Origin of the sequence: Actinomadura formosensis (assembly GCF_050948385.1) — a bacterium.
Taxonomy (GTDB): Bacteria; Actinomycetota; Actinomycetes; order Streptosporangiales; family Streptosporangiaceae; genus Spirillospora; species Spirillospora formosensis.
On sequence record NZ_CP192011.1, the window covers coordinates 2599076 to 2654643 of the forward strand.

A 55568-nucleotide genomic window follows, 5' to 3' on the forward strand; every position below is an offset into this window, starting at 1 on the left:
CGGGCTGCGCACCGACCCGGTCGGGGAGTTCACCGCGCTGTGGCGGCGGCACGCCCGCGAGGTCCGCCGCATCCACGAGAAGCTGTTCTACCGGCCGCTGCTGCGGGCCGTGGCGCGGCTGCCGGGGGAGGAGGCGAGGCTCACCCCGCAGGCGGCCCGCACCCGGCTGGAGGCGCTCGGCTACGCCGACCCGGCGGGCGCGCTGCGGCACATCGAGGCGCTGACCGCGGGCGTGTCGCGGCGCGCCGCGATCCAGCGGACGCTGCTGCCGGTGATGCTCGGCTGGTTCGCCGACGCGCCCACCCCCGACGCGGGCCTGCTCGGGTTCCGGCAGGTCAGCGAGGCGCTCGGCACCACGCCCTGGTATCTGCGGCTGCTGCGCGACGAGGTGGGCGTCGCCGAGCGCATGGCGTGGGTGCTCGGGTCCAGCCGGTACGCCACCGACCTGCTGCTGCGCGCCCCCGAGGCGGTCGCGCTGCTCGGCGGCGACGGTGACCTGACCCCGCGTGCGGGCGCGGCGCTGCGCGCGGAGGCGCTGGCCACCGTCCGGCGGCACGCCGAGGGGAGCCGCCCGGCCGAGGAGGCGGTCGGCGTGCTGCGCGCGCTGCGCCGCCGCGAGCTGTTCCGGGTCGCCGCCGCCGACCTGCTCGGCCTGGCCGGCGTCCGGACGGTCGGGGAGGCCCTCACCGGCATCGCGACCGTCACGATCGAGGCCGCCCTGCAGGCCGCCGCGACCAAGATCGAGATGCGGTCGGGGGAGCCGCTGCCGACCCGGCTGGCCGTCGTCGCGATGGGCCGGTTCGGCGGCCACGAACTCGGCTACGGCAGCGACGCCGACGTGATGTTCGTGCACGAGCCGCTGCCCGGCGCGGACGAGGGCGCGGCCGGACGCGCCGCCCACGCGGTCGCCGAGGAGCTGCGCCGCCTCCTCGCGCTGCCCGCCCCCGACCCGCCGCTCGTGGTCGACCCGGACCTGCGCCCGGAGGGCCGGCAGGGGCCGCTGGTGCGGACGCTGGCGTCCTACGCCGCCTACTACGCCCGCTGGTCGGAGCCCTGGGAGGCGCAGGCGCTGCTGCGCGCCGACCCGCTGGTCGGGGACGAGGGGCTGCGCGAGCGGTTCCGCGCGCTGATCGACCCGGTCCGCTGGCCGGAGGACGGCATCGACGACGACGCCGTCCGGCAGATCCGCCGGCTGAAGGCGCGGATGGAGTCCGAGCGGCTGCCGCGCGGCGCCGAGCGGCGGCTGCACACCAAGCTCGGGCCGGGCGGCCTCGCGGACGTCGAGTGGGTCGCGCAGCTCCTCCAGCTTCAGCACGCCCACGAGGTGCCGGGGCTGCGCACGACCCGCACCCTGGACGCGCTGGACGCGGCCGTCCGGGCCCGGCTGCTGGACGCCGCCGACGCCGACGTCCTCGCGCGGGCGTGGTGCCTGGCCACCCGCATCCGGGGGGCGATCACGCTGGTGCGGGGCCGCGCGTCCGACCTGCTGCCGACCGATCACCACCGGGAGCGCAGCGCCGTCGCCCGCGTCCTCGGCTATCCGGGGCCGGGGGACCTGCTGGAGGACCACCGCCGCCACACCCGCCGCGCGCGGGCCGTCGTCGACCGCGTGTTCTACGGCTCAGACTGAGCCGCCGCGTACTCCCGGGGAAGTAGCTACTCCCGGTGCGGTAGGCCGGTCAGGAGCGGCCCGTGCGGCAGGCGGCGGAACCCGCCCTGGAGCCGCCCGCGGACCGCCCGGTGCGCTGCGCCAGCCGGTGCGTGATCTGGGCCCGCGCGAGGATGAGCGGCACGGGGCACCGCAGGTAGAGGAACCAGGACACCCAGAGGGCGCCGCTGATCAGCGCCATCCCGGCCACCGCGTCCAGCACGTAGTGGTTGGCGGTGGACAGGATCACGAACACGGTCGTCGCCGGGTAGAGCACGCCCAGGACCTTGATCCACTTCTGCGTCGTCAGCCTGACCAGGATGAGCCCGCACCACAGCGCCCAGCCGGCGTGCATCGACGGCATCGCCGCGTACTGGTTGGTCAGGCTCCCGGACGCGTCGCTGGCGTACAGGCCGAGCGAGTGCAGCGCGGTCACCGGGTCGACGAAGCCCGCGGTGTGCAGGAACCGCGGCGGCGCCAGCGGATACAGCCAGAACCCGAGCAGCGCCACCCCGGTGGCGAACATGATGGACGTGCGGAGCCACCGGTAGTGCTGCGGCCGGTAGCGGTACAGCCAGACGACGACGCCGAGCGTCACGATGAAGTGCATCGTGGCGTAGAAGATGTTGGCGGCCCGCGCCAGCCACGGCACGGCCAGCAGCGTCTGGTTCAGGTGCAGCTCGACGTCCAGTCCCAGATAACGTTCCAGGCGCATGATCTCGTGGGCGTGGGCGAACGCCGGGGCCGTCCCGTCCTGGACCAGGACGACGCGCGTGAGCGTATATCCGGTGTAGAAGAGCACGACCAGCAGGAGCTCACGCCACACCGGTGGCGCGGCGAGCGCCCGGTGCCGCATTCTCGCGACCCCGTGGCCTCTGCGGACTGCTGGGGGGGCTGGTTGAGCCATGATACCTATCTTTGCCCCACGGCCCCCTGGATGAGATCACCACGCCGGACGGTCTTCATCTCAGTCTTGAGTAGTACGACCCTGAGGGGGCATCCGGACTTTCGGGGGAGGGCCCCGGGGACGCCAGAGTGATCTTCCTTTCCGGGGGACGGGCACGTTTCCGTTACGGGACGACCTGCTCGACCTTCATCGGTTCGCGCAACGCGCTGCCGACCGTGCAGTACTTCGCGTGCACGCGCCCGGCGACGGCCTTCAGCACGTCCTCGGCCTTGTCATCCCCCGCGGGGAGTTCGACATCGTAGGTGATCGTGATCGTGCCCAGCATGCTCGTCGCGATCTTGTCCGCCTGGACGGTCGCGGCGAGCCGCGCCATCCGGTGCCCGCGTTTGGCCGTCAGCGGCTCCACGGTGACCAGCTCGCAGCCGCCGAGCGCCGCCAGCAGCAGCTCGACCGGTGTGAAGACGCCCTCGGTGTCCCCGTCGCCGATCGCGACCCGCGCGCCCCGCGCGTTGACGGCCTGGAACCCGTCCTCGGTGCGCTCCACCCTGACCTCGGCCATGACATCCCCTTCCGATCGTCTGATCTTCGCCACGTCAACACGGGCGTCCCGGCTGTTCTTCCCCTGTTTCAGGACGCGCCCAGCCGCTCCCGCTCCTCCGCGACGATCTGCCGCGCGAGCTCCTGCTGGGAGATGTCGACCGCGTCCGGGGTCCGCTCCGCCAGATCGCTGCGCCGCGCGTACTCGTCGAACAGCCTGGTCTTGACCTGGAGGATCTCCAGCATCCGCTCGTCCACCGTGCCGGGAGTCAGCAGCCGGTGCACCTGCACGGTCCGCACCTGCCCCATCCGGTGCGCGCGGGCGACCGCCTGCGTCTCCATGGTCGGCTTCACCTGCGGCTCGCAGATGATCACCACCGAGGCGGCCTGCAGGTTCAGCCCGACCCCGCCCGCCTGGATCTGCGCCAGCAGGACGGCGTGCCCGCGCTCGCGGGTGAACGCGTCCACGATCTCCTGGCGGCGCGGCACCGGAGTGCCGCCCGAGATCGGCCCGCGCGCGTGCGGGCCGAGGGCGTCGCGGACGGCGGCCAGCACGTCCCGGAAGTAGGAGAACACCACGACCTTCAGCTCGTTCTCGGCGGCCTCCTGGACCAGTTCCCGCAGCCGGCCGAGCTTGGCCGACCCGTCCGGGACGGCGTACGCGGCGCGGCGCATCGCCATGAAGTTGCCCTCGATCACCGCGGCCCGGTAGGCGGCCTCGTCCGCCGCGCTGAACTCCTCCCACTCGTCCACGTGCACGACCTCGGGCAGCTCGACGAGCACGTCCTGCTGGTTGCGCCGCAGGTAGACCGGCGCGACCGCCGACCGGAACGCCCGCGCGCCCATCGCCGCGTCCCCCGGGCGGATCCGCTCGGCCGTCTCGGGACGCAGGTGGGCGACCAGGCTGCGGAACTCCTCCACCCGGTTCTCCATCGGGGTGCCGGTGAGGAAGAGGACGTGTTCCGTCCGCCCGCACCACGCGGCGACGGCCCGCGCCCGCCGCGTCTCGTGGTTCTTGGCGTAGTGGGCCTCGTCCACGACGAACATGCCGAGGCCGACGCCGTCCGGGACGTCGAGGCTGTGGAGCGTCGCCAGCGTCGTCACCGCGATGCCGCCCTCCGCGATCCAGCTGCGCTGCGCCGCCGCCCGTCCGCCGCCGTGCAGCGGATGCGCGGCGATCGAACTGCGCGTCTCGATCTCCCGGACCCAGTTGATCAGCACGCTCGCCGGGCACGCCACCAGGAAGTGCGTCGCGCCCTCGGCCCGCAGATGGGCGATCGCGGCGATCGCCTGGATCGTCTTCCCCAGCCCCATCTCGTCGCCGAGGACCACCCGCCGCTGGGCGAGCGCGAACCGCGCCCCGAACGACTGGTAACCGCGCAGCGACACCCGCCGGAACGTGTCGTCGAGCGGCTGCGCCTTGACGCGTGCCGCCAGATCACCCGGGAGGAAGCCTTCGGCGGCGTCCTGCTCGGGCTCCAGCGCGGCCAGCTCGGCGAGGAGGGTCTGGTAGTCGGACGCCCGCAGCTCGAAGTCGATCCACGCCTCGTCCGGCGAGACGTGCGGGCGCAGCAGATCCACCGACGCCTGCGAGATCAGCAGCCCGGTGCCCCGTGCCCGGCGCAGGGCCTCCGCCAGCTCGCCGACCGCCCGCCGGGCCCGCTCCCGCTTCGCCGGCCGCGCGAGGACCCGCCGCCACCACGACCCCGCCGGGCGCGCGTCGTGGACCAGCGGCCCGATCCGCTCCTCCACCTCCTCGGCGGCGGCGCGGGCGCGCGCCAGCTCCGGCCCGGCGTCGACCAGCCGGTGCAGCGCCACGACCAGCGGCGTCAGCGCCTCGTCCCGCCGGTCGGCGTCGATCCGGATACCCGCCGACTGTTCCGCCGCCTCCGCCAGGCTCCCCGCCGCCGCGTGCAACTGCTGCGCGGTCTGCGGCCCGATCCCCGGCAGGAGTTGAAGCCGGTACGGGGTCGCGGCGAGGACGTCCGCAACGCTGGTGAACCCCGCCTCCTCAAGCGGCCCGAGGCGCAGCCGCCCGTCCGTGACGTCCTTCAACCGGGCGAGGGGAATCGACGCGAGCTGCTCCCGCGCCGCCCCCTCGCGCAAGGGCGCGAGCGCCCGGTGCACGTCGGCGAGGGCGCGCCGATGGTCGGCCAGCAGCTCACGCGCGGCCCCCAGCAGCGAATGCCCGTCCCGCAGGACGTCCCCGGCCTCGTACGCCATCCCGCTCCTCACCCGAAATCCCCGCACATCATGCCAGGTCCCCATCCGGCCGTTCTCCGGGAAATCCACGGCGCCCACGCCTAGCCTGGAAGCGGCGGACGGCGGAGGCGACGATGTTCGATGATCTGGCGGGGAAGAGGACCGGCGAGCGCATTCAGCTCATTCGCGAGCGCCGCGGCCTGACACGGCCGACGCTGGCCGGGCTTATCGGGAGATCCGCGTCCTGGCTCAAGGGCATCGAGAACGGCCGCCGCCTCCCGCCCCGCCTGCCCACCCTGGTCAGGCTGGCCGAGGCGCTCGGCGTGGGGGACGTCGCGCTGCTCGCGGGAACCGACATGAACATCGGCGATGCGGCGTCCATACCGCTCGCCTCGTTCTCCCGCATCCCGCACGCCGCGATCCCGGCGATCCGCGACGCCGTCCGGGAACCGCTGCTCGCCGTCGCGGACACGCGTGCCGATGTCCCGGCGCTGGCGGCCCGCACCTCGCAGGCATGGCGGCTCTGGCACGGCTCGCCCACCCACCGGACCGACGTCGGGCGGATCCTCCCCTCCCTCCTCCGGGACGCCCGTATCGCGGCCAGGGTCACCGCAGGCGAGGAACGCAGGACCGCGAACGCGGTCCTGGCCGACGTCTACGCGCTCGTCCAGCACGAACTCGTCTGGGCGGCCGAACCCGAACTCATCTGGGTGGTCGCCGACCGCGGCGTGACCGCCGCCCACGCCGCGGACCGGCCGATCCCGCTGGCCGGGGCCGCGTGGACGCTGGCGATCGTTCACCGATCCATGGGCGACGTGGACGGCGCGCTGCAACTCACCGGTGAGGCGGCCGACCTTCTGCGGCCCCGCCTTGAAGACGGCCCCGTGGAACTCCAGGCCATGTGCGGCGCACTGCACCTCCATGCGGCCACGTCCAGCGCCCGGGACGGCCGGGAGGGCGACGCGCTCCGCCACCTCGACGAGGCCCAGGCGATCGTGGAGCGGCTCCCTCCGGGCTACCACCACCCGTGGACGCAGTTCGGCGCGTCCAACGTGGCGGTACACGCGGTGTCCGTCCGTGCTGATCTGTCCAAGTCCACGGCCGCGCGCGACGAGGCGCGCCACATCGACCCGGACACGATCCCGAGCCGTGAACGCCGTGCCCGCCTCATGGTGGAGACGGCCCGCACCTACCACCGGCAGCGCGACCACTCCGCCGCGCTGGACTGGCTGGAACGCGCCTACCCGGTGTGCAACGACTCGGTGCACTACTCGCCCGAGGCACGGCAGATGGCCTCGGACGCCGTGGACCACGGCGGCCCCATGATCGACCGCCGCGCCCGCACCTTCGCGCGCCTCCTCGGCCTCCCCGTCTAGCGGCACTCCGCGTCCCGCGCCGAGGGGCGCGAACCGCACCCCTCCACCTACGGTCGCGGACTGCGCCTCCTCCTCTGCGTGACGGAGCGCATGCTCTCCGTCACGTGACGAACACGAGCAGGAGGGCGCGTTGCGCATGCCGTGCAGGAAAGAGCCACCAGAGTTGTACGCGTGGGACGTCCGCGCGTCCGATGCCGGGCAGGGCGGGGTGACCGATGACAAGGACCGCGCGATCCGGAACGTGCACCGGGCGCTGCGGGACTTGGAGCCGCGGGGCCGGGGGAAGGTGCGGCGGGTCGCGCTCGCGCCGGACGGCACCCCCCGGTACGTCGACCTGCGCACGGTCGGTGAGGCGTGGCTGGACGAGGCCACCGGCGCGATCGTCTGGCGCACCGGATGAACGCCCCGTACTTCCTCGACCGGCTGAGCGAGGCCCTGACCGCGGACGGCTGGCACGCGACGCGGCGCTACGCGGAGTCCCCTCCCCGGCTGCGGATCTTCGCGCCCGACGCGCCGGTGGTCGGGGAGAGCATCCGGGTGAAGGCGGGCGTGGGCGGCGTGCCGTGGTTCATCTCCTCCACCGGCGTCCCGCTCGCACCGTGCCACGACCCGGCCAGGGCGTGCGCGGAGATCGCCGCGCGGCTCCCCGCACCCGCCCGCGCCCCGGCGCCCCCGCCACGGTGGCGGGACCGGGTGCGGACCGTCCTCAGGTGGCGTAGGGGTCGGTCAAGGTCATGGGCGTGCCCGCGATGCCCAATGCGTCCTGCGGGAAGCGGGGCCCGGCGGTGTAGTAGCGGGCTCTCGTTCGTCCGACCGGGGCCAGGATCTCGGCGGCGACGAGGTCGCGGAGGTCGCGCTGAGCCTGCTGGAGACTGAGCCCTTCGGCGTGCTCGTAGCGCAGGCGGCGGACGCGGCCGCTCATGGCGACGTCGTGCAAGGCTGAGATGTTCCGCTCGTCCCGGCCGGTCCGCTCCACGAACGCGGCCAGCGCCTTCCAGACCCCGGCGGCTCGATCGAAGCGGCCCCGTACCGTCTGGGCCTGCTGGTGGTACGCGGTGAGGTTGAACCGGACCCAGTTCGAGACGTCCTGGTCGGGAAGGTATTTCGCGCCTCGGCCGGCGAGTTCGCGGTAGTACTCCCAGGTGTTGCCCGGCCGTCCGAGCCAGGCCTCGATGGAGGAGAACTCGGGGGCCAGCACTCCCTCCCGGGCGATCACCAACGTTTGCAGGGAACGGGACATGCGGCCGTTGCCGTCGGCCCAGGGATGGATCGAGACGAGGTGGAGGTGGGCCATCGCCGCCCGGACCAGCGGATGGGCATCGTCCTCGTCGTTGAGCCAGTCGACCAGCTCTTGCATGAGGGCGGGGACCTCGTCGGCGTCCGGTCCCGTGTAGGCGGCGATGCTCGGGTCTCGTGCGTCGGTGATGTAGACGGGGCCGCGGCGCCACTGCCCGGCGGGCTTGCGCGGGGCGTGGCGGTGTCCCTGGAGCATCCAGTGCAGGGCGTTGAGGAACCCCTTGCCGTAAGAGAAGTCCTCGACGTCGTGAAGGCTCTGGATGTAGGTCATCATCCGCTGGTAGGCGAGAGTCTCTTCGCGGTCCTCCTCGGAGACCTCGACGTCACGTTCGCCTTCCATGAGGTCCTCGACGTCCACCGTGGCGACCTTGAAGCCCTCGATGGAGTTGGACGCCGCTACGGCGTCGGCGGTGAGGAACTTCCGCAACCCCTGCGTCCACTTCGAGGGGGCGGCGCGCACCTGGTGCCGAAGTGCGTCGCGCATCCGCTCGATCTCGCCGAGTACGCGCTTGTCCTCGCGGGTGAGCGCAGGGGTCGGGAACAGCATGGAAGTGATGATAGTTTGACGCAATCATTGCGTCAAACTCAGATGTCGTAGTAGAGCTCGAATTCGTGGGGGTGGGGGCGGAGGCGGATGGGGTCGAGTTCGAACTCGTTCTTCATGGTGATCCAGGTCTCGATGAGGTCGGGGGTGAAGACGCCGCCCTCAAGGAGGTAGTCGTGGTCGGACTCCAGGGCCGCGAGGACCTCGGGCAGGGAGCCGGGGACCTGGGGGATGGCGCGGGCCTCCTCGGGCGGGAGCTCGTAGAGGTCCTTGTCGATCGGCTCGGGGGGCTCGATCTTGTTGCGGATGCCGTCCAGGCCGGCCATCAGCATCGCGGAGAAGGCCAGGTACGGGTTGCAGGACGGGTCCGGGACGCGGAACTCGACGCGCTTGGCCTTCGGGTTCGAGCCGGTGATCGGGATGCGGATGCAGGCCGAGCGGTTGCGCTGGGAGTAGACCAGGTTGACCGGGGCCTCGAAGCCCGGGACGAGGCGGTGGTAGCTGTTGACGGTGGGGTTGGTGAAGGCCAGCAGGGACGGGGCGTGCCTCAGCAGGCCGCCGATGTAGTAGCGGGCGTTGTCCGACAGGCCCGCGTAGCCGACCTCGTCGTAGAACAGGGGCGCGCCGTCCTTCCAGAGGGACTGGTGGCAGTGCATCCCGGAGCCGTTGTCGCCGAAGATCGGCTTCGGCATGAACGTGACGGTCTTGCCGGCGGCGCGCGCGACGTTCTTGACGATGTACTTGTAGAGCTGGAGCTGGTCGGCGGTCTTCAGGAGGGTGTCGAAGCGGAAGTCGATCTCGGCCTGGCCGGCGGTGCCGACCTCGTGGTGCTGCATCTCGACATGGATGCCGGCGGCCAGGAGCTGCGCGACCATCTCCGAGCGCAGGTCGGTGTAGTGGTCCATCGGCGGGACGGGGAAGTAGCCGCCCTTGTAGGGGGGCTTGGCGCCGAGGTTGCCGCCGGGCTCCTCGCGGCCGGTGTTCCACGCGCCCTCGACCGAGTCGAGGTAGTAGTAGCCGGCGTTCGGCCTCGTTTCGAAGCGGACGTCGTCGAAGATGTAGAACTCGGCCTCCGGGCCGAAGTAGCAGGTGTCGGCGATGCCGGTGCCGCGCAGGTAGTCCTGCGCCTTCTTCGCCACGTTGCGCGGGTCGCGGCTGTAGGGCTCGCCCGTCAGCGGGTCGTGGACGAAGAAGTTCAGGTTCAGGGTCTTGTGCTGCCGGAACGGGTCCACGACGGCGGTGCTCGGGTCGGGGAGCAGGAGCATGTCCGACTCGTGGATCTCCTGGAAGCCGCGGACGGACGAGCCGTCGAACATCAGCCCGTCGGTGAAGACGCTCTCGCCGAAACTCTCCACCGGGAACGTGAAGTGCTGCATCTTGCCGGGCAGGTCAACGAACCGGCAGTCGACGAATTGCACACCCTCGCTGCTGATGTAGCTCAGGACGTCTTCGGCGTTGCTGAACATCCGGCCTCCTCTGAGCGCTTCTCGGCTTCCTGAAAGCTATGGCGGCACCGTTTCCCGGTCGTGTCTCATATGTTTCCGCCGTGTTACGCGTCATGCCCGGCGCGGGGGAGGCCCGTCGGGGCCACCGAAAGGACGGGATAGCGTAGAGGCCATGAGCAGTGGTAAAGGGCGGCAGGAGGCGGCCCGGCCGCGGTGGACGCAGACGTGGCTGAGCGGGGCGGGCGCCGCGGGCGCCGACCTCGGCCGTCCCGGTGAGCGGCTCGGCCTGCCCGGCGGCGGCAGCGGCGCCGTCGCGTCCTACGGCCGGCGGCTCGTCGCGCTGTTCGTCGACTGGGGCCTGTCGATGCTGGTGGCGAGCCTGCTCGCGCGCCAGTTCGGCTGGGAGCAGGCCGATCGCAGCCTGTGGACGCTGGTCATCTTCGGTGCCCAGGCGTGGATCCTCACCGCGTTCCTCGGCACGACGATCGGCAAGCGGCTGTGCGGTATCCGGGTCATGCGGCTGGACGGACGGCCCGTCGGCCTCGGCTGGGCCCTGGCCAGGACGGCGCTGCTCCTCCTCGTCCTGCCCGCGCTGTTCTGGGACCGCGACTACCGGGGCATGCACGACCGCGCCGGCAACACGGTCGTCGTCAACAGCTAGCCGGGAAACGAGAAAGCGCCCCCGCGGGGGCGCTTTTCCCATGTCGCGTCAGCGCATCTTCGGCTTCGGGCCCTTCGGCATCTTCGCGCCCTTCGGCTTCGGGCCCTTCGGCATCTGCATCGACCGGGGGAGCGCCTGCAGCCGGTCGTTCAGTTCCGCGACCTGCCCCTTGGTCAGGTTGCGGGGCAGCTTCATCAGGTGGCGCTGCAGCTTGTCGACCGGGATCTGGCCCTCGTCGGTGCCGACCTGCACGTCATAGATCGGCACCTGCTGCGCGGCGCGGGAGATGCGCTTCTTCTCCGCGCCGAGGAGCTGGCCGACGCGGTTGCGGGGGCCCTCCGACACCAGCACCACCCCGGGACGGCCCACCGCCCGGTGCACCATGTCGAGGTTGCGGTTCCCGCTGACGGCCTCGGTGACCGTCCAGTTGCCGCGCATGTTCTTCAGGATCGCGGCGGCCGCGCCCGGCTGCCCCGCGATCACCTTGTACTGTGCGCGCTGCGCCAGCTGCCCGAAGACGATCAGGCCGACGGCGAGCGCGGCCAGGATGGCCAGCGGCACGAAGAACCACAGCTGGCCGATGAGCAGCCCGATGAGGATGACGACGACCAGGGTGCCGATCGCCGAGGCGAACACGATCGGCAGGGCCTTCGGGTCGGCTTGGCGCAGCACCTGGGCGACCATGCGGATCTGCTTGAAACGGCCCGGACGCTCCTGGGCCCCGTCCGTCGGCTTTTTCGACATGGCCCCAAGGATAGACGGGTCGCCCCCCTGACCCGACAACCCCCGCCCCGTCAGGAGCGCGCTTCGACGGCCTGCTTGTAGAGGCGCCCGGCGCGGTAGCTGGACCGGACGAGCGGCCCGGACATGACGCCCGCGAAGCCGATCTCCTCCGCCTCCGCCGCCAGCTCCACGAACTCCTCCGGCTTCACCCACCGCTCGACCGGGTGGTGGCGGGGGGTCGGCCGCAGGTACTGGGTGATCGTGACCAGCTCGCAGCCGGCCTCGTGCAGGTCGCGCAGCGCCTGCGAGATCTCCTCGCGCGTCTCGCCCATGCCGAGGATCAGGTTCGACTTGGTGACGAGACCGTCCTCACGCGCCTTGGTGAGGACCTCCAGCGACCGCTCGTACCGGAACCCGGGCCGGATCCGCTTGAAGATCCGCGGGACGGTCTCCACGTTGTGCGCCAGCACCTCCGGCCGGGCCGAGAACACCTCGGCGAGCCGCTCCGGCACGTTGTTGAAGTCGGGGATGAGCAGTTCCACGCCGCAGCCGGGGACCGCCGCGTGGATCTGCCGGACGGTCTCGGCGTACAGCCAGGCGCCGCCGTCCTCCAGGTCGTCGCGGGCGACGCCGGTGACGGTCGCGTACTTCAGGCCCATCGCCGTGACGGACTCGGCGACGCGGCGCGGCTCGTCGCGGTCCAGCGCCTGCGGCCGGCCGGTGTCGATCTGGCAGAAGTCGCAGCGCCGGGTGCACTGGTCGCCGCCGATCAGGAACGTGGCCTCCCGGTCCTCCCAGCATTCGTAGATGTTGGGGCAGCCGGCCTCCTGGCACACCGTGTGCAGGCCCTCGGATTTCACCAGTCCGCTGAGCTCGCGGTACTGCGGGCCCATCTTCAGCCGCGTCTTGATCCACTCGGGCTTGCGCTCGATCGGGGTCTGGCTGTTGCGGGCCTCGATACGCAGGAGCTTGCGCCCCTCGGGTGTCACCGTCGTCACGCGTCCCAGACTACGTCCCGATCTCCGGTGGCGGCACACCGGCCGGGGCCGTCCGATGGGGCCTCAAAGCCGTATCGGAGGGATCTCGAACGTATGACAGTACCCCGTTCCGCTGGCGGATTCGCGTGTTTCGGCCATGTTCACCAGCGGATCTCTCTAGGGTGACTCCCTGTCGTCACGCAACAGCGTTAGCAGGAGGACCGCAGTGGGGCTGGCAATGTCGTACCTCAGGGTGCCGCCGGTGCTGGAGGGAGAGTCGGATCCCGGCCGCATCGCCCGCCACATCTTCGGTGCCGCCGACTGGCGCCGCCGCGGCGCACCGGGACTGTTCGAACTCGGTTGGGCGTGGCAGGCCGTGCACTACCTCGTCACCGGCGACCCGTGGGACGGGCGGCAGCCCGAGGCGGACGTCGTGTGCGGCGGGCGGCTGCTCACCGAGGACGGCACGGACGAACTCGGCATGGATGTGATCTACCTCGCACCCGACCGGGTCAAGCCCACCGCCGACCACCTGGTCGCGACCCCGTTCGGCGCGGTCGCCGGACGCTACGACCCGGCGGCGATGGGCAAGGCCGGCGTGCAGGACGCGGGCAGGCTGGACGCCGCCGCCCGCGACAGGGTCCTCAAGCCCGCCTACGAGGGCCTGACCGAGTTCTTCAAGGCCGCCGCCGGGGACGGGCAGGCCGTCTACAAGGTCATGGCCTGAGCCTCCGGGGGCGTGCCCCCGGAGGGATGCGCCGTGGTCAGACGCCGAGCTGGGCCGTGGTGCGGTGGAGCGTCTCCGCCGCACCGAGCGCCGCCGCCAGGTGCCGTTCGACCAGCGGGACGATCTCGGCGACGGTGACGCTCCGGCCGAGTTCGCGGCTGAGGTTGGTCGACCCGACGTCCCGGATGCCGCAGGGGACGATCTTGTCGAACCAGCCCATGTCGTTGTCGCAGTTGAGCATGAAGCCGTGCATCGCCACGCCCCGCGCCACCCGGATGCCGATGGAGCCGATCTTGCGGTCCGGGGCGCCGGGCACCCACAGCCCGCTGCGGCCCTCCACCGTGACGGTCTTCAGGCCGAGGTCGGCGCAGACGTCCATCATCATCTGCTCCAGCTGCCGCACATACCCCACGACGTCCTTCGGGTCGGGCAGCCGGACGATCGGGTAGCCGGTGAGCTGCCCCGGCCCATGCCAGGTGATCTTGCCGCCGCGGTCCACGTCGACGACCGGGGCGCCCGGGTCGCCGAACGGCCGGTCGAGCGCCTCGGTCCGCTTGCCCGCCGTGTAGACCGGCAGGTGCTCCAGCAGCAGGACGGTGTCGGGGATCGCGTCGTCCACGCGCAGCGCGTGGGTGCGTTTTTGCAGCTCCCATCCGTCCTCGTAGGGGACGGCCGCCGTGCCGAACCCCGCGTGCACCACCACCAGCTCGCGTACGTCCACATCGCTCACCCGGCCAGCTTATGCCTCGCGCGGGCGGGGGCGCGTCAGAGGTCGGCGAGCAGGCGCGGCTCCAGCCGGGTCTCCTTCGCGCTTCCCGGCCCGTCCGGTTCGACGCGGTAGGCGCCCGCCTCCTGCCGGTACGAGACGGCCTGGACGAACTCGGTGCCGACGTAGTGCAGCCCCACGGACTCGTCGGCCGCGTACCCGCCCGGCAGCGTCCCCTCCCCGACGAGCTGCTGCAGCAGCGGGCGGCGCTGCGGCTCGCTGTCGTAGTGCACGCCGCACGAGTACGGCAGCAGGCCGAGGCCGTCGAGCATCGGGGTGAGCTGCGGCCCGAAGGAGTCGGTGGTGCCGCCGACGTGCCAGCACAGCGCGCCGGCGCTCTGCCCGGACAGCACGATGCCCTCCTGCCACGCATCCCGCATGATCTCGTCGAGCCCGTGCAGCCGCCACAGCGCGAGCAGGTTCGCGACGCTGCCGCCCGACACGTAGATGAGGTCCTGGGTGAGCAGGTACGCCCGGATGTCGGAGACGTTCGGCATCGGGAACAGCGCGAGGTGGCCGACCTCGGCGTCCATCGAGGAGAACGCGGAGTAGAAGCGGGCGACGTACTCGGCGCCGTCGCCGACCGCCGTCGTCAGGAAGCAGACCCGCGGCCGGTCCTGCCCGGTCAGGTCGAACGCGTAGCGCAGCAGCGGGCTCGGGACGATCCCGTCCCGGCCGTCCGGCAGGAACGTGCCGCCGCCGATCGCGAGGATGTGCGGCTGTCCGTCAGTGCTCATTCACCCTCCTCTTAGGCTCGTGGTCAAGCCGTCTCAATGTCACCGTATGGTCACCCATTGGGGCCGGCCGGGTCTTTGACGAGTCTTGGGATTTACAGGACGGCGGGTTCACAGAACGGCGGCGAGAGCCTCGTCCACGGTCTCGTGCGCGAACCGGAACCCGGCTCCGGCCAGCCGCCGCGGCAGCACCCGCTGGCTGACCAGCGGACCCTCCCCGGCGAACTCGCCCAGCGCCGCCCGCAGCACGAACCGCGGCACCGCCAGCCGCACCGGACGGTGCAGGGCCCGGCCGAGCGCCCTGGTGTACTCCGCGTTCGTCACCGGGTTCGGGGCGGTCAGGTTGACCGGCCCGTCGAGGTCGTGGTCGATGAGGAACCGCAGCGCCGCGACCTGGTCGGCGAGGGAGATCCAGCTCGTCCACTGCCCGCCGCCGCCCAGCGTGCCGCCCAGGCCGAACTTGAACAGCGGGAGCGTCCGCCCGAGGATTCCGCCCTCACGCGCCAGCACGACGCCGGTGCGGGGGAAGGCGACGCGGACGCCCGCCTCCCGCGCGGGCGCGGCGGCGGCCTCCCAGTCGCGGACGACCCCGGCGAGGAAACCCCGCCCGGCGGGGGACCGCTCGTCGACTTCGCGCCCGCCGGTGTCGCCGTAGTAGCCGATCGCCGACCCGCAGACCAGGACCCGGGGCCGCGGGTGCGCCGCCGCGATCGCCTCCGCGATCGTCCGGGTGCCGACGATCCGGCTGTCCCTGATCTTCTGCTTGTACGCCTTCGTCCACGGCCGGTCGCCGACCCCGGCGCCCGCCAGGTGGACGATGGCGTCCGCGCTCAGCGCCTCCTTGTCGACGCATCCGTCCGCCGGTGACCAGCGCGCCTCGTCCGGCCGCGCCGGCTCCCGCCGGACCAGCCGGACGACGTCGTGGCCGTCCTCCCGCAATGACTGCACCAACGCCGAGCCGATGAGGCCCGACGAGCCCGTGACGGTGACCCTCATCCCTCCACCCTAGGCGGACGCCGCCGCCGAACGCTGAGATTCTCAGCGCACTCCCGGGTTTCCCCGGACGTGCGGAACCCCGCCGGCCGTGTGGCGCGGCGGGGTCGCGGGGCCCGGATCGGGACGGGATCAAAGACCGAGGTCGGCCTCGAAATTGCCCTCCTCCAGGCGGTGCTTGACCGTGGCGAGGAAACGGGCGGCGTCCGCGCCGTCGATCAGCCGGTGGTCGTAGGTCAGCGCCAGGTAGACCATCGACCGGACCGCGATGACCTCGCCCAGCTCCGGGTCGTCGATGACGGCGGGACGCTTCACCACGGCGCCGGTGCCGAGCATGCCGACCTGCGGCTGGTTGAGGATCGGGGTGTCGAACAGCGCGCCCCGGCTGCCGGTGTTGGTCAGCGTGAACGTGCCGCCGGTCAGCTCGTCCGGGCTCACCTTGTTGGTGCGGGTGCGCTCGGCGAGGTCGGCGATCCGCTGCGCGAGGCCGCCGAGGTTCAGCTGGCCCGCGTTGTGCACGACCGGGACCATCAGGCCGCGCTCGGGCACGTCCACCGCGATGCCGAGGTTCTCGACGTCGTGGTAGGTGACCTCGTTGGTCTCGCTGTTGATGACCGCGTTCAGCTTCGGGTGCGCCTTGAGCGCCTCGACCGCCGCCATCGCGAAGAACGGCAGGAACGACAGCTTGACGCCCTCGCGTGCCGCGAAGTCGGCCTTCGCCTGCTCGCGCAGCCGCGCGATCTTGGTGATGTCCACCTCGACCACCGTGGTGAGCTGCGCGGACACCTGCAGCGACTCCACCATGCGGCGGGCGATCGTCTGCCGCATCCGGGACATCTTCTCGGTCCGGCCGCGCAGCGCGAGCTGCTCGGCCGGGGCGGCGGCGGGCGCCGGGGCGGCGTGCCGGCCGGCCGGGACCTGCGGCGCGGCCGGGGCCGGCGCCGGCGCGGCCTGCTGCTGGGCGGCCTGCTGCGCCGCGCGGGCGGCCTCCAGGACGTCCTGCTTGCGGATGCGGCCGCCGACGCCGGTGCCCTTCACCGCGCCGAGGTCGACGTTGTGCTCGGCGGCGAGCTTGCGCACCAGCGGCGTCACGTACGGGCCTTCGGCCGGGGCCTCCGGCTGGGCCTGCTGCCGGGCCGCGGGTGCGGGCGCGGGCGCCTGCGGGGCCGGCTGCTGCGGGGCCTGCTGCGGCGCCGGGGCGGGCGGCGTGGGCGGTGCCGCGGGCTGCTGCTGCGCGGGCGGCGGCCAGGCGGCGGGCGGCGGCGCCTGCTGCTGGGGCGCCTCCTGCGGCGGCGCCTGCGGGGCGGGCGCCTCCTGCGCGGGCGCCTGCTGCTCCGCGGCGGCCGGGGCGCCGCCGGTGGACGGCGCGGCGCCCTCATCCCCGATGACGGCAAGTTCGGCGCCGACCTCGACGGTCTCGTCCTCGGCGACGGTGATGCTGGTCAGGATGCCCGAGGCGGGCGAGGGGATCTCGGTGTCGACCTTGTCGGTCGACACTTCCAGGAGCGGCTCGTCGGTCTCGACGCGCTCGCCCTCCTTCTTGAGCCAGCGGGTGACGGTGCCCTCGGTGACGCTCTCGCCGAGCTGGGGCATGGTGACGGAGACCGGCATGTCTCAGCGACTCCTTTTGAATACTGTGCGGCGTTCAGCCGTGCACATGCAGTGGTTTGCCGGCGAGGGCGAGGTGAGCCTCGCCGACCGCCTCGGACTGGGTCGGGTGGGGATGGATCAGCTGGGCGACCTCGCCCGGCAGGGCCTCCCAGTTGTAGATGAGCTGGCCTTCCGCGATGAGCTCGCCGACGCGCGCCCCGACCATGTGCAGGCCGAGGACGGGACCGTCCACGGCCGCGATCACCTTGATCTCGCCCTGCGTCCCCAGGATCTTGCTCTTGGGGTTGCCGGCCAGGTCGTAGGTGACCTCCTTGATCTGGTACCCGCGCTCGCGGGCCACCGCGGACGTGATGCCGACCGAGGCCACCTCGGGGTCGGAGTAGGTGATGCGCGGGACGCCGTCGTAGTCGATCGGCGGCGGGGTGAGCCCGCTCAGCCGCTCGGCGACGAGGATGCCCTCGGCGAACCCGACGTGCGCGAGCTGCGGCGTCGGGATCAGGTCGCCGACCGCCGAGATCGTGGGGACGCTGGTCCGGCAGTACTCGTCGACCTTGACGAACCCGCGCTCGGTCTCGACGCCGACCTCGGCCAGGCCGATGGCGTCGGAGACGGGGCCGCGCCCCACCGCGACGAGCAGCAGCTCCGCCTCGATGGTCTTGCCGCCTTCGAGGGCGACGGAGACGCCGCCCTGCGTCGCCTTGACGCTCTCGAACCGGGTGCCGAGCTCGAACTTGATGCCGCGCTTGCGGAACGCGCGCTCCAGCCGTTTGGAGCTGGACTCCTCCTCCAGCGGCAGCAGGTGCGGCAGCGCCTCCACGATCGTGACCTTGGCGCCGAACGAGCGCCACACGCTGGCGAACTCGACGCCGATGACGCCGCCGCCGAGGATGACGACCGAGGCGGGGACGTGCTCCAGCCGCAGCGCGTGGTCGCTGGAGATGACGCGCTCGCCGTCGATCTCCAGGCCGGGCAGCGACTTCGGCGCCGACCCGGTGCCGAGGACGATGTGCCCGCCCTCGATCGTCGTGGCCTGCCCGTCGGCGCCGGTGACCTCGACCGTGGTCGGGCCCGTCAGCCGCCCCGTGCCGTGGACGACCTCGATGCCCCGGGACTTGATCAGCCCGGTGAGGCCCTTGACGGTCGTGGAGACGACCTTGTCCTTGTAGGCGTTCACCCCCGCGATGTCGATGCCCTCGAACGTGGTCTTGACGCCGAACTTCGCCGCCTCGCGGGACTGGTCCGCCACCTCGGCCGCGTGCAGCAGCGCCTTGGTGGGGATGCAGCCGCGGTTGAGGCACGTCCCGCCGAGGGTCTCGTCCCGCTCGATGAGCGCGACCGACTTGCCGAGCTCGGCGGCGCGCAACGCGCACGCGTAACCGCCGCTGCCGGCACCTAGGACGACGATGTCGAAGGGGCCGCTGTTGGCCACTGGACGCTCCCTTTCGCCTGAGGTGGCACCGCGTGGATCGCGGCGCCGCGGGCGGGGCGCACCGTCGCCGGGCCCCGCCGCCACGAGAAAACTATTCTGTTCTGCACCGGTACCAGCGGGCGGGGTCGCTACAGAATTCCTGCGGCGACGTCCTCGGCGATCTGGATCAGCGTGCGGGCCGCGGCGCCGGTGCCGCCCTTCGGCGTGTACCCGTACGGCTCGCCCTTGTGGAACGACGGGCCCGCGATGTCGAGGTGCGCCCACTTGACGCCGTCCGGCACGAACTCCTTCAGGAACACCGCGGCGACCAGCATGCCGCCCCAGCGCTCGCCGCTGATGTTGGCGATGTCGGCGACCGCCGAGTCGAGGCCCTTGCGCAGCTCCTCCGGCAGGGGCATGCCCCAGGACGGTTCGCCCGCGCGCTCGGCCGCGGCCACCACCTTCTCACGGACGTCGTCGTCGTTGGCCATGACGCCGGTGGTCCGGGTGCCGAGCGCGACGAGCTGCGCGCCGGTCAGCGTGGCGACGTCCACGATCAGGTCGGGGGAGTCCTCACCGGCGCGGACGAGGGCGTCGGCCATGACGAGGCGGCCCTCGGCGTCGGTGTTGAGGACCTCGACGGTCTTGCCGCCGTAGACCCGCAGCACGTCGGACGGACGCTGCGCGGTCCCGCTCGGCATGTTCTCGGCGATGGTGAGGTAGCCCACCACGTTCACCTTGAGGCCGAGCTCGGCGATGGCGGCGAGCGCCCCGAGCACCGCGGCGGCGCCGCCCATGTCGGACTTCATCCAGTCCATCGCCTCGGTCGGCTTGAGGGACAGGCCGCCGGAGTCGAACGTGATGCCCTTGCCGACCAGCACGAGGGTCTTGGACGCCTCAGCGTGGGTGTAGGCGAGCCGGACGAGCCGCGGCGGGTTGACCGAGCCCTGCCCGACGCCCACGAGGCCGCCGTAGCCGCCCTCCACCAGGGCCTTCTCGTCCAGCACCTCGATCGCGAGGCCGGTCTCGGCGGCGACCCGGCCGGCCTCGGCGGCGAAGTCCTCGGGGGACAGGTGCGACGGCGGGGTGTTGACCAGGTCGCGGACCAGCTTGACGGACGCGGCGAGGGTCCGTGCTCGCTCGACGGCCGCCTCCTCGGCGACGGGCCCCACCAGGCGGATCTCCTCGACGGGGCTCTTGTGGCCGTCGCCGGTGCGGTAGGCGTCGAAGGAGTAGGCGCCGAGCAGCGCGCCCAGCGCGACGGCCTGCACGGACTCGGCGGACTCGGCGGGCAGTGCGACCGCGACGCGCCCGGTGCCGGCCAGGGACCGGACGGCGGCGCCCGCGGCGCGGCGCAGGTCCTCGGCGGAAGGGTCCTCGCCCAGCCCGGCGGCCACGATGACCTTGGCGGTGACGGCGCCGAGCGAGGGGAGCCTGGTGATCTCGCCGGCCTTGCCGGTGGCGCCGAGCGCGTTCAGCGCGTCGGCCAGCCGGCCGTCCATCGCGCGGTCGAGGCCGTCGGCGCCGGCGGCCGGCGCGGCACCCGCCTCGCCCGGGGAGACACCGATCACGATCGCGTCGGCGTCGAGGCCGACCAGGTCTGCGCTGTCAAGGCTGATGCTCGTCACGTAGCACGATGGTAGTCCTCCCGGTGACCGTTTTCGTCCTTTTCGATCAAGCGCCGCCCGGCCTGGAGACTTCGGTGCGCCGCGGGTCAGCGGGGAACGGCTGCGAGAACGGTCAGGGCGGCCGTGGTGGTGATCTCGACGAGGGCGCCGAGGACGTCCCCGGTGACGCCGCCCAGCCGGCGGACGGCATGGCGGAGCACCAGCAGGGCGGCGGCCAGGGAGACGATCACCGCCGCCGCCGTGTGCACGGCGCCGCCCGGTCCGTCCGCAGCCGTGCCGGTGGCCGCGGCGGCGGCGAGGACGACGCCCGTGGCCAGGAGCGCGGCGCGGGTGGCGACGGTGCCCGCCACCAGCGCGCCCAGCCCGCCCGGACGCGCGGACGGGACGCCGGCGCGGCAGGCCCAGAGCAGCGCGAGCCGCCCGGCGACGGCCGCGACGAGCACCGCGACGGCCGGATGCGGGGCCGAGGCCACGGCGGCGACCTGGATCAGCAGGGTCAGCACCAGCGTGACGACACCGAAGGGACCGATGTCGGACCGCTTCATGATCGTCAGGGCGTCGGCGGCGGGGCGCCCGCTGCCGAGGCCGTCGGCGAGGTCGGCCAGGCCGTCCAGGTGCAGGGCGCGGGTCATCGCGGCGGCTACGGCCACCGCCAGCGCCGCCGCCAGCGGGCGGGAGAGGCCGAGCAGATCGCCGGCCTGCAGTACCAGGGCGGCGGCGCCGCCGGTGATCAGGCCGACGGCCGGGGCGAGCAGCATGGCGGCGCGCGCGGTGCCCCGGTCGACGTGCGCCGTTCCCAGCGGGACGACGGTGAGCAGCGTGACCGCCAGCCGCAGACCGCTGATCACCCGAGCTCCGTGACGCGTCCCGCGACGACCAGCGCGGTCTCCTCCGACTCGCCCGCGAGCCGCTGGTTCAGCAGGCCGAGCAGGTCGCGGAACGCCCGACCGGACGCCGTCGAGGGCACCAGTGACAAGCCGACCTCGTCGCTGACCGCGACCACCCGTGCCGCCGTGTCGCGCCAGGCGGAGACGAGGCCGTCGAGAAGGGGACGCGCCCGGGACGGGTCGTCCCAGGCGTCCGCCTCGTCCATGGCCGCGGCCAGCCAGGTGCCGATGCCGTCCACCAGGACCGGGCCTTCCGCGGACTCCAGGACGCCGGTCAGATCGGTCGTCTCGGCGGTACGCCACCAGGCCGGACGGCGAACCCGGTGCGCGGCGACGCGCTCCGCCCACTCGGGGTCGTCGTCACGGACCGGGCCGGTGGCGACGTACAGGACGTCCGGGCACGCGGCCAGCCGCAGTTCCGCCTCGGCGGACTTGCCCGACCGGCTCCCGCCGAGCAGCAGGGTGCGGAAGGGGCCGTCCGCCGGCCGGTTCCAGAAGGCCGTGCGCCGGTCCAGTTCGGCCGGCGAAGGCAGCCGGTGGTCGATGTGAACGGCCACCACCTGGGACCGGGGCGTCACAGCCCTGACATGACGCAGATATCCGAGATGTTCTGGGGAGCCCGCAAGATCCAGGAGGACGGCTTCGTACTCCACCCCGGGGGCCGGTTCCGGCCGGAGGCCCGGGCCCGCCGCCACCAGGACGCGTCCGCCGCCGGGGCCGCGCACCTCATGACCGCCGGGCACGTCCCTCCGCGGCAGGTCCTCCAGCGGGACGCCGTCGATGACGACCGAGAGCGGTTCGTACCGGACGCCGGCGGCGCGCAGCCGGCCGCAGGACGCGCACCGGCATCCCGGCGCGGGCCAGCCGTGCGCGGCGGCGGTGCCGCGAAGCTCGATGTTCATCATCGGCGCGAACTCTACGGATACGCTCCCCTGGAAGGATCACCCCGCCCCCCAGCCGGAAGGAGACCCGGTGGGCACCCCCCCGAACGCGCCCTGGCCGCACCAGCCGGGACCGGGCGGCCAGCCGCCCTATGGCCCGCCGCCCGGCGGCCTTCTGCCCGGCGGTTTCCCGCCCGGCCTGCCCGGTCCGCCCCCGCCCGGGCGCAGGGGCGGCGCCGGCCTGGCGCTCGCGCTGATCGGCGGCGGCCTCGTCATCGTGCTGATCATCGTCGGGGTGGTCGTGCTGGCCCTGCAGGGCGGCGACGACGACAAGGGGGACGGCGCTCAGCTGCGGGTCGGCAAGATCGCCGGGGGAGCCGAGGCCATCCCGCTCTCCGACGGCAGCCTGGTCATGGCCCGTCCGGGCGTCACCGGCCCCGTCGTGGACGTCTACGAGGACTTCGCCTGCCCGCCCTGCGGCGCCTTCGACCGCATGCACGACCCGATGCTCAAGGAGATGGCGGTCGCCGGGCGGGCCAAGATCGTGTTTCATCCGATGGTGGTCTTCGGCGAGAGCACCCAGCCGGCGCACGGCAACTCGCTGCGCGCCGCGGCGGCGCTGCGCTGCGTCGGGGACGGCGCGCACTGGCTGTCCTACCAGGACGCGCTGTACGCCCACCAGCCCGCGGACCACGACACCGAGGGCTACGCGATCGGCGACCTGATCTCCTACGCCGCGCCGCTCGGCCTCACCGGCGACGACTTCACCTCCTGCGTGAAGAGCCAGCGCCACGCCGAGAGCGTGAAGCAGGTCAGCCAGGGCTACCTGGCATCCGGTGTCCAGGGCACACCGAGCGTGCGGGTCAACGGGACCATGCTCGGCACGTCCGCCACCGAGAGCCCGGACGCCCTGCGCCGTGCCATCGCGGAGGCTTCGTGACCCGCTAGTCTCACCGCGATGAGGGAGGGCGACGCGATGGCGTGGAGCTGGCGTTTGGAGAAGGCCGACGGGCGCGCGGCCGGCAGGGCGGAGGAGACCTTCTCCACCCAGGCGGACGCGGAGAGCTGGCTGGGGGAGAACTGGCGGGGCCTGCGCGCCGACGGGGTCGACAAGGTCGTCCTGCTGGACGGCGAGACGCTCGTGTACGAGATGAGCCTGCAAGACCCCGAGTGAGGGCCGCGGGGCCATGGCGGCTCCGCGACCCCCGCCCGGTGCTCGCTCAGGGGCGCCTGGCCGGGCTGACGGTCTTGGCCGGGTCACGGATGACGACCGGCCCGAGGACGTCGTCGATGCGCTTCAGCACGTCGGCGTCCAGCTTCACCCCGGCGGCCCTCGCGTTCTCGGTGACCTGCTCGGGACGGGACGCGCCCACGATCGCCGCCGACACGTTCGGGTTCTGCAGCGTCCAGGCGATCGCGAGCTGCGCCATCGACAGCCCGACGCCGTCCGCGATCGGCTTCAGCTCCTGCACCCGGGTCAGCAGGTCGTCGTTCAGGTAGCGCTTGATCATGTCGGCGCCGCCATTGGCGTCGGTGGCGCGCGATCCCTCCGGCAGCGGCCGTCCCGGCCGGTACTTGCCGGTCAGCACGCCCTGCGCGATCGGCGACCAGACGATCTGGCCGATGCCCTCGCGCTCGCACAGCGGGACGACCTCCTCCTCGATGACCCGCCACAGCATCGAGTACTGCGGCTGGCCGGAGATGATCCGGTCGAAGCCCATCTCGTCCGCGATCTTGAGGGCGCGCTCGATCTCCTCGGCCCGCCACTCCGACACGCCCACGTACAGGACCTTGCCCTGCCGGACGAGGTCGTCGAACGCCCGCAGGGTCTCCTCCAGCGGCGTCTCGTAGTCGAACCGGTGGGCCTGGTAAAGGTCCACGTAGTCGGTGCCGAGGCGGCGCAGGGAGCCGTGGATCGACTCGAAGATGTGCTTGCGGGACAGGCCCCGGTCGTTCATGCCGGGACCGGTGGGCCAGTAGACCTTGGTGAAGATCTCCAGCCCCTCGCGGCGCTGCCCCTTGAGCGCGCGCCCGAGGACCTCCTCGGCGCGCGTGCCGGCGTACACGTCCGCGGTGTCGAAGGTGGTGATCCCCTCGTCGAGGGCCGTCCGCACGCATGCGCGCGCCGCGTCCTCCTCGACCTGGGAGCCGTGGGTGAGCCAGTTGCCGTACGCGATCTCGCTGATCTTCAGACCGCTCCGGCCCAGGTTTCGGAACTCCATGGTCCCCGACCCTAGCCCGATGCTGATCGTGGAACCCGCGCCGGACGGCCGCGCGGGCGGCCGGCCACCCCGTAGATCAGACCTTCTCCTTCTCGCCGATCCGCACCTGCGGGTTCGGGACGCGCAGCCGGCGGATCTGCATCGCCCGCATCGCGGCGTACATGCCGACGCCCTTCGCGTCCTCGCCGGGGAACCGCTCGGCGGCCAGTTTCTTGATGCCGTGGCTGAGCAGCAGGCCCTCCCCGAACACCACGAGGAGCAGCACCGGCGGCGCCAACAGGACCAGCAGCCGGGCGGTCGGAACCGGCAGCATGCTCAGCAGCACGATCACGAACATCGCGTACATGAGGTACGAGCCGACGGTGCGGCGCGCGTCCACGTAGTCGCGGGCGAGCCGGCGGACGGGGCCCCTGTCCCGCTTGAGCAGGTGCTTCTCCTCGCCCTTCGCCATTCCCTGGCGGGCCTTGGCGCGCTCGGTCGCAAGCTGCGCACGGCGCCGCTTGTAGGCCTCCTTGCCGGTGGCCGGCGCGGTGATCGGCTGGCGGCGGCGCTTCTCGGCCTCGCTGCGCTTGGGCGTGGGGCGGCCCTTGCCTCCCGGCTTTACTACCTGAGGAGGATTCGCCGGGGCCTCCGGGGTACGACGCTTGAACACGGAATCAGCCTACCGGCTGCGAACATCGTGACTGCCTCGCGCGTTACCGCGTAGGGTGATAAGAACCCCAGCAGTGGTCATTGAGCCCAGTTCACGACTGAGGCGACAGCACGAAGGGACCGGCGCCGCGCGATGAGCGTGATGAAGCGAATGTCGATGATCTTCAAGTCCAAGGCGAACAGGGCCCTGGACCGCATGGAAGACCCTCGGGAGACCCTCGATTACTCCTACCAGCGCCAGCTGGAGATGCTGCAGAAGGTTCGCCGCGGGGTCGCCGACGTCGCCACCTCCCGCAAGCGTCTCGAACTCCAGATCAACCAGTTGGAGCAGCAGCAGAACAAGCTGACCGACCAGGGCAAGAAGGCGCTGCAGGTGGGCCGCGAGGACCTCGCCCGCGAGGCGCTGACCCGCCGGGCCGGGCTGGAGGGCCAGCTCAACGACCTGCGCGGCCAGTACCAGCAGCTCCAGGGCGAGGAGGAGAAGCTCACGCTCGCCTCCCAGCGGCTGCAGGCCAAGGTCGACTCCTTCCGCACCCGCAAGGAGACCATCAAGGCGACCTACACGGCCGCCGAGGCGCAGACGAAGATCAACGAGGCGTTCACCGGCATCTCCGAGGAGATGGGCGATGTCGGCCTCGCGATCCAGCGCGCCGAGGAGAAGACCGACACGATGAAGGCCCGCGCCGGCGCGATCGACGAGCTGCTGGCCTCCGGCGCCCTGGAGGACTTCACCGGTCCCAAGGACGACATCCAGGCCGAGCTCGACCGGGTGGGCTCCGGCCCCGGCGTCGACCTGGAGCTGGAGCGGCTCAAGGCGGAGCTGGGCCAGGGGCCCGCGCCCAAGGAGCTGAACCAGGGGACGCCGACCGCGCGGCCCCAGCAGCAGGACACCCCGCAGCAGGCCCAGTGGCCGAACAACCCCGGGGGTGCGCAGTGATCGTCCGCCTGATGGGCGAGGGCCAGCTGGACGTGGCCGAGGAGGATCTGTCCTCCCTCAACACGCTCGACTCCGAGCTGGAGTCGGCGATCGAGTCGGGTGACGAGACGGCGTTCCGCGCCGCCCTGCACGCCCTGCTGGAGAACGTCCGCAAGGTGGGCAGGCCACTGCCGCCCGACAGCCTGGAGCCGTCCGAGCTGATCCTGCCGCCGGCCGACGCGCACATCGACGAGGTCCGCTCGATGCTCGGGGACGAGGGGCTCATTCCGGACTGAGCCGGGCACGTGGGCCGGGGGAGGCGCCCGCAGCGAAACGGGGGCCCGGGGATGTGCCGTCCGTTCTGGACATTCAGGCACAAAACCCGGGTCTCGTGCGTTGGGACGAGTGAACGGGAGTAACGACTGGGGGTGGCCGTATGGCCAGGACGCGTTACGCCTCCGACCGGGGGCTGACGTCACGGATGCTTTTGACGATGTTCCTGCTGGGGCTGTTGTACGTGGTCGCGGTGGGGGCGTTCTTCGTCTTCGTGCCCAAGCTGGCCTTCGTCGCGCTGGCCTTCGCGCTCGTGTTCCTGATCGCCCAGTTCTTCTTCTCCGACCGGATGACGCTGTTCGCCATGCACGGCCGCGTCGTCTCGCCGCAGGAGGCGCCGGAGCTGCACGGCGTCGTCGACCGCATCTGCGCGATGTCGGACACCCCGAAGCCGAAGGTCGCGATCGCCGACACCGACGTGCCGAACGCGTTCGCCACCGGACGCAACCAGAAGAACGCGGTCGTCTGCGTCACCACCGGGCTGCTGCGCCGGCTCGACCCGGTGGAGCTGGAGGGCGTGCTCGCGCATGAGATGGCGCACGTCGCGCACAAGGACGTCGCGGTCATGACGATCGCCTCGTTCCTCGGCATCTGCGCCGGGCTCATCACCCGGTTCGGCCTGCAGATGGGGCTGTGGGGCGGCTTCTCCCGCCGCAGCAACGACCAGAACACCGGGCTGATCCTGCTCGCCGTCGTCGCGGCCAGCGCGCTCGCCTACGCGATCAGCTTCATGCTCACCCGGGCCCTGTCGCGCTACCGCGAGCTGTCCGCCGACCGCTCCGCCGCGCTGCTGACCGGCCGCCCGTCCGCCCTCGCCAGCGCGCTGACGAAGGTCAGCGGCGACATCGCGCGCATCCCGACGAACGACCTGCGGTCCGCGCAGGCGTTCAACGCGTTCTTCTTCACCCCGGCGTTCGGCAAGGGCTTCAGCGTCGCCTCGCTGTTCTCCACCCACCCGTCGCTGGACAAGCGGCTCGCCCAGCTCTCAAGGATCTCCGACCAGCTCAGCAGGGGAGTCTGATCCGTGGGTTTCCTGGACACGCTGCTCGGCCGCTCCAAGCCGGCCAAGCCCGACCTCGACCAGATCTTCGGGCTGTCGTCGGCGGCGATCACACTGGAGGCGGCGACGGGGTTCACCCCGACCGGTCGCGGCTCGGTCTGCTTCCGCGCGGCCGAGGGCGGGGCGTTCGCCCGGCTGCAGACCGACGTCCAGCAGTTGCTGGACGCCGACGAGGGCCCCAAGGTCGAGATCAGCAACGACGCCTACGGCTACACCTGGCTGCTCGCCACGCACCGGCCCGAAGAGCTGCCCGACCTCGTCACCGACCTGCACGCGGTGAACTCGACGCTGGAGGCGGGCGGGTTCGGCCCGCACCTGCTGTGCTCCCTGGCGAGTTTCCGCGGCCCGGAGGGGCAGCGGCTCGCCCTCGTCTACCTGTACAAGCGCGGCACCTTCTACCCGTTCGCCCCGCTCCCCGGCGACCGGCGCGACAACGCGCTGGAACTCCAGGTGCGCGGCGCGATCGGCGCCGACCTCCCCTTCGAGGAGGACCTCGGCCGCTGGTTTCCCGTCTGGGGCGCCCCCGGCCTGTGATCCTTTCTGTGTCACGGGACGCTGACCGGCGGCCCGCGATGGTCTAACGTCGGGTCATGGCGCCCTCCCGTGCCGCCGCCGGGCCCGGCCTGACCCGGCGGATGCTCGCCGCGGTCGTCCTGGTCGCGCTGGTCTACGCGGCCGCCGTGCTGCCCGCGTTCCTGGCCGGTCCGGTCTGGGGCACGGCCGCGGTGGCCGCGGCCATGGTCGTCGCGGCCTGCTCGGCGCGGATGGCGGACCGGCTCGTCCTCCACGCGATGGACGCGCGCCCGGTGGACGCCGCCGCCGAGCCGGAGCTGCACGCGGTGCTGGACCGGCTGTGCCTGTCGTCCGGGCTGCCCAAGCCGCGCCTCGCGATCTCCTCGAAGGACGTCCCCAACGCGTTCGCCGCGGGCTCCGGCCCCGGCTCGGCGGTGGTGTGCGTCACCGAAGGGCTGCGCGCACGGCTCGGACCGGCCGAGATCGCCGCCGTGCTCGCCCATGAGACCGCGCACGTCGCGAACCGGGACGTGCTCGTCGCGGCGGTCGCCTCGTTCCCCGGCCTGGTCGGCGGCCTCGTCCTCGGCTGGTGGACGGGCCTGTTCACCGGCCGCGACCGGGGCGCGGCCGGCCGCGTCGCGGCGCCGGTCCTCGGGATCGTCCTGCTGCCCCTCGGCCTGGCGGCGGCGGTGCTGCACACCGCGGGCACGCTGGCGTGGCTCGCCCTGTCGCGGCACCGGGAGCTGTGCGCCGACTCCACCGGGGCGCTGCTGACCGGGCGCCCGGCCGACCTCGCGTCCGCCCTCGCCAAGGTCAGCGACGAACTGCGCGACGCGTCCCGGGACGACCTGCGGTCGCTGCGCCCGGCCGGTGCCCGCTGCGTGGTCGCGGCGCGCGGCGACGGCATGGCCGGCCTGCTGTCCACGCATCCGACGCTGGAGCGGCGCAGGGCACGGCTGGCGGATCTCTCCTGGCGGCTCGCGAGCGGGGGCTGACCGTGGGAATCCTGGACGGGCTCCTCGGCCGCCCCGCACCGGCCGAGCCCGACTCCGGTGTGCTGTTCGCGCTGCCCGCCGCGGCGCCCGCGCTGGAGGCGGCGACCGGGTTAACCCCGACCGGCGAGGGCGGTGTCTGCCACCGCCAGGTGGAAGGCGGGGCGTTCGGCGCGTTCGAACGCGTGCAACGCGAGGTCGCCCGGCTGCTGGCCGGCGACGCGGCCCGGCGGGTCGAGACGAGCGCCGGCCCCTACGGCTGGGGCTGGACGCACCTCACCCGCCCGCCCGGCGCGTTCGGCGAGCTGGTCGCCGACCTGCACCTGGTCAACGCGACCCTGACGGCCGCCGGATTCGGGCGCTACCTGCTCTGCTCGGTCGCCGCCTTCCGCAGGGGCGCGGACCCGCAGCGGCTCTTCCTCGTCCACGTTCCCGGCCGCGGGGCGTTCTACCCGTTCGCGCCGCGTCCGCCCGGCGGCCCGGACGCCGGGCGCCGCCGCAGCAACCTGGTCGAGACGCGCGCCAGGGACGCGCTCGCGGGAGACCTCGCCATGGAGCCGGACACGGCCCGCTGGTTCCCGCTGTGGGACGTCCCCGGCCTGTGACGTGCCGGGGACGTCTCCGGCGCGTCAGGGGAGCGCGAGCATCTGGTCCAGGGCGACGCGCGCGTAGTGCGCGGTCTCCTCGTCCACCGCGATGACGTTCCGCACGTCGCCCGCGGCCAGCGACTCCAGCGACAGGACCAGGTGCGGCAGGTCGATGCGGTTCATCGTCGAGCAGTAGCAGACGGTCTTGTCGAGGAACATGACGTTCTTGTCCGGGTGCGCGTTCGCCAGCCGCCGGACGAGGTTCAGTTCGGTGCCGATCGCCCAGGACGAGCCGGGCTCCGCGGCCTCAAGCGCCTTGATGATGTACTCGGTGGAACCGACCCGGTCGGCGGCCGTGACGACCTCGTGCCGGCACTCGGGGTGCACCAGGACGTTCACGCCGGGAACGCGCTCGCGGACCTCGTCCACCGACTCGCGCGTGAACCGGCCGTGCACCGAGCAGTGGCCGCGCCACAGGATCATCTTGGCGTCCCGCAACTGCTCGCGGGTGAGCCCGCCCTCGTGGCGGTGCGGGCTGTAGACGACGCAGTCGTCCAGCGAGAAGCCCATGTCCAGGACGGCGGTGTTGCGGCCGAGGTGCTGGTCGGGCAGGAACAGGACCTTCTTGCCCTTGCCGTAGGCCCAGTCCAGGGCGCGCTTCGCGTTGGACGAGGTGCACACCGTGCCGCCGTGCCGCCCGACGAACGCCTTGATGTCGGCCGAGGAGTTCATGTAGGTGACGGGGACGACATCGTCGGCGATTCCCGCGTCCTCCAGGACGTCCCAGCAGTCCTCGACCTGATCGAAGGTCGCCATGTCCGCCATCGAGCAGCCCGCGGCCAGGTCGGGCAGGATCACCCGCTGGTGCCCGGCGGTCAGGATGTCGGCGGACTCCGCCATGAAGTGGACACCGCAGAACACGATGTAGGGCGCCTCGGGACGGGCCGCCGCCTTCTGCGCCAGCTTGAACGAGTCGCCGGTGACGTCCGCGAACTGGATGACCTCGTCCCGCTGGTAGTGGTGGCCGAGGACGAACACCCGGTCGCCGAGGGACGCCTTGGCGGCGCGGGCGCGTTCGACCAGCGCGGGGTCGGAGGCCGGCGGCAGCTCGCCCGGACAGTCCACGCCGCGCTCGCTGTTCGGGTCGGCGCCGCTGCCGAGCAGCAGCAGCGGAAGGTCGCTTACCGGGGTGGTCATCGGGAGTCTCCCTTCGGCGACGGGACTTATCGTCGCTTTGACGACTAATGATGGCACATCCTCCGGCCGGCGGTGATGTGACGTAGACCGCACCGTTCCCCCGGTGTTAAACACGGTCGATACGCGGAATGGCTATCTACCGAGGTACGTTGTCCTACGGGAAGAGGCGCACGACGTCCTCGGACAAGCGACAGCCCGCCGCATCGCGGCGCAGCGAGACCCGGGAGCTGAACACATGACGGTTTCAGGCGAGACCACGCAGGAGACCACGCAGCAGGGCGTCGTCCTCACCGACGCCGCCGCCGAGAAGGCCAAGGGCCTGCTTGAGCAGGAGGGCCGCGATGATCTTGCGCTGCGTGTCGCCGTGCAGCCGGGCGGCTGCTCCGGCCTGATCTACCAGCTCTTCTTCGACGAGCGGGAGATGGACGGCGACCAGATCCAGGACTTCGACGGCCTGTCGGTGCGCGTCGACCGGATGAGCGCCCCCTACCTGGCGGGCGCCACCATCGACTTCGTCGACTCGATCGAGAAGCAGGGCTTCACGATCGACAACCCGAACGCGTCGGGCTCCTGCGCCTGCGGCGACTCCTTCAACTGAGCGCCCGCGACGCGAGCGGAACGCCCGGAAGGGGCGGTCCGGGCACCGGCCCGCGGCCGTCCCCTTTCCGTTGCCCGCTGCGGTCCTGACGCGATCTGTGGTGCGATGGGCAAGTAGTCTTTCCGGGTTCGAAACAGCCGGTGAATCAGCCGGACGACCACGACGAGGAGAGCGACGCCGTGCGCATCGCCGTGACTGGCTCCATTGCGACCGACCATCTGATGACCTTCCCCGGGAGGTTCACCGACCAGCTTCTTCCCGACCAGCTGGCCCGGGTGTCGCTGTCCTTCCTGGTGGACGAGCTGGAGATCCGCCGGGGCGGCATCGCTGCCAACATCTGCTTCGGCATGGGCAGCCTCGGCAAGGAGTCGATCCTCGTCGGCTCCGTCGGCGACGACTTCGCCGACTACCGCTCCTGGCTGGAGCGCCACGCCGTCGACACCGCGTCCGTGCACGTGTCCGACATCCACCACACCGCCCGGTTCCTGTGCACCACCGACCAGGACCAGAACCAGATCGCCACGTTCTACGCCGGCGCCATGAGCGAGGCCCGCTCCATCGAGCTGAAGCCGGTCGCCGACCGCGTCGGCGGCCTCGACCTCGTCGTCGTCAGCCCGAACGACCCGGACGCGATGATCCGGCACACCGACGAGTGCCGCACCCGCGGCATCCCGTTCGCCGCCGACCCGTCCCAGCAGCTCGCCCGCATGGACGGCGCGGACGTCCGCCGCCTCATCGACGGCGCCGCGTACCTGTTCAGCAACGACTACGAGAAGGCGCTCGCCGAGGAGAAGACCGGCTGGAGCGGCGAGGAGATCCTGTCCCGCGTGGAGGCCCGCGTGACGACCCTCGGCGCCAAGGGCGTCGTCATCGACCGCGAGGGCGAGGAGGGCCTGCACGTCCCCTGCGTCCCCGTCGAGAACGTCGTCGACCCGACCGGCGTCGGCGACGCCTTCCGCGCCGGCTTCCTGTCGGCGACCGCCTGGAACCTGCCGCTGGAGCGCGCCGCGCAGGTCGGCTGCGCCCTGGCCGCGCACGCCCTGGAGGCCGCGGGCCCGCAGGAGTACACGCTCGCCAGGCAGGCGTTCCTCGACCGTTTCGCCGCCGCCTACGGCTCCGACGCCGCCGACGAGGTCGCCCCCCACATCACCTGCCCGAACCCGTAACACGACTCGCCCCGGGGCCGCGCCGTCAGGTGCGGCCCCGGCGTGTTCCGTGGGCCGCGGGTCAGTACGTCCGGCGGATGTGGAAGCCCCACCCGCCCTGCTGCAGGGTCTCCTCGCGGACGAAGTCCTGCGACTTCATGCGGCACCAGGCGGGGACGTCGGTGCGGGCGGCGGCATCGTCGGCGAGAACGGCGACGATCTCCCCGACCGGCACCTCGCGGATCCGCTCGGCCAGCATGATGATCGGGATGGGGCACTTGCGGCCGAGCGCGTCGATGACGAGCACGGGCGCCGGGCCGATCGGCTCGGCGGGGGGCGGTGCCGCGTCGCTGGGCTGCGTCCCGTTCTTGGCCCGGCCTCGGAACCTCATGGGCGCGACCGCCTCCCTGTCTCGAAGGTGTTCATCGTCCGGCGGCCCTCATCGTCTCGCGGAGGCGGGCGACGGCGCCGGGGAGCACGGTGAGGAACCGCTCGACGTCCGCCGCGGCGACCCCGCGTGGCAGCGATACCCGGACGTTTCCATGGGTGAGCACCCCCATCGCCTCAAGCACATGACTGGGACGCAGCGTATCCGCCGTGCACGAGCTGCCGGAGGAAACCGCGAAACCCAGCCGGTCCAGTTCGGTCAGCAGCGCCTCGCCCTCCACGTACAGGCACGAGAACGTCACCAGGTGCGGCAGGCGCCGGACCGGGTCGCCGACCACCTCGACGTCGGGCACGGCCCGCGGAACCTCCGCGCGGATGCGGTCCACCAGCGCGCGGACGCGCGGCGCGTCCGCCGCCATGTCCGCACGGTACGCCTCCAGCGCGGCCGCCGCCGCGACGATGGAGGGAACGTTCTCGAAACCGGGGACGCGGCGCCCCTCCCGCTCGTCGTCGGGCAGCGGGGAACGCCACCGCGTGCCCTTGCGGATCACGAGCACGCCGACGCCCGCCGGGCCGCCCCACTTGTGGGCGCTGCCGGCGAGGAACGACCAGCCGGCGGGCACGTCCATACGCCCGAGGGACTGCGCGGCGTCCACGAACAGCGGCACGCGGGCGGCGCGGCACGCCTCGGCGACCTCGGCGACGGGCTGGACGGTGCCGACCTCATGGTTGGCCGACTGCAGGCACGCCAGCGCCGTGTCGGAACGCAGCGCCGCGGCGAACTCGCCGGGGTCGACGCGGCCCGCCCGGTCCACGCCGACGACGGTCACCTCGCCGCCGCCGCGCTCGTGCGCCTCCGCGGCGTGGAGCACGCTGGAGTGCTCCACGGCGCTCACCACCAGATGCCGCCCGACCCGCCGGCGCGCCTGGAGCCCCCCGAGGACCGCCAGGTGCACCGCCTGGGTACCCGAGGACGTGAACGACACCTCGTCGGCCCGGACGCCCAGGACTCCGGCGACCCGCGCGCGGGCCCGGTCCAGCAGCAGCCGGGTGCCGCGGGCCGTCCCGTACAGCCGCGCGGGATCGGCCCAGCCCGCGTCCAGCGCCTCCAGCAGCGCGGACCGCGCCGCCGGGTGCGGCGGCTCGGTGGAAGCGGCGTCGAAGTAGGCGCCCGCCGTGCTCGGATCGACCACGCTGAAACACTAACCGGGCACCCGATCGGGGGTTCGCGCGACCCTCGCGCTAGGGTGTCCTCCACACGTGTAAACAGTGATCTCACCGCCCGGCCGACCGGGCTTCATCCGTGGGGAAGGCATTCCGTGAGTCCGACCCGCTCTGGGGAGCGGCGTACGCCTGTGCGCAGTCGCCGCGCATTGAAAAGCGCCGGTGCGCTAGGGCTGCTGGCGCTGTCCGCCACCGGCTGCAGTGGAACCCGGCTGGGCCTGCCCGAGCCGATCAGCGTCCAAGGCGAGCGCATGCTGCACCTGTGGCAGGGCTCCTGGATCGCGGCTTTCGCGGTCGGGGGCGTCGTCTGGGGCCTGATCATTTGGGCGGTGCTGTTTCATCGCAAGCGCTCCGACGATCTGCCGCCGCAGGTCCGCTACAACATGCCGATCGAGATCCTCTATACGGCGGTCCCGTTCGTCATCATCGCGGTTCTGTTCTATTTCACCGCGCGCGATGAGAACTTCGTCGAGAAGACCACGGCCAATCCCGCCGTGGTCGTCGACGTGACCGGGTTCCAGTGGAGCTGGCAGTTCGACTACAAGGAGAGCGGCAAGACCGTCGCCTCCGTCGTCGGCCAGCCGGTGGCGCCCAACGGCCCCGCGCCGGGCAAGCCGGTCATGACGATCCCCGCCGGCAAGACCGTGCGGGTGCGGCTGCACGCCAACGACGTCATCCACTCGTTCTGGGTTCCCGCGCTGATCTACAAGAAGGACGTCATGCCGGGGTACACCAACGAGTTCGAGTTCACGGCGAACAAGCTCGGCACCTATGAGGGACGCTGCGCCGAGCTCTGCGGCGTCGACCACAGCCGGATGCTGTTCCAGCTGAAGGTCGTGACGCCTCAGCAGTACGACAAGTTCATCGCAGATTCGAAGCAAGCACTGGCCGCGGGAGGTGGGAAGTGACCACGACGAGTCACGCCCCGAGCGCGCCGATCGCCGCGCCGCGGACGAGCAAGGGGCGCATCATCGCCTCCTGGCTGTCGTCCACCGACCACAAGGTGATCGGCTACCTCTACCTGATCACCTCGTTCTTCATGTTCCTGTTCGGCGGTGTGCTCGCCCTGGTGATCCGGGCGGAGCTGTTCGAGCCGGGCACGCAGATCGTCAGCAACGAGCAGTACAACCAGCTGTTCACCATGCACGGCACGATCATGCTGCTGATGTTCGCGACGCCGCTGTTCGCGGGCTTCACCAACGTCATCATGCCGCTGCAGATCGGCGCGCCGGACGTGGCGTTCCCGCGGCTGAACATGCTGGCGTACTGGCTGTTCCTGTTCGGCAGCCTCATCGCCCTCGCCGGCTTCCTGACCCCGGGCGGCGCGGCCAGCTTCGGCTGGTTCGCCTACACCCCGCTGTCGGACGCGGTGCGCTCGCCGGGCATCGGCGGCGACATGTGGGTGATGGGCCTGGCGATGTCGGGCTTCGGCACCATCATGGGCGCGGTCAACTTCATCACCACGATCCTGTGCATGCGCGCCCCCGGCATGACGATGTTCCGGCTGCCGATCTTCTCCTGGAACGTCCTGCTGACCTCCATCCTGATCCTGATCGCCTTCCCGCCGCTGGCGGCGGCGCTGCTCGCGCTGGAGGCCGACCGCAAGCTCGGCGCGCACATCTTCGACGCCGCGCACGGAGGCGCGCTGCTCTGGCAGCACCTGTTCTGGTTCTTCGGGCATCCGGAGGTCTACATCATCGCCTTGCCCTTCTTCGGCATCGTGACTGAGATCCTCCCGGTGTTCAGCCGCAAGCCCGTCTTCGGCTACATCGGCCTGGTCTTCGCGACGATCAGCATCGCGGGCCTGTCCATCACCGTGTGGGCGCACCACATGTTCGTCACCGGCCAGGTGCTGCTGCCGTTCTTCTCCTTCATGACGTTCCTCATCGCCGTGCCCACGGGGGTGAAGTTCTTCAACTGGGTGGGGACGATCTGGCGAGGGCAGTTGACGTTCGAGTCGCCGATGCTGTGGTCGCTGGGCTTCCTGGTGACGTTCCTGTTCGGCGGCCTGACCGGCGTCATCCTGGCCTCCCCGCCGATGGACTTCCAGCTGTCGGACTCCTACTTCGTGGTGGCGCACTTCCACTACGTCGTCTTCGGCACCGTGGTGTTCGCGATGTTCGCGGGCTTCTATTTCTGGTGGCCGAAGTTCACCGGCAAGATGCTGAACGACAAGCTCGGCCACGTGCACTTCTGGCTGCTCTTCATCGGCTTCCACGGCACGTTCCTCATCCAGCACTGGCTGGGCGCGGCGGGCATGCCCCGCCGGTACGCCGACTACGCCGCCGAGTTCCACGCGCTGAACGAGATCTCCACCATCTTCTCGTTCATCCTCGGCATCTCCATGCTGCCGTTCTTCTACAACGTCTACATCACGTGGAAGAAGGGCAAGCGGGTCGAGGTCGACGACCCGTGGGGCTACGCGAACTCGCTGGAGTGGGCGACGTCCTGCCCGCCGCCGCGGCACAACTTCAACTCGATCCCGAAGATCCGTTCCGAGCGGCCGGCGTTCGACCTGCACCACCCCTACGCGGGTGTCAAGGGCGAACTGGCCGGGGCGAAGGGAGAGTAGCCGATGCGCGTCCAGGCGTTCATGTTCTACGGGTGCGCGGTCTTCTTCCTCGTGACCGACATCGTGTACTGGCTCTGGTCCAAGGACTGGACGGGCACCACCGCGCTCGCGCTGGCCGTCGGCCTCGCCGGGCTCGTCGGGTTCTACGTCCACTTCACGATCCGCCGTCTCGAGCGCGCCAACGCGGGTCCGCTGTTCGAGGACGACCCCGAGGGCGAGATCGCGGACGCGGCCGGTGAGCTGGGCTTCTTCAGCCCGCACAGCTGGTGGCCGCTGTTCGTGGGGCTGTCGGCCGCGACCGTGACGCTCGGTGTCGTGTTCGGCTGGTGGCTGGTCATCCTCGGTGCGGCCGCCGCGATCCTGACCTCGATCGGTCTGGTCTTCGAGTACTACCGGGGTCATTTCGCCCACTGATCAGTAAAGGATCCCCATCGGGGGCCGGTGCCCGCTTTCCAGCGGGTACCGGCCCTTTCACATACTGGGCGCCGTTCCAGCGACCGGGCTGGGCAGGCGGACCGATCGCCCAGGAGGACGACCGGGGGGACCACATGCCGGTAGGTGGCTCAGGACCGGGGGACCGGGGACGGCGCGCCGCCGCCGTGCTCGTCGGCGCGAGCGTGGTGGCGGGAGCCGCGGCGTGCTCGGGCGGCGGCGAAGCAGACGGCGGGAACGCCGTGCGGCTCGCGGTGTCGCCGATGGGCGGCACGGGCAGGCTCAGACCGGACAGCCAGATCGACGTCCGGGCGCACGGCGGCACGATCGAGAACGTCACGGTGTCGGCCAGGGGCCGCGAGGTCGCGGGCGATCTCAGCGCGGACCGGACGCGGTGGCAGTCGCGCTGGACGCTGGAGCCGGGCGAGACGTACCTGGTCAACGCGACGGCGCTCGGCAAGGACGGCAGGACCCGCACGGTCTCCAGCCGCTTCACCACCGCCGAGGTCACGAAGACGAACAACGTGACGATCGAGGCGCCCTACAACAGGGAGACCGTCGGCGTCGGCATCCCGATCATCGTGCACTTCGCGCGGGCGGTGAAGGACCGGGCGGCGGTCGAGCGGGCGCTGGAGGTCACGGCCGACAAGACGGTCGAGGGCGCCTGGCACTGGTTCGGTGACCAGGAGGTCGTGTTCCGGACGAAGGACTACTGGCCCGCCCACACGAAGGTGAAGTTCGAGGCCCATCTCGCCGGGGTGCGCACGGGCGGGGACGTGTACGGCGGCAAGAACTACACCGTCGGCTTCAAGGTCGGTGACTCGCACATCTCCACGGCGGGCGAGGACACCCACAAGATGGTCGTGATGGTCAACGGCAAGAAGGCCCGCACCATCCCGACCAGCATGGGGCGTGGTGGCAGCCGCATGTACACCACCACCAATGGGGTCCATCTGTCGATGGACAAGGAGGACCCCACCGTCATGACGTCGGACTGGATGGGCTGTGGTGCCGGTTGCGCGGGCTACTACAGCCTGACCGTGTACAAGGCCGTGCGGATCTCCGACAGCGGCGAGTATGTGCACAGCGCGCCGTGGTCGGTCGGGTCCCAGGGCAGCGAGAACGTCAGCCACGGCTGCATCAACGTCAGCCCGTCCAACGCCAAGTGGTTCTACAACCTCAGCTACCGGGGCGACCCGGTGAAGGTGACGGGGAGCAACCGGGAACTGGAGCCGGAGAACGGCTGGGGCTACTGGCAGCTCGGCTGGCGGAACTGGGTGAAGGGCAGCGCGCTGAAGCGGTCGGTGACGACCGCGCCGCACGCGGACGCCGCGACGCTGGCGGCCCAGCAGGGCAGGGGGGCCGGACCGAAGGCCCCGGCCAAGCGGGGGACCCAGGGGAACTGACGCGGCTCACCGCAACGGCGGCGGGACCTCGGTGTGATTCATGCGGGCCCAGTCACGGGCCATGGCGATCCGGTCGGGCCCCGACGGGTGGGTCATCCACAGCAGGTACTCCATGGCGTCGGGGCTCAGATCGGAGATGTTGCGCACCGACAGCGCGCGCTGCATCGACACGAACGTCAACGGGTCGCGGGTGAGGTTCAGGGCGTGCGCGTCCGCCCGGGCCTCGATGCGCCGGCTGACGAGGTTCTGGACGGGCGCGGCGAGCTGCGTCCCGGCGGTCACGAGCGCGAGCAGGAGGGCGAGGGAGCGCGGGTCCGCCGCCCCGCGCGTCCCGCGCCCGCCGGGCGCACCCGGCGGGGCGCCGCCGGGATCGACTCCCGCGCGCCGCAGAAGCCGCGGAGAGGTCATCAGGGGGTACAGCAGGCACAGCGCCCCGGCGATGCCCAGCGCGCCCACCAGCGTGCCCCACAGGACGTCGTCGCGCTTGGCGTGGCCCAGCTCGTGCCCGACGATCGACTCGATCTGCGGGCGCGGTGACTTCAGCAGCGTGTCGTACAGGACGATGCGGCGGGTGGAGCCGAACCCGGACACGTAGGCGTTCAGCGACGTCGTCCGGCGGGAGGCGTCCGCGATGAGGACGTCCTCGACGGGCACACCGTCGCGCTTCGCCATCGCGAGCAGGTCGCTGCGCAACTGCCCCTGCGGCAGCGAGTGGAACCTGTTGAACACCGGCTCGACCGCGATCGGGTAGATGAACGACACGAGTACTACGAGGACGAACCCGCCCGCGGCGGCGCCCGCCCACCAGTAGCGCGGGAACCGGCGGATGAGGGCGTACAGGAGCAGCAGGGCGACGGTGGAGACGACCCAGGTGACGCCGAGGGACTTCAACTGGTCGACGAGCCACGCGGGCCAGCCCTGCGTGGACAGCCCGTACCGGCGCAGCACCGACTCGCTCCAGATGCGGAACGGGAGCCCGGCGAGACGCAGCAGCGTCGTGAGCGCGATGGCCGCGACGATGATTGTGAGCGGGCGGCGGCGGGTACGGGCGGTGACCCGGCCGATGAAGCGGGCGCCGAGCGGGGTCAGGCCGAGGACGAGGATCAGCGCGAGGCCCGCGAGGAGCCCCGCGTAGGCGGGCGGGTTGACGGCCGAGTCGAACGCCCCGGAGCGGGAGATCTCGGCGGGGGAGAAATCGAGCGCGGGATCGGCCTTGACGCGTCCGCCGGGGACGTGGCCGGGGAGCGGATTCCACGGGGTGGTCAGGGCGAGGACGGCCGCGACCGAGGCGAACAGCACGGCGGCGGCGACCGCGGCGGCGATCCGGGGACGCCGCGCCCGGGCGGTCCGGCCGGGCCCGCCGGCGACGGCCTCGCTCCCGTTCCCGTTCCCGTCCACCCGGCCCTCGTCCGCCTCCGCCTCGCTCATGCGAGCTCCTTCTTCACATAGTCGCGCCACAGGGTGGTGAATCGGTCCCGGGGGAGGCCCAGCACGTCGCGCAGCGCGGCGGCCTCCGGGACGCGCCCGGCGGCCCGGTAGAGCCGCACGAGCGCCGGCTCACCGTACCGGTCGGCGACCATCCGGCAGGCGAGCCATGCCTCCTGGTATGCCTGGGAGAGTCGCGGGGAGCCGCCGGCGAACTCGGCCGCCGCGGGCAGGGCGTCCGGCGGCCGTCCGGCGGTGACCTCGCGGCGCAGCTCGCCCGCCGCCGACCGGACGCTGATCTTGACCCGCCGGTAGCCGACATAGTCGGCGAAGCCCTCGATGAGCCACAGCGGGGTGCGCCGGTCGCGGGCGCCGCCGGTGGCGACGTGGGTCAGCTCGTGCGTCAGGACGACGTCGCGGCCGAGTCCGTTGAGGCGGCCGAAGGTGCCGGGGGAGACGATGACCCTGTCCTCGCCCCGGCCGCCGGTGGACGGCGCCGGGGACATTCCGGAAGGTGTGGGGGGCCGTTTCCCCTCGTCCGCCTCGACTCGCGCGGGGGGCACGACGGTGGCGAGCGCGGCGATCTGCCCGAGGCTCTGGCCGGGCCCGGCCAGAGCGGAGGCGAGGGCCGTGCCGGCGGGGACGAGCGCGACGACCCGCTGGGCCCACCCCTTGCCGACGACGCCCGTGACGACCGGCGCGGCGGCGTCCAGCCGCTTGGCGATGCCTTCGAGGCCGGTGGTGTCGCCTATGACGAGGCTGGCGCGGCCCTTGACCACGGTCAGGGGGCCGGCGTCCCAGATGTCGGCGTCGTCCTTGAAGCCGTGGGCCGTCCCATCGCCGACGATCGTCCAGGTGCCGGAGCCGGGGGCGAGCGTGAGGTAGCGGGTGCGGCTCACGTATCCCTTGTCGAAGCCCCGCAGTTTGTAGCGCACCTCCAGGCGGACCACCGCGCTCTCGTCGTCCATGGCCTGGGTGCCGGAGATGTGCTCCTGCCAGCCTTCCAGCGGGAGCTTGCGGAGGTTGCCGTATATGCGGGCCTGGACGTCCTGGAACGCCTTGGGCGCGTCGCCCACTGTGGCGAGGAACGCGACGCGGTCGCCGTCCCGCACGGCGCGGGCGCGGTTGGCGAGGGTGGCGCGGGCGGCGTCGAGGCTGAACGGCGCGGCGGCCCTGGGGGTGCGGGCAGGCGATGCCGCGCCGCCGCCGGACCGGAAGCCGAGCAGGCCGGCGCCTCCCGCGGCCAGCACGGCGGCCCCGCCCGCGCCCAGGGCGAGAGCCCTGCGTCGCGTCACGGGACCGCTGTGCTCCGGACCGCCGTGCTCCGGACCGTCCTCCATGGGCGTGATCCTATGCAGCCCGCGTCGTCCGGGGGCTCATCACGGCTTGTAGTCGGGGTAGCCGTAGCCGACGATGTCGTCGGCCGAGCGCTCCTTGATCCTGACGGCGTTGCCGGTGTTGCCCTCGACGGCTTCGATCGTGCTGTCGTCGACCTTCTTGGCCACCATGCCGACGTGCCGGATGTCCTCGACGTCCTTGCTGCCGTCCCAGGCGTAGAAGACGATCGCGCCCGGCCTCGGGTCGGTGCCCCAGCGGCCGTGCTCCTGGAACCAGCGGGCGTGGGCGACGGTCCAGGCGTCGCTGCCGATCTGGTCGGTGAAGCCGATCTGCTCGCCGATCCAGGAGATGAACATGTCGCACCACTGGGCGTCGCCGTACTCGCTGATGGAGCCGCCGTCGCGGGCGACGGTCTCCCCGGCGCGCGCGGTGCCCATGTACCACTTCTGGAACTTGGTCTCGCCGCCGCCGTCCTCTTCCACACCGACCTGGGACTTGGCGAGCTTGATGGCGTCGTCGGCGGTGGGCCGGGCATCCCCGGTCTTCTGGGGGGCGGCCTTCGGGCGGTCCTGGGTTTTCTGTGCGGGGGACGTCCGGGGCTCGGCCTTGGACGTGCTCTTGGCCGGGCCCTTGTCCGCCTTCTTGGTGTCCGTCTTCTTGATGGGGGTGGCACCGGCCGCCGCGGCCGTCGCCGGGGCGGAGCCGAACGGCAGGACGGACGCCTGCGCGGTGGCCGCCGCGGTACCGAGGACGGCGGCGCTGACGACTATGCCGCCGGTCGTCCGCCATGTCAGGGACAGGGGGCCCGGCTTGCGGTGCCGGCCCGGGACCTTCTTGCAATGCTCGCGTGGCAAGGGGGGATCTCCTCGACTTCCATGCCGCCTACCGGGTTAGCTGACGGGTTCGGGCCTGGAAGGCGCCCTACGGCCTGCGGGCAGGCCGATTCACCCCGAAAGGGAAAGGACACGATGGGTCCCCGGCTCCGCGTCCGGTGCACATGCGCACGGCGGTCCGCGGACTCGGCGGTGGCGTGCCCAGGGGACGGGCACACCGGTTTCGGATGGGGGCTCGCGCGGGCGGAGGCGCCCGCGGAGTGCAGGGAGGGTCCGGGCGTGGCCGCACGATGGGCGGCCACGCCCAGGTAACGCTGCGGAACTCACTCCTTCGCTCTTCCAGACGCCTACCGGGTTAGCTGACGGGTTCGGGCGTGGAAGTGGCCCTACGGCGGCTCTCACCGGGGGTGGGAGAGACACGCCGATTCACCCCGGGTGCCGGAATGCCCGTCCGGGAGGTCTCCCGGACTCCGGCGATGTGGGTCCCCGGTTCCGCGCTTCGGCGGATTCGGCGCTGCCGCTGCGATCCTGGGGGCGAGATGGGGCCCGGCGCGGGACCTGTCTCCCGCGTGCGAACGAGCGGCGCCTGATGTTGTGTGCGGACGCCGGCCCGGTTCCGGGGGCGTCCGGGATGCCTGACCCGGGGGAACCGCCGTGGCTGCGCGCTCAGCGCCATGCACGCCGTGAGCGTGCGCACGGTGGCCCAGGTCGGCCGTGCGGTCCGGGTGGGACCGCTGTGCGGCACCGTCCGGTGCCGCGGGGGCGACGCGTGGGTCGTGCCGCCCGGGTGGCGGCACATGGCTCGTGCCGCCGTCACGCGGCGGACGAACGCGCCGCGCGGGGTCGGGGCGCCTGGCGGGCGCCGCGGGGCCACGGCGTCTGGAGGGCGCCGTGAGTGGTGACAACGTACCAAAGCCCCAACAGAAGGCAAACCCCTACAAAATTAACAACGGACCAGGTCAAGCCTGGTCCGTTGCGAAAAAGAGAGCTCCGTCACGCCCTCCGCGGGGTGTGGGGCGGGCCGTCAGGGGCGCCCGGCGCCGTAGTAATTGCTCAGGTAGTAGCCCGAGGTGATGTCGCTGATCTTGACGACGTCGCCGGTGTGCGGGGCGTGGATCATCTTGCCGCCGCCGATGTAGAGGCCGACGTGGCCGAGCCCGCTGAAGAACACCAGGTCGCCCGGCTGCAGGTCGCTCTTGGCCACCCGCTTGGTCGCGGCCCACTGCGAGTTCGTGGTGCGGGTGATGCTGACGCCCGCCGCCGCCCACGACTTCATGGTCAGGCCGGAGCAGTCGTAGGAGCCCGGGCCCTCCGCGCCGTACTGGTACGGCTTGCCGAGCTGGGCGTAGGCGAAGTTGAGCGCCGTGCGGGCCGGGCCGCTGGCCGGGCCGTTGTAGGTGCCGCCCGAACCGCCCGAACCGCCGGACCCGCCGCGGTGGCCGCCGCCGGAGGGCGTGCTGGTACCGAACCGCCGCAGCAGCTTCTTCTGCTTCTCGACTTCCTTGTCGAGCTTGGTCTTCTGGTCCTTCAGCTCCTTGGTCTTGGCCTTCACGTCGTCGTAGGCGGCCTTGGCCTGCGCCTGCTCGCGGCGGAGCCGCTGCGCGGTCGCGAGGAACTGGGTGAGCTGGGAGCTGCGCTCGTGCGACAGGTGCGAGAAGACGGCCGCCTGGTCGAGGATCGCCTGCGGGTCGTTGCTGCCCACAAAGCCGGTCACGTCCGCGGAGTCGCCGTTCTTGTACGCGGCGGCGGCCATCTGGGCGATCTTGGAGCGCTGCTCCTCGAAGGCGCTCTCCTCCTGCTTGCTCGCCTTCGACGCGCTGTCGAGCTTCTTCTTGGCGACCTTGAGCTTCTCGTTGAGCTGGTTGTACTGCTCGACCTTCTGGTCCATCTGCTCATTGAGCTGGTTCAGCTTCTTCTGGACCTGCGTCTTGGTCGGCTTGGGCTCGGCGTGCGCCACCATCGGGGGCGCCATGAGGGAGGCGGTCACGGTCAGGCAGGCGGCTGCCGCCAGACGACGGGAGGCGCCTCTGGTCGCGGGGCCACCTCTCCGGTCACGCTTCTGCGCTGGTGCCCCGTTGAGATCCTTGGCCACGATGGGTCTCGCCCTTCTCGTCCACGACATCAGCGGACGACACTAGCGAGGGGGGACAACCGTCACAACCGATTCGTCACTCTTTGATTGATATCGAGAAGCGTCATCTACTTTTCGTGACGCCGTGATCACGGATGGCGAGGGTTTCTTTGGCGGCCTCGGGGATTCCTATGACCGGCCCAGCCGCCGCAGCAGCAGGGTGGACGGGCAGGGCCGGGCATCGGCGCGGCGGGCCGCGTCGGCGACCTCCCGGTCCGAGGACACCACCACCACGGGACGGCCCGACGGCTCGGCCCGCACCAGCTCGCCGATCAGCTCGTCCGCGGTCTGGCCCGGGGCGCTGAACCGTACCCGGACGCCGCGCGGCGCCGCGACCGCCACCGGCGTGTCCAGCTCCGCGCCGTCGAACACGCACGTCACCTCGGCGCGGGTCTGCGCCGCCAGCCCGCCGAGCCCGGACACCAGCCGGTTGCGCTGATCCGCCAGCGGCAGTTCCCCGTAGCCGGTCTTCGTGACGTTGTAGCCGTCCACCACCAGATGCACCTGCGGCAGGGTCAGCAGCCGGTCGAGCAGCTGCGGGTCGCTGTCGGACAGCGCCCGGCCGGGCAGCGCCCGATGCGCGAGCCGGTCCGGCTCCAGCCCGCCCGCCGCGTCCGCGGGACGGCCGATGGTGGAGGGCAGCGCCAGTTCCCGGCGGATGCCCTGCGCCGCGTCCACGAGCGTGTCGAGCAGCATCCGCAGCCGGACGTCGTCAACGTTGCGCCCCTCGCGCGCCGCCCGTCTGGCGGCCTCCGCGTTCGCCTCCGCGTGCGCGGTGCGGGCGCGCAGCCTGCGCAGCTCCTTCTCGGACGCGGCGGTCGACTCGCGGGCGGCGGCCAGTTCCCGCGCGGCCTGCTCGGCGACCGCGTCCGCGCGTTCCTCCGCCGCCCTGAACCGGGTGCGGGCGTCGTGCAGCTTGTGGCGCAGCTCGGCCACCTCGGCCTTGGTCTCGCGCAGCTCGGCGCGCAGCTTGTCCAGCTCGGCCGAGCGCGCGGCGCGGGCGGCGGCCAGCTCCTCCTTCAGCGCGGCGACGCGGCGCTCGGCGGCCTCCTCCTCCGACGCGGTCGCGGAGCGCTCCAGTTCCGCGCGTGCGGCCTCGACGAGCACCGTCCAGCCCGCGGGCCGCAGCAGGTAGGCCAGCACCGCCACGCGCACCGGGTCGGCGGCGGGCGGCACCCGCCCGCCCTCGACCACCTCGACCAGGTCGGCCTGCGTTTCCCGCAGCGGCTCGGCGACCCGCTCCCGGAAGCCGGAGTCCTTCTCCAGCGCCGCGGCGATGTGCTGCCCGGCGAGCTTGGCGCGCTTGCGGCGCTCGAACCGCGCGAACCGGCGCAGCGGCGCGGGGACCTCGTCGGCGGGCAGCGACCCGATCAGCTCGGCGGCGGCCTCCACCACGCTCTGCCGCACGGGTTCGGGGAGGGGCCGGTCAAGACGCTCTTCCCGGTGGGGCTGCGGGGCCGGTTCCCCGGAACGCGCCGGCTTCTGCCCGGACTCCACGCCGCCGGGGGTCGCTTCGGGGCCGCTGTCGATGATCCCGCTCCTTCCGGGCTGCGCCGCCGGTGGGCTGTGTCTTCCCGAGCACCCACGCCTTAACCGGCATTCGACCAGGGCGAACGTGTCATCGGACCGAGCGCGCCGGAGCTCCCCCTGACCGTCCCGCGGCCCCCGCCCGGCGGGACGTGCCGGCGCACCTCAACCCTAGCGGCCCGGGGTTGTGTCGGTGGTGTCCTCTACGGTCGCGCACATGACGGCTGCGCACGGGGTCCAGGGGACGCTGGACGACCTCGGCACTCCGCTCCGCGAGGTCACCTTCGTGGTGGTCGACCTGGAGACGACGGGCGGCTCGGCCGCGGACTCGGCCATCACCGAGATCGGCGCGGTGAAGGTGCGCGGGGGAGAGGAACTCGGCGAGCTCGGCACGCTGGTCGACCCCGGCGGGCCCGTCCCGCCGTTCATCACCGCGCTGACCGGCATCACCACGGCGATGGTGACGGCCGCGCCGCGCATCGAGTCGGTGCTGCCCGCGTTCCTGGAGTTCGCGCGCGGCTGCGTGCTCGTGGCGCACAACGCCCCGTTCGACATCGGCTTCCTCAAGGCCGCCTGCGCCGCGGGCGGCTACGCCTGGCCCGCGTTCCCCGTCATCGACACCGTGGACCTGGCGCGGCGCGTCCTGTCCCGGGAGGAGGTGCCCAACTGCAAGCTCGGCACGCTGGCCCGGTTCTTCCGGACGTCCAACGAGCCGACGCACCGCGCCCTCGCCGACGCCCGCGCCACCGTCGAGGTCCTGCACGGCCTCATCGAGCGGCTCGGCTCGTTCGGCGTCACCTCGCTGGAGGAGATGCGCGGCTTCGCCAAGGCGCCCACCCCCGAGCAGCGCCGCAAGCGGCATCTCGCCGACGGCGTGCCGAGCACGCCCGGCGTCTACCTGTTCGAGGACCGCGCCGGCGAGGTGCTCTACGTCGGCAAGAGCGGCGACCTGCGCTCGCGCGTGCGCAGCTACTTCACCGGTTCGGAGACGCGTCCGCGCGTCCGCGAGATGGTGGGGCTCGCCGAGAACGTCCGCACGATCGTGTGCGCCACCGGCTTGGAGGCCGAGGTCCGCGAGCTGCGGCTGATCGCCGAGTACAAGCCGCGCTACAACCGCCGTTCCAAGTTCCCCGAGCGGGTGATCTGGCTGAAACTGACCGTGGAGCCGTTCCCGCGGCTGTCCATCGTCCGGGAGTGCCGCGCCGACGGCGCCCGCTACCTCGGGCCGATCTCGTCCCGGCGGCAGGCCGAGGAGGCGCGCGCCGCGCTGCACGAGGCGATCCCGCTGCGCCAGTGCACCCAGCGGCTGACGCCCCGGCTGATCGAGCGCGGCAAGGCGCGCGCGTGCGCGCTCGCCGAGATCGGACGCTGCGGCGCGCCCTGCGACGGCCGCGAGTCCGCCGACGCCTACGCCATGCACGCCGGGACGGCCCGCGCGGTCATGGAGGGCGATGTCCGCCCGGTGGTGGCCGCCGCGCGGGTGCGCATCGACCGGCTCGCCGCCGAACTGCGGTACGAGGAGGCCGCCGTGCAGCGCGACCGGCTCGCCGCGTTCGTCCGCGCCGCCGCGCGCGGGCAGCGGCTCGCCGCGCTGGCCCGGCTGCCGCAGCTGGTGGCGGCCCGTCCCGCCTTCGACGGCGGCTGGGAGCTGTCGGTCGTCCGGTACGGGCGGCTCGCCGCCGCCGGCACGGTCCCGCCGGACGCCCGGCCCCGCCCGTACGTGGACGCGCTCATCGCCACCGCCGAGACCGTCTTCCCGCCCGCCGGGGAGGCGCCCGGCGGCGTCGCGCTCGGCGCGCCGCCGTCGGCGGGCGCGACCGCCGAGGAGATGGAGTGCGTGCTGCGCTGGCTCGACCTGCCCGGCGTCCGGCTCGTCGAGGTCGACGGCGCGTGGACGTGCCCGGTCCACGGCGCCGAGGGGCTGCGCGAATGGATCGACCGCGCCTACGACAGGGCGTACGAGCGGCACGAGCCGTCCCATCCGCGTGCTGCCCGCCCACTAAGGTGAAGACGTGGCCCTGCCCCTCTACGACAGCCAGCCGGCCCGGCGCGTCCCCTGGGTGACGTACCTGCTGATCGCGGTGAACGTCGTGGTCTTCCTGATCACCCCGATGTCGCGCTTCGCCACCTGGTATGGCGAGGGCGCGGTCCGCGAGTGCAGGGCGACGCAGTTCACGTTCGAGTACGGCGCGGTGCCCAAGGAGCTGACGACCGGCGACCAGCAGCCGCTGCCGTCGGACGTCGCCCGCGACTGCGGGCCCGCGACCTTCCACAAGGCGCCCTGGACGTCGGCGTTCACCTCGATGTTCCTGCACTCCGGCGCGCTGCACCTGCTGGGCAACCTGGTCTTCCTGTTCGTCGTCGGCATGGGCGTCGAGGACCGGCTCGGACGGTGGCGCTATCTGCTCAGCTACCTGTTCTTCGGGCTCGTCGCCGTCTACGGGTTCGCGTGGACGTCGCCCGGCTCGACCGTCCCGCTCATCGGCGCGTCCGGGGCGATCGCGGGGGTGATGGGCGCCTATGTGATCCTCAACCCGCGGGGCCGCGTCGTCAGCTGGGTGCCGCCGGTCATCGTGATCCGGCTGCCGGTGTGGGTGGTGCTCGGGTACTGGTTCATCCTGCAGTGGCTGTCGCTGGGCAGCGAGGAGAAGAGCAACGTGGCCTACACGGCGCACATCTACGGCTTCGCGGCCGGCGTGGTCTTCGCCCTCCTCGCCCGCCGCGCGGGCCCGTCCCGCCGCCTGGCCGCGCTGAGCCGCGGCTAGTACTTCCCGGTAGGGTCGAAGCGTCCGAATCTGCGGGGAGGGTGAAGTGGTCACTGCGATCGTGTTCGTCAAGGCCGACGTCGCGCGCATCCACGAGGTGGCCGAGACGATCGCCGCGCTGGACGGCGTCAGCGAGGTCTACTCCATCACCGGGGGCCACGACCTCATGGCGATGGTCCGGGTGCGCCGCCACGAGGAATTGAACGACATCATCCCGGGCCGGCTCAACAAGGTCGAGGGCGTCATCGGTACCGAGACCCATATCGCCTTCCGCACCTACTCCCAGCACGACCTGGAACAGGCATTCGCGTTGGGCCTCCCCGACGCCGACTAACGCATCGCCGCGTTGCCCGTTGAAGGAGGGCCTGCAAGGCCCGACGCCGAGGGCGACGCAATCAACCCGCGCCGAGGGCGACGCAATGGACACCATCCCCGCAGGGGAGGGTGTTGTAGCCGGGGCTTTCGCGGTAGACGGCGCCCGGGGGCCAGTGCGCGGTGTTGGACGCCATGACGCGGCCGGGGGCGTTGACGACGAACGCGGGCGCCGGGATTTCGCGCAGCGCGGGGACGATCTCGTTCTCGAACGTCCGGGCGAACACGTCGGCGGCGGCGACGCCGGCGAACGTCCCGGCGGCGTGGACGGGCGCCGACAGGGTCAGGACGTACTCGTCGCTGCACAGGTAGTCGACGTAGGGGCCGCAGACGGTCCGCTCGGCGCCGTCCTCCGGGCCGGTGAACCACTCCCAGCGCGTGTAGTCGTACAGGGCGCTGCTCTCGGGGTTCAGGTCGCGCAGCAGTTGGGCGGGGCGGCCGCCGGGGCCGGCCTGCCACCATTCCATGTACCAGGCGGCGTCGGCGAGCAGCTGGGGCGCGGCGATGAAGCCGAGGCCGCAGATGAGCGGGCCGAGCCGGGCGGACAGCAGCGGGCGCAGCGGGGCGAGGTCGGCGCGGACGGGGGCGCGGCCGGTGCGGTGGACGTCCTCCAGGCACCGGGCCGTCGCGTCGCGGACCCGGGCCACGGTCGCGAAGACGTAGTCCAGGGTCGCGCGGACGTGCGCCGCCGCCGCGCCGACGGCCGGTGGCTCGGCGGGCATGGGTCCCCCTCAGAGTGCGAGCCGTCGTTCAATGAGACGTTCTACCGCATTCAGGACGTGACTTTCAGCCACCTCGCGGGCCCGGGCTTCGTCGGCGCCCTCGATGGCGTCGACGAGCCCGGCGTGTTCGGCGTCCACCCGGCCGCGCCGGGCCCGCAGGTCGTGCACGGCCCAGATCAGCGGGCCGATCTCGGCCTGCAGCCGGATCTCCTCCCGGGTGAGCCGGCCGGACTGGGACGCGGCGGCGACCTCCAGGTGGAGCCGGCCGTCCAGCCTGCACATCCCGGCGCCGGGCTCGGTTTCCGCCATGTCGTCCAGGGTGCGGCGCAGCCGCCGGACGTCGGCGGGCAGCGAGCGCAGCGCGGCCAGGCGCGCGGCGGCGCCGGCGATGGCGGCGTAGTGGTCGCCGAGGTCGCGGAGTTCTTCCGCGCTGAGCGAACGGAGCCGCTCGTCGAGATCGAATGGCCTGGCCGGGGCGCGGACGAAGCTTCCGCCGCCGCGCCCGCGCCGGGTCTCGATGAGCCCCTGTTGACGCAAGGCCATCAACGCTTCGCGTAGTGTGACCGTTGAGACACCGAGATGTGCCGCGAGGTCGGTTTCGCTCGGCAGATGCTCGCCGTCGCCGAGGAGCCCGAGCGCGATCGCGTCGCTCAGCCGCCGCACGACGGCGTGCACCCGTGCGGTGTTGTCGACGGGAGCGAACACGACGAGATGCGCGCTGTCCATGGCCCCCTCCCGGTGTTAACACAGTGATACCGGAACATCACTTGAACTTAAACTTATGAATCCATATGTTTTCGTTATGCCGGTGACAGCGGTGAGGATCCGCGATCTGCGTAAGACCTTCGGCCCCGTCGAGGCGGTGGCGGGCGTCGACCTCGACATCGGGGACGGCGAGTTCTTCTCCATGCTGGGCCCGTCCGGGTCCGGGAAGACGACCGTGCTCCGGCTCATCGCGGGCTTCGAACGCCCGACGTCCGGGACCATCGAACTCGGCGGCACGGACGTGACGGCGCTCGCGCCGTTCGACCGCGACGTCAACACCGTCTTCCAGGACTACGCGCTGTTCCCGCACATGGACGTGCTCCGCAACGTCGAGTACGGCCTCAAGGTGCGGCGGGTGCCGCGCGCGAAACGCCGCGAGCGGGCGCTGGAGGCGCTGCGCGGCGTCCGCCTGGACGGGATGGAGTCGCGCCGTCCCGCCGAGCTGTCGGGCGGCCAGCGCCAGCGGGTGGCGCTCGCCCGCGCCCTGGTGAACGAGCCGAAGGTCCTGCTGCTGGACGAGCCGCTCGGCGCGCTCGACCTGAAGCTGCGCGAGGAGATGCAGGTCGAGCTGAAGAGCCTGCAACGGCGGGCCGGCATCACGTTCGTGTTCGTCACCCACGACCAGGAGGAGGCGCTGACCCTGAGCGACCGGGTCGCCGTCCTCAACGGGGGCAGGGTCGAGCAGGTGGGCACGCCCGCCGAGGTGTACGAGCACCCCGCGACGGAGTTCGTGGCGGGATTCGTGGGGACCTCCAACCGGATCGACGGCGTTTGCGTCCGGCCGGAGAAGATCCACGTCGACACCGAGACCGGCGCCGGCGCGAGCGCGCCGGACGCCGGGGACCGGCACGCCTTCGGCACGGTCGCGGAGGTCGTCTACGCGGGCGCGGTGACCCGGTTCGTGATCGACCTGGAGTCGGGGGACCGGGTCGTGGCGCTGCAGCAGAACCTGCGGACCTCCTCCATGGACGTGCTGGGCCGGCGCGGCGCCCGCGTCCGGATCGGCTGGCACGAAGCGCACGAGTTCCACGTCTCGGGCGCCGGTACGGGTACCGACCCCGCCCCGGCCCCCACCTCCTGATTCACCCCCATCCCCCCGAAATAAGGAGTTCCCCATGTGGTCCACGCGCAAGGCGTTCGCCGTCGCGGCGACGCTCGCGATCGGACTGACGGCCGCCGCCTGCGGCGACGGCTCAGGTGACAAGGCGTCCGGCGCCGGGCAGGGCGGCTTCACCGTCCCGAAGGTCCCGATGCGGCAGTCGCTCGGCGCGGGCGAGGGCGCGGTCAACCTGGTCGCCTGGGCGGGCTACGCCGAGGACGGCTCCAACGACCCGAAGGTCGACTGGGTCACCCCGTTCGAGAAGCAGACCGGCTGCACGGTCAACACCAAGGTCGCCGGGACGTCCGACGAGATGGTGACGCTGATGAAGACCGGCGAGTACGACGCGGTGTCGGCGTCCGGGGACGCCTCGCTGCGGCTGATCGCGTCCGGGACGGTCGCGCCGGTCAACACGGGGCTCGTGCCGAACTACGCCGACGTGTTCTCCGGCCTGAAGATGAAGCCGTGGAACTCGGTGAACGGCGTCTCCTACGGCATCCCGCACGGCCGCGGCGCCAACCTGCTGATGTGGCGCACCGACAAGGTGAAGACGGCGCCCGACTCGTGGGGTGCGGTGTTCGACGCGAACTCGCCGTACAAGGGCAAGATCACCGCCTATGACTCGCCGATCTACATCGCCGACGCCGCCCTCTACCTGATGTCGGCCAAGCCCGAACTCGGGATCAAGAACCCGTACGCGCTCGACCAGAAGCAGTTCGACGCGGCCGTCGGCCTGCTGAAGACCCAGCACGGGCTCATCGGCGAGTACTGGTCCGACTACACCAAGGAGGTCCAGGCGTTCAAGAGCGGCGACTCCGTCCTCGGGACGACGTGGCAGGTCATCGCGAACCTCGCCGAGGCGGAGAAGGCGCCGGTGCAGGTGACGCTGCCCAAGGAGGGCTCCACCGGCTGGTCGGACACCTGGATGGTCGGCGCGAAGGCCAAGCACCCCGACTGCGCCTACAAGTGGCTCGACTGGATCGTGTCCCCGAAGGCGAACGCGCAGGTCGCCGAGTGGTTCGGTGAGGCCCCGGCCAACGCCAAGGCGTGCCAGGAGACCTCGGACAAGAAGTTCTGCGACACCTTCCACGCCACCGACGAGACCTACTTCTCCAAGGTGCACTTCTGGACGACGCCGATCGCCCAGTGCCTGGACGGGCGCACGAACGTCAAGTGCGTCGACTACTCCAAGTGGACCCAGGCGTGGACCACGATCAAGGGATGACCGCCCCCGCCTCCACCGGCGGAGCGGACGCCCGCCCGGCGCCGGGCCCCCGGCGCCGGGCGGCGGCCCTGCTGCACCGCCGTCCGCGGCTGCGGCTGTCGCTGCTGCTGTCGGCGCCGCTCGCCTGGCTGGTCGTCGTCTACCTCGGCGCGCTCGCCGCCATCTTCCTCACCGCGTTCTGGACGACCGACGTGTTCACCGGCGAGGTCGTCCGGCAGTTCACCCTCGCGAACTTCCGGACGCTGCTGGACGAGCCCGTCTACCGGACGGTCGCGCTGCGCAGCCTCGGCGTCGCGGTGGCCGTCACCCTCATCGACACCGCCATCGGCTTCCCCATGGCGCTCTACATGGCCAAGGTCGCAAGGCCCCGGTACCGGCCGTATCTGCTGATCGCGATCCTGGCGCCGCTGTGGGCCGCCTACCTCGTCAAGGCGTACGCGTGGCGGGTGATGCTGCAGCAGGGCGGCCTGCTCGACCAGGTGCTCGAGCCGTTCGGGCTCTCCAGCCCCGGCTACGGCCTCACGGCGACCGTGCTCGTCCTGGCCTACCTGTGGCTGCCGTACATGATCCTGCCCGTCTACACGGGCCTGGAGCGGCTCCCGGACTCGCTGCTCGACGCGTCCGGCGACCTCGGCGCCCGGCCGCTGCGCACGTTCCGCACGGTGATGCTGCCGCTGGTGTTCCCGTCCCTGGTGGCCGGGTCGATCTTCACGTTCTCGCTGTCGCTCGGCGACTACATTACCGTGAAGATCGTCGGCGGCCGCCGGCAACTGCTCGGCAACGTCGTCTACGACAACATCGGCGCCGCCAACAACCTGCCGTTCGCCGCGGCCGTCGCCACGATCCCGGTGGTGGTGATGCTCGGCTACCTCGCCGCGGCCCGCCGCACCGGCGCCCTCAGGGAGCTGTGATGACCTTCTCGCCCGCCGCACGGATCGCACTGCGCGTCCTCATGGCCCTCGGCCTGGCCGTCATCTACGTGCCGCTGCTGGTGGTGCTCGTCAACTCCGTCAACGCCGACAAGACGTTCGGCTGGCCGCCGCCCGGGTTCACCGGACGCTGGTGGGCGCAGGCGCTGGACAACGAGGGCGCCCGGCAGGCCGTCCTCACCAGCGTCAAGGCGGGTCTCGGCGCGACCGCGACCGCCCTCGTCCTCGGCACGATGGCGGCGTTCGCCGTGTCGCGCCACCGCTTCTTCGGCCGGGAGACGGTGTCGCTCGTCGTCGTCCTGCCGATCGCGCTGCCCGGCATCGTCACCGGCATCGCGCTGAGCAACGCCTTCCAGGTCGTGCTGAAGCCGCTCGGCATCGGGCTCGGCCTGTTCACCGTCATCGTCGGGCACGCCACGTTCTGCGTCGTCACCATCTACAACAACGTGCTCGCCCGGCTCCGCCGGACGGGCACCCGCCTGGAGGAGGCGTCCGCCGACCTCGGCGCCGACACGTTCCAGACGTTCTGGTACGTGACGTTCCCGGCGCTGCGGTCCGCGCTGCTCGCCGGCGGCCTGCTGGCGTTCGCGCTGTCCTTCGACGAGATCATCGTGACCACGTTCACCGCCGGTCCGGGCGCGACGACCCTGCCCATCTGGATCTTCAACAACCTGTTCCGCCCGAACCAGGCCCCGGTCGTCAACGTCCTCGCCGCCGCCCTGATCGTCCTGTCGGTCATCCCGATCTACCTGGCCCAGCGTCTCTCCAGCGGCGCCCGGAGCCCCGTCTGACCCCGGGGGGCGACTCCCTGGAACCCCGCCACGGCGCAGGCGATCCGCGTGCCTGCGCCGTGCTCTGGTGACCGAGGTGGCTAGCGCATGCCCTGGCTCGTGTCGATCCAGCGGTCGAGGAGGGTGCTCGTGGCGCCGGAGTCGACGGCCTCGGCGGCGCGGTCGCGGGCGTCCCGGAGGGCGCCGGTGAGCTCGGCGGGGGGCGGAGCGCCCTCGTAGGCGGTGATGAGCGCGGCGGCGTTCAGCAGGACCATGTCGCGAACCGGGCCCCTGGCGCCCGCGAACGTCTCGCGGGCGACCCGGGCGTTGAAGGCCGCGTCGGCGCCGCGCAGGTCCTCCGGCGCGGCCGGCGGGATGCCGAGGTCGGACGGGTCGAACGTCGTCTCCGTCGCCGTCCCGTCGCGGACGACCCACACCGTGGACGTGCCGGTGGTCGTCAGCTCGTCCAGCCCGTCGTCGCCGCGGAACACCAGCGACGAGCAGCCGCGTGCGGCGAACACCCCGGCGATGACGCCCGCCATCCGGGGGTGGAACACGCCGACCGCCTGGGCCGCCGGAAGCGCCGGGTTGGTCAGCGGGCCGAGGAAGTTGAACACCGTCGGCGTGCCCAGCTCGCTGCGCGTCCGCGACGCGTACCGCAGCGCCGGGTGGTAGAGCGGGGCGAAGCAGAACGTGATGCCGAGCTCCTCGGCGACCCGGGCGGTGGCCTCCGGCGGCAGGTCGATGGCGACGCCGAGGTGCTCCAGCAGGTCGGCGGCGCCGCACGAGGACGACGCGGCGCGGTTGCCGTGCTTGACGACCCGGACGCCGGACGCGGCGGCGACCACCGCGGCCATCGTCGAGATGTTGACGGTGTGGGCGCGGTCGCCGCCCGTGCCCACCAGGTCGGCGATGGGCCCCGGCACGTCGATGCGGGTGGCGTTGTCCATCATGCCCTGGGCGAGTCCGGTGACCTCCTCGACCGTCTCGCCCTTGGCGCGCAGTGCGACCGCGAAGCCCGCGATCTGCACGTCGGTGGCCTCCCCGGCCATGATGCTGTTCATGGCCCAGGCGGTCTCCTCGCTGGACAGCGAGTCGCCCGACAGGAGGGCGTTGATCAGTGCGGGCCAGCTGGTGCGCGCGTCCATGTCCCCTACCGGGTCTCGTGGGCCGACGTTGTCCACGGGGTGGTGAAGGCGGTCTCTACAGGGTTCTCAGCGGGTCTACAGGGTGGTGAGGCGGTTCTCGCGGCGCTGCCGCATGAGGCCGGCGAGCGCGCCGGCGAGTGCCATCGGGTCGAGCGGCAGGCCGACGACCGCGTCGGCGCGCGACCAGGTGGCGAGCCAGCCGTCGTCGCGGCGGCCGATGACGGCGAGCACGGGCGGGCAGTCGTACACCTCGTCCTTGGCCTGCCGGCAGACGCCGAGCCCGCCCGCGGGCTGCGCTTCGCCGTCCACGACCATGATGTCGATGCCGCCCTC

55 protein-coding genes and 2 riboswitches (2 of these 57 running past the window's edge) are annotated in these 55568 nt (G+C 72.1%); of the genes, 26 read left to right on the forward strand and 29 right to left on the reverse strand.

Features of this window, described 5'->3' with window-relative positions:
* On the forward strand, positions 1-1630 hold the 3' portion of the coding sequence (locus tag ACQP1N_RS12285; RefSeq protein WP_067805776.1) for a bifunctional [glutamine synthetase] adenylyltransferase/[glutamine synthetase]-adenylyl-L-tyrosine phosphorylase. The gene continues 1376 nt to the left of window position 1, outside the view; the window shows 1630 of its 3006 coding nt (coding positions 1377-3006); its start codon lies off the left edge, out of view; the stop codon is at positions 1628-1630.
* Between the two features lie 49 nt (positions 1631-1679).
* Here the strand turns inward: ACQP1N_RS12285 and ACQP1N_RS12290 are convergent, their stop codons facing one another.
* From ACQP1N_RS12290 to ACQP1N_RS12300, 3 genes are all read right to left on the reverse strand, one after another.
* The gene (locus tag ACQP1N_RS12290) at positions 1680-2504 is read right to left on the reverse strand and encodes a phosphatase PAP2 family protein (RefSeq protein WP_242608868.1); all 825 of its coding nucleotides are present in this window, start codon (positions 2502-2504) and stop codon (positions 1680-1682) included.
* Positions 2505-2718: 214 nt separating this feature from the next.
* A complete protein-coding gene (locus tag ACQP1N_RS12295; protein WP_067805773.1) occupies positions 2719-3114 on the reverse strand; it encodes an OsmC family protein in 396 nt (131 codons plus the stop codon).
* Positions 3115-3182: 68 nt separating this feature from the next.
* Positions 3183-5315: a DEAD/DEAH box helicase gene (locus ACQP1N_RS12300; protein WP_433231238.1), complete on the reverse strand. Its 2133-nt coding sequence runs from the start codon at positions 5313-5315 to the stop codon at positions 3183-3185.
* A gap of 113 nt (positions 5316-5428) precedes the next feature.
* Here ACQP1N_RS12300 and ACQP1N_RS12305 point away from each other — a divergent pair, with 113 nt between their 5' ends.
* Entirely contained in the window at positions 5429-6670 is a 1242-nt protein-coding gene (locus tag ACQP1N_RS12305; RefSeq protein WP_433231240.1) for a helix-turn-helix domain-containing protein, read from the forward strand.
* Positions 6671-6806: 136 nt separating this feature from the next.
* A complete protein-coding gene (locus ACQP1N_RS12310) occupies positions 6807-7070 on the forward strand; it encodes a hypothetical protein (RefSeq protein WP_433231243.1) in 264 nt (87 codons plus the stop codon).
* 306 nt (positions 7071-7376) lie between these two features.
* On the opposite strand, the gene ACQP1N_RS12315 is transcribed toward ACQP1N_RS12310, so the two are convergent.
* Entirely contained in the window at positions 7377-8513 is a 1137-nt protein-coding gene (locus tag ACQP1N_RS12315) for a Fic family protein (protein ID WP_433231245.1), read from the reverse strand.
* Between the two features lie 38 nt (positions 8514-8551).
* Positions 8552-9976, reverse strand: a complete 1425-nt coding sequence (gene glnA / locus ACQP1N_RS12320; protein WP_433231247.1) for a type I glutamate--ammonia ligase — start codon at positions 9974-9976, stop codon at positions 8552-8554.
* A 151-nt stretch (positions 9977-10127) separates the two neighbouring features.
* Between glnA and ACQP1N_RS12325 the strand changes: the two genes are divergently transcribed.
* Positions 10128-10616, forward strand: a complete 489-nt coding sequence (locus tag ACQP1N_RS12325; RefSeq protein WP_433231249.1) for an RDD family protein — start codon at positions 10128-10130, stop codon at positions 10614-10616.
* A gap of 48 nt (positions 10617-10664) precedes the next feature.
* On the opposite strand, the gene ACQP1N_RS12330 is transcribed toward ACQP1N_RS12325, so the two are convergent.
* Together ACQP1N_RS12330 and lipA are read right to left on the reverse strand one after the other, a co-directional pair.
* On the reverse strand, positions 10665-11360 hold the full coding sequence (locus ACQP1N_RS12330; protein WP_433231251.1) for a DUF4191 domain-containing protein: 696 nt from the start codon (positions 11358-11360) through the stop codon (positions 10665-10667).
* A 50-nt stretch (positions 11361-11410) separates the two neighbouring features.
* Positions 11411-12337, reverse strand: coding sequence for a lipoyl synthase (lipA, locus tag ACQP1N_RS12335; RefSeq protein ID WP_433231253.1), 927 nt, complete (start codon positions 12335-12337; stop codon positions 11411-11413).
* Between the two features lie 217 nt (positions 12338-12554).
* Here lipA and ACQP1N_RS12340 point away from each other — a divergent pair, with 217 nt between their 5' ends.
* On the forward strand, positions 12555-13043 hold the full coding sequence (locus ACQP1N_RS12340; protein ID WP_433231256.1) for a DUF1877 family protein: 489 nt from the start codon (positions 12555-12557) through the stop codon (positions 13041-13043).
* A gap of 37 nt (positions 13044-13080) precedes the next feature.
* Here the strand turns inward: ACQP1N_RS12340 and lipB are convergent, their stop codons facing one another.
* The 8 genes from lipB to ACQP1N_RS12380 form a co-directional block, all read right to left on the reverse strand.
* Positions 13081-13773, reverse strand: coding sequence for a lipoyl(octanoyl) transferase LipB (gene lipB, locus ACQP1N_RS12345; protein ID WP_433231258.1), 693 nt, complete (start codon positions 13771-13773; stop codon positions 13081-13083).
* 35 nt (positions 13774-13808) lie between these two features.
* The gene (locus ACQP1N_RS12350; protein ID WP_433231261.1) at positions 13809-14546 is read right to left on the reverse strand and encodes a Type 1 glutamine amidotransferase-like domain-containing protein; all 738 of its coding nucleotides are present in this window, start codon (positions 14544-14546) and stop codon (positions 13809-13811) included.
* Between the two features lie 108 nt (positions 14547-14654).
* Entirely contained in the window at positions 14655-15539 is an 885-nt protein-coding gene (locus tag ACQP1N_RS12355) for a TIGR01777 family oxidoreductase (protein WP_433231263.1), read from the reverse strand.
* 129 nt (positions 15540-15668) lie between these two features.
* Entirely contained in the window at positions 15669-17147 is a 1479-nt protein-coding gene (sucB, locus tag ACQP1N_RS12360; RefSeq protein ID WP_433231266.1) for a 2-oxoglutarate dehydrogenase, E2 component, dihydrolipoamide succinyltransferase, read from the reverse strand.
* A gap of 34 nt (positions 17148-17181) precedes the next feature.
* Positions 17182-18576 (reverse strand): dihydrolipoyl dehydrogenase, encoded by a 1395-nt coding sequence (lpdA, locus tag ACQP1N_RS12365; RefSeq protein ID WP_433231269.1) that lies wholly within the window; start codon positions 18574-18576, stop codon positions 17182-17184.
* 128 nt (positions 18577-18704) lie between these two features.
* Entirely contained in the window at positions 18705-20183 is a 1479-nt protein-coding gene (locus ACQP1N_RS12370; protein ID WP_433231271.1) for a leucyl aminopeptidase, read from the reverse strand.
* A gap of 86 nt (positions 20184-20269) precedes the next feature.
* Positions 20270-21031: an adenosylcobinamide-GDP ribazoletransferase gene (locus ACQP1N_RS12375; RefSeq protein ID WP_433231274.1), complete on the reverse strand. Its 762-nt coding sequence runs from the start codon at positions 21029-21031 to the stop codon at positions 20270-20272.
* Entirely contained in the window at positions 21028-21975 is a 948-nt protein-coding gene (locus ACQP1N_RS12380; RefSeq protein ID WP_306303155.1) for a bifunctional adenosylcobinamide kinase/adenosylcobinamide-phosphate guanylyltransferase, read from the reverse strand. The genes ACQP1N_RS12375 and ACQP1N_RS12380 overlap by 4 nt, the downstream gene beginning before the upstream one ends.
* 67 nt (positions 21976-22042) lie before the next feature.
* Between ACQP1N_RS12380 and ACQP1N_RS12385 the strand changes: the two genes are divergently transcribed.
* Positions 22043-22891 carry a DsbA family protein gene (locus ACQP1N_RS12385; RefSeq protein WP_433231277.1) on the forward strand — a complete coding sequence of 283 codons (849 nt, stop codon included), beginning with the start codon at positions 22043-22045 and terminating at the stop codon, positions 22889-22891.
* 18 nt (positions 22892-22909) lie between these two features.
* Positions 22910-23125, forward strand: coding sequence for a hypothetical protein (locus ACQP1N_RS12390; RefSeq protein WP_433231279.1), 216 nt, complete (start codon positions 22910-22912; stop codon positions 23123-23125).
* A 46-nt stretch (positions 23126-23171) separates the two neighbouring features.
* On the opposite strand, the gene ACQP1N_RS12395 is transcribed toward ACQP1N_RS12390, so the two are convergent.
* Together ACQP1N_RS12395 and ACQP1N_RS12400 are read right to left on the reverse strand one after the other, a co-directional pair.
* The gene (locus ACQP1N_RS12395; protein WP_067794299.1) at positions 23172-24173 is read right to left on the reverse strand and encodes an aldo/keto reductase family protein; all 1002 of its coding nucleotides are present in this window, start codon (positions 24171-24173) and stop codon (positions 23172-23174) included.
* 76 nt (positions 24174-24249) lie between these two features.
* Positions 24250-24825, reverse strand: a complete 576-nt coding sequence (locus ACQP1N_RS12400; RefSeq protein WP_084262548.1) for a DUF3043 domain-containing protein — start codon at positions 24823-24825, stop codon at positions 24250-24252.
* Positions 24826-24957: 132 nt separating this feature from the next.
* Between ACQP1N_RS12400 and ACQP1N_RS12405 the strand changes: the two genes are divergently transcribed.
* From ACQP1N_RS12405 to pspAB (ACQP1N_RS12430), 6 genes are all read left to right on the forward strand, one after another.
* Positions 24958-25761, forward strand: coding sequence for a PspA/IM30 family protein (locus tag ACQP1N_RS12405; protein ID WP_207394155.1), 804 nt, complete (start codon positions 24958-24960; stop codon positions 25759-25761).
* Entirely contained in the window at positions 25758-26036 is a 279-nt protein-coding gene (pspAA, locus tag ACQP1N_RS12410; RefSeq protein WP_433231283.1) for a PspA-associated protein PspAA, read from the forward strand. The genes ACQP1N_RS12405 and pspAA overlap by 4 nt, the downstream gene beginning before the upstream one ends.
* A 140-nt stretch (positions 26037-26176) precedes the next feature.
* On the forward strand, positions 26177-27094 hold the full coding sequence (htpX, locus tag ACQP1N_RS12415) for a zinc metalloprotease HtpX (protein WP_433231286.1): 918 nt from the start codon (positions 26177-26179) through the stop codon (positions 27092-27094).
* 3 nt (positions 27095-27097) lie between these two features.
* Positions 27098-27667, forward strand: a complete 570-nt coding sequence (pspAB, locus tag ACQP1N_RS12420) for a PspA-associated protein PspAB (RefSeq protein WP_067794307.1) — start codon at positions 27098-27100, stop codon at positions 27665-27667.
* 56 nt (positions 27668-27723) lie between these two features.
* On the forward strand, positions 27724-28641 hold the full coding sequence (locus ACQP1N_RS12425) for a M48 family metalloprotease (RefSeq protein ID WP_433231288.1): 918 nt from the start codon (positions 27724-27726) through the stop codon (positions 28639-28641).
* A gap of 2 nt (positions 28642-28643) precedes the next feature.
* Complete coding sequence (gene pspAB / locus ACQP1N_RS12430) at positions 28644-29243, forward strand: PspA-associated protein PspAB (protein ID WP_433231290.1); 600 nt, start codon at positions 28644-28646, stop codon at positions 29241-29243.
* A gap of 24 nt (positions 29244-29267) precedes the next feature.
* Here the strand turns inward: pspAB (ACQP1N_RS12430) and nadA are convergent, their stop codons facing one another.
* Complete coding sequence (nadA, locus tag ACQP1N_RS12435; protein WP_433231294.1) at positions 29268-30422, reverse strand: quinolinate synthase NadA; 1155 nt, start codon at positions 30420-30422, stop codon at positions 29268-29270.
* Positions 30423-30657: 235 nt separating this feature from the next.
* Between nadA and ACQP1N_RS12440 the strand changes: the two genes are divergently transcribed.
* Together ACQP1N_RS12440 and ACQP1N_RS12445 are read left to right on the forward strand one after the other, a co-directional pair.
* Positions 30658-31020 carry a HesB/IscA family protein gene (locus tag ACQP1N_RS12440; protein WP_433231297.1) on the forward strand — a complete coding sequence of 121 codons (363 nt, stop codon included), beginning with the start codon at positions 30658-30660 and terminating at the stop codon, positions 31018-31020.
* Positions 31021-31199: 179 nt separating this feature from the next.
* The gene (locus ACQP1N_RS12445) at positions 31200-32186 is read left to right on the forward strand and encodes a carbohydrate kinase family protein (RefSeq protein WP_433232676.1); all 987 of its coding nucleotides are present in this window, start codon (positions 31200-31202) and stop codon (positions 32184-32186) included.
* A gap of 61 nt (positions 32187-32247) precedes the next feature.
* On the opposite strand, the gene ACQP1N_RS12450 is transcribed toward ACQP1N_RS12445, so the two are convergent.
* Both ACQP1N_RS12450 and ACQP1N_RS12455 read right to left on the reverse strand, forming a co-directional pair.
* Positions 32248-32556, reverse strand: coding sequence for a sulfurtransferase TusA family protein (locus ACQP1N_RS12450; RefSeq protein WP_433231300.1), 309 nt, complete (start codon positions 32554-32556; stop codon positions 32248-32250).
* Between the two features lie 31 nt (positions 32557-32587).
* Positions 32588-33745, reverse strand: a complete 1158-nt coding sequence (locus ACQP1N_RS12455) for a cysteine desulfurase family protein (RefSeq protein ID WP_433231303.1) — start codon at positions 33743-33745, stop codon at positions 32588-32590.
* A gap of 162 nt (positions 33746-33907) precedes the next feature.
* Between ACQP1N_RS12455 and ctaC the strand changes: the two genes are divergently transcribed.
* The 4 genes from ctaC to ACQP1N_RS12475 all read left to right on the forward strand — a co-directional run bounded on the left by ctaC (position 33908) and on the right by ACQP1N_RS12475 (position 38186).
* Positions 33908-34684: an aa3-type cytochrome oxidase subunit II gene (gene ctaC, locus ACQP1N_RS12460; RefSeq protein ID WP_433231306.1), complete on the forward strand. Its 777-nt coding sequence runs from the start codon at positions 33908-33910 to the stop codon at positions 34682-34684.
* Positions 34681-36348 (forward strand): aa3-type cytochrome oxidase subunit I, encoded by a 1668-nt coding sequence (gene ctaD, locus ACQP1N_RS12465; protein WP_433231308.1) that lies wholly within the window; start codon positions 34681-34683, stop codon positions 36346-36348. Before ctaC ends, ctaD begins: the two co-directional genes overlap by 4 nt.
* A gap of 3 nt (positions 36349-36351) precedes the next feature.
* Positions 36352-36762 (forward strand): cytochrome c oxidase subunit 4, encoded by a 411-nt coding sequence (locus ACQP1N_RS12470; RefSeq protein ID WP_067794323.1) that lies wholly within the window; start codon positions 36352-36354, stop codon positions 36760-36762.
* A 134-nt stretch (positions 36763-36896) separates the two neighbouring features.
* Positions 36897-38186, forward strand: coding sequence for an Ig-like domain-containing protein (locus tag ACQP1N_RS12475; protein WP_433231310.1), 1290 nt, complete (start codon positions 36897-36899; stop codon positions 38184-38186).
* A 6-nt stretch (positions 38187-38192) separates the two neighbouring features.
* On the opposite strand, the gene ACQP1N_RS12480 is transcribed toward ACQP1N_RS12475, so the two are convergent.
* The 5 genes from ACQP1N_RS12480 to ACQP1N_RS12500 form a co-directional block, all read right to left on the reverse strand.
* A complete protein-coding gene (locus ACQP1N_RS12480; RefSeq protein WP_433231313.1) occupies positions 38193-39614 on the reverse strand; it encodes a M48 family metallopeptidase in 1422 nt (473 codons plus the stop codon).
* Complete coding sequence (locus ACQP1N_RS12485) at positions 39611-40951, reverse strand: hypothetical protein (protein WP_433231315.1); 1341 nt, start codon at positions 40949-40951, stop codon at positions 39611-39613. The genes ACQP1N_RS12480 and ACQP1N_RS12485 overlap by 4 nt, the downstream gene beginning before the upstream one ends.
* A gap of 39 nt (positions 40952-40990) precedes the next feature.
* A complete protein-coding gene (locus ACQP1N_RS12490) occupies positions 40991-41803 on the reverse strand; it encodes a CHAP domain-containing protein (protein ID WP_433231318.1) in 813 nt (270 codons plus the stop codon).
* A gap of 9 nt (positions 41804-41812) precedes the next feature.
* Positions 41813-41984: riboswitch (cyclic di-AMP (ydaO/yuaA leader) on the reverse strand.
* A 127-nt stretch (positions 41985-42111) separates the two neighbouring features.
* Positions 42112-42306, reverse strand: a riboswitch (cyclic di-AMP (ydaO/yuaA leader).
* 500 nt (positions 42307-42806) lie between these two features.
* Complete coding sequence (locus ACQP1N_RS12495; protein ID WP_433231320.1) at positions 42807-43769, reverse strand: NlpC/P60 family protein; 963 nt, start codon at positions 43767-43769, stop codon at positions 42807-42809.
* Positions 43770-44042: 273 nt separating this feature from the next.
* Positions 44043-45320: an NYN domain-containing protein gene (locus tag ACQP1N_RS12500; protein WP_433231323.1), complete on the reverse strand. Its 1278-nt coding sequence runs from the start codon at positions 45318-45320 to the stop codon at positions 44043-44045.
* 337 nt (positions 45321-45657) lie between these two features.
* Here ACQP1N_RS12500 and ACQP1N_RS12505 point away from each other — a divergent pair, with 337 nt between their 5' ends.
* The 3 genes from ACQP1N_RS12505 to ACQP1N_RS12515 are packed head-to-tail and all read left to right on the forward strand — an operon-like array spanning position 45658 to position 48539.
* Entirely contained in the window at positions 45658-47448 is a 1791-nt protein-coding gene (locus ACQP1N_RS12505; RefSeq protein ID WP_433231325.1) for a DEDD exonuclease domain-containing protein, read from the forward strand.
* A gap of 4 nt (positions 47449-47452) precedes the next feature.
* Complete coding sequence (locus ACQP1N_RS12510; RefSeq protein WP_433231327.1) at positions 47453-48205, forward strand: rhomboid family intramembrane serine protease; 753 nt, start codon at positions 47453-47455, stop codon at positions 48203-48205.
* Positions 48206-48251: 46 nt separating this feature from the next.
* Complete coding sequence (locus tag ACQP1N_RS12515) at positions 48252-48539, forward strand: Lrp/AsnC family transcriptional regulator (protein WP_067794336.1); 288 nt, start codon at positions 48252-48254, stop codon at positions 48537-48539.
* A gap of 61 nt (positions 48540-48600) precedes the next feature.
* On the opposite strand, the gene ACQP1N_RS12520 is transcribed toward ACQP1N_RS12515, so the two are convergent.
* Positions 48601-49299: a cache domain-containing protein gene (locus ACQP1N_RS12520; RefSeq protein WP_433231330.1), complete on the reverse strand. Its 699-nt coding sequence runs from the start codon at positions 49297-49299 to the stop codon at positions 48601-48603.
* A 9-nt stretch (positions 49300-49308) separates the two neighbouring features.
* Positions 49309-50025: a FadR/GntR family transcriptional regulator gene (locus ACQP1N_RS12525; RefSeq protein WP_433231332.1), complete on the reverse strand. Its 717-nt coding sequence runs from the start codon at positions 50023-50025 to the stop codon at positions 49309-49311.
* Between the two features lie 76 nt (positions 50026-50101).
* Between ACQP1N_RS12525 and ACQP1N_RS12530 the strand changes: the two genes are divergently transcribed.
* Genes ACQP1N_RS12530 through ACQP1N_RS12545 form a run of 4 tightly spaced genes read left to right on the forward strand, consistent with a single transcriptional unit; the run spans position 50102 to position 54108 of the window.
* Positions 50102-51145, forward strand: coding sequence for an ABC transporter ATP-binding protein (locus ACQP1N_RS12530; RefSeq protein WP_067794342.1), 1044 nt, complete (start codon positions 50102-50104; stop codon positions 51143-51145).
* A 34-nt stretch (positions 51146-51179) separates the two neighbouring features.
* Positions 51180-52388, forward strand: coding sequence for an ABC transporter substrate-binding protein (locus ACQP1N_RS12535; RefSeq protein ID WP_067794344.1), 1209 nt, complete (start codon positions 51180-51182; stop codon positions 52386-52388).
* Positions 52385-53299 (forward strand): ABC transporter permease, encoded by a 915-nt coding sequence (locus tag ACQP1N_RS12540; protein WP_067794346.1) that lies wholly within the window; start codon positions 52385-52387, stop codon positions 53297-53299. The genes ACQP1N_RS12535 and ACQP1N_RS12540 overlap by 4 nt, the downstream gene beginning before the upstream one ends.
* Positions 53299-54108, forward strand: a complete 810-nt coding sequence (locus tag ACQP1N_RS12545; RefSeq protein WP_067794348.1) for an ABC transporter permease — start codon at positions 53299-53301, stop codon at positions 54106-54108. Before ACQP1N_RS12540 ends, ACQP1N_RS12545 begins: the two co-directional genes overlap by 1 nt.
* A gap of 80 nt (positions 54109-54188) precedes the next feature.
* On the opposite strand, the gene trpD is transcribed toward ACQP1N_RS12545, so the two are convergent.
* Together trpD and ACQP1N_RS12555 are read right to left on the reverse strand one after the other, a co-directional pair.
* Positions 54189-55235, reverse strand: a complete 1047-nt coding sequence (gene trpD / locus ACQP1N_RS12550) for an anthranilate phosphoribosyltransferase (RefSeq protein WP_067794350.1) — start codon at positions 55233-55235, stop codon at positions 54189-54191.
* 75 nt (positions 55236-55310) lie between these two features.
* Positions 55311-55568, reverse strand: partial view of a response regulator transcription factor gene (locus ACQP1N_RS12555; protein WP_067794352.1) — the 3' portion only. The gene runs 165 nt beyond the window's last position; the window shows 258 of its 423 coding nt (coding positions 166-423); its start codon lies beyond the right edge, outside the window; the stop codon is at positions 55311-55313.

Coding starts and splice junctions, on each gene's coding strand:
- ACQP1N_RS12290 (WP_242608868.1), bottom strand. CDS start 2,504: ATGCGGCACCGGGCGCTCGCCGCGCCACCGGTGTGGCGTGAGCTCCTG.
- ACQP1N_RS12295 (WP_067805773.1), bottom strand. CDS start 3,114: ATGGCCGAGGTCAGGGTGGAGCGCACCGAGGACGGGTTCCAGGCCGTC.
- ACQP1N_RS12300 (WP_433231238.1), bottom strand. CDS start 5,315: ATGGCGTACGAGGCCGGGGACGTCCTGCGGGACGGGCATTCGCTGCTG.
- ACQP1N_RS12305 (WP_433231240.1), top strand. CDS start 5,429: ATGTTCGATGATCTGGCGGGGAAGAGGACCGGCGAGCGCATTCAGCTC.
- ACQP1N_RS12310 (WP_433231243.1), top strand. CDS start 6,807: ATGCCGTGCAGGAAAGAGCCACCAGAGTTGTACGCGTGGGACGTCCGC.
- ACQP1N_RS12315 (WP_433231245.1), bottom strand. CDS start 8,513: ATGCTGTTCCCGACCCCTGCGCTCACCCGCGAGGACAAGCGCGTACTC.
- glnA (WP_433231247.1), bottom strand. CDS start 9,976: ATGTTCAGCAACGCCGAAGACGTCCTGAGCTACATCAGCAGCGAGGGT.
- ACQP1N_RS12325 (WP_433231249.1), top strand. CDS start 10,128: ATGAGCAGTGGTAAAGGGCGGCAGGAGGCGGCCCGGCCGCGGTGGACG.
- ACQP1N_RS12330 (WP_433231251.1), bottom strand. CDS start 11,360: ATGTCGAAAAAGCCGACGGACGGGGCCCAGGAGCGTCCGGGCCGTTTC.
- ACQP1N_RS12340 (WP_433231256.1), top strand. CDS start 12,555: ATGTCGTACCTCAGGGTGCCGCCGGTGCTGGAGGGAGAGTCGGATCCC.
- ACQP1N_RS12350 (WP_433231261.1), bottom strand. CDS start 14,546: ATGAGCACTGACGGACAGCCGCACATCCTCGCGATCGGCGGCGGCACG.
- ACQP1N_RS12355 (WP_433231263.1), bottom strand. CDS start 15,539: ATGAGGGTCACCGTCACGGGCTCGTCGGGCCTCATCGGCTCGGCGTTG.
- sucB (WP_433231266.1), bottom strand. CDS start 17,147: ATGCCGGTCTCCGTCACCATGCCCCAGCTCGGCGAGAGCGTCACCGAG.
- ACQP1N_RS12380 (WP_306303155.1), bottom strand. CDS start 21,975: ATGATGAACATCGAGCTTCGCGGCACCGCCGCCGCGCACGGCTGGCCC.
- ACQP1N_RS12390 (WP_433231279.1), top strand. CDS start 22,910: ATGAGGGAGGGCGACGCGATGGCGTGGAGCTGGCGTTTGGAGAAGGCC.
- ACQP1N_RS12395 (WP_067794299.1), bottom strand. CDS start 24,173: ATGGAGTTCCGAAACCTGGGCCGGAGCGGTCTGAAGATCAGCGAGATC.
- ACQP1N_RS12405 (WP_207394155.1), top strand. CDS start 24,958: ATGAGCGTGATGAAGCGAATGTCGATGATCTTCAAGTCCAAGGCGAAC.
- htpX (WP_433231286.1), top strand. CDS start 26,177: ATGGCCAGGACGCGTTACGCCTCCGACCGGGGGCTGACGTCACGGATG.
- ACQP1N_RS12425 (WP_433231288.1), top strand. CDS start 27,724: ATGGCGCCCTCCCGTGCCGCCGCCGGGCCCGGCCTGACCCGGCGGATG.
- nadA (WP_433231294.1), bottom strand. CDS start 30,422: ATGACCACCCCGGTAAGCGACCTTCCGCTGCTGCTGCTCGGCAGCGGC.
- ACQP1N_RS12440 (WP_433231297.1), top strand. CDS start 30,658: ATGACGGTTTCAGGCGAGACCACGCAGGAGACCACGCAGCAGGGCGTC.
- ACQP1N_RS12450 (WP_433231300.1), bottom strand. CDS start 32,556: ATGAGGTTCCGAGGCCGGGCCAAGAACGGGACGCAGCCCAGCGACGCG.
- ACQP1N_RS12470 (WP_067794323.1), top strand. CDS start 36,352: ATGCGCGTCCAGGCGTTCATGTTCTACGGGTGCGCGGTCTTCTTCCTC.
- ACQP1N_RS12475 (WP_433231310.1), top strand. CDS start 36,897: ATGCCGGTAGGTGGCTCAGGACCGGGGGACCGGGGACGGCGCGCCGCC.
- ACQP1N_RS12480 (WP_433231313.1), bottom strand. CDS start 39,614: ATGAGCGAGGCGGAGGCGGACGAGGGCCGGGTGGACGGGAACGGGAAC.
- ACQP1N_RS12485 (WP_433231315.1), bottom strand. CDS start 40,951: ATGGAGGACGGTCCGGAGCACGGCGGTCCGGAGCACAGCGGTCCCGTG.
- ACQP1N_RS12505 (WP_433231325.1), top strand. CDS start 45,658: ATGACGGCTGCGCACGGGGTCCAGGGGACGCTGGACGACCTCGGCACT.
- ACQP1N_RS12520 (WP_433231330.1), bottom strand. CDS start 49,299: ATGCCCGCCGAGCCACCGGCCGTCGGCGCGGCGGCGGCGCACGTCCGC.
- ACQP1N_RS12525 (WP_433231332.1), bottom strand. CDS start 50,025: ATGGACAGCGCGCATCTCGTCGTGTTCGCTCCCGTCGACAACACCGCA.
- ACQP1N_RS12530 (WP_067794342.1), top strand. CDS start 50,102: ATGCCGGTGACAGCGGTGAGGATCCGCGATCTGCGTAAGACCTTCGGC.
- ACQP1N_RS12535 (WP_067794344.1), top strand. CDS start 51,180: ATGTGGTCCACGCGCAAGGCGTTCGCCGTCGCGGCGACGCTCGCGATC.
- ACQP1N_RS12540 (WP_067794346.1), top strand. CDS start 52,385: ATGACCGCCCCCGCCTCCACCGGCGGAGCGGACGCCCGCCCGGCGCCG.
- ACQP1N_RS12545 (WP_067794348.1), top strand. CDS start 53,299: ATGACCTTCTCGCCCGCCGCACGGATCGCACTGCGCGTCCTCATGGCC.
- trpD (WP_067794350.1), bottom strand. CDS start 55,235: ATGGACGCGCGCACCAGCTGGCCCGCACTGATCAACGCCCTCCTGTCG.